Here is a 56,744-nt window from a genome sequence, read left to right as displayed (position 1 = left end):
GCACGAAGCTGCGCTTCTCCATCGAACTCGACATGAAGATGAGGCTCTGGCAGCTGGCCGAGGACGAGGCCGTGAAGGTGTTCGCCGGCAACCTGCGCGACCTGCTTCTCGCGGCTCCCGCCGGCGCGCGCCCGACCCTCGGCCTCGATCCCGGCTACCGAACCGGCGTCAAGGTGGCCGTGGTGGATGCGACCGGAAAGGTGGTGGCGACCGATACCATCTACCCGCACGAGCCGAAGCGCCAATGGGACGAAGCCCTTGCGACGCTGGCGCGGCTCTGCCGCGTGCACCGGGTCGAGCTGGTGGCCATCGGCAACGGCACGGCCTCGCGCGAGACCGACAAGCTCGCGGCCGAGCTGGTGGCGAAGCACCCGGATCTGAAGCTTACGAAGATTATGGTGTCGGAAGCCGGCGCTTCCGTCTATTCCGCGTCCGCCTTTGCCAGCCAGGAGCTGCCGGATCTCGACGTCTCCCTGCGTGGCGCCGTCTCCATCGCGCGCCGCCTGCAGGATCCGCTGGCAGAGCTCGTGAAGATCGACCCGAAATCCATCGGCGTCGGGCAGTACCAGCACGATCTCGCGGAATTCAAGCTCTCGCGCTCCCTCGACGCGGTGGTGGAGGATTGCGTGAATGCGGTCGGGGTCGATCTCAACACCGCCTCGGCGCCGCTTCTCGCCCGCGTCTCGGGCCTCGGCGAATGGGTGGCGCAGAACATCGTCTCCCACCGCGATGCCAACGGGCCGTTCAAGACCCGCAAGGCGCTCACCAAGGTCTCGGGTCTTGGGCCGAAAACCTTCGAGCAGGCGGCGGGCTTCCTGCGCATCCCGAACGGCGACGATCCGCTCGATGCCTCAGGCGTCCATCCGGAGGCTTATCCGGTCGTGCGCCGCATCCTCGAGGCCACGAAGAGCGATATCAAGGTGGTGATCGGCAACGGCGCCGTGTTGAAGAAGCTCAACCCGCAGAGCTTCACGGACGAGAAATTCGGCGTTCCCACCGTGAAGGACATCCTGAGCGAGCTGGAAAAGCCCGGTCGCGACCCGCGCCCCGAATTCAAGACCGCCACCTTCATGGAAGGCGTGGAGAAGATCAGCGACCTGAAGCCCGGGATGGTTCTGGAAGGCGTGGTCACCAATGTGGCGGCCTTCGGAGCCTTCGTCGACGTGGGCGTCCACCAGGACGGGCTCGTGCACATCTCGGCCCTGGCCGACACCTTCGTGAAGGACCCGCGCACCGTGGTGAAGCCGGGCGATATCGTGAAGGTGAAGGTGCTCGAGGTCGACGTTCCGCGGAAGCGCATCTCGCTGTCCATGCGCATGAGCGACCCGGCCGAGAAGCGGTCCGCCGGTCGGCAGGACGACAACCGGGCGGCGTTCCAGAAGCACCGCGCGCAGACCGAGCGGAAACCCGCTCCGCAGGCTCCCGCCGCCGGCGGCGCCCTGGCCGATGCCCTGCGCCGGGCCGCGATGGCGGGCGGCAAGGACAAGGGCAGCCGGAAGTGATCCTGACGGGGCGGCTTGTGGCCGCCCCTGAACTGCTCTAGAAGCAAAGCGTCTCACGGGGAGCCTCGAGACGAGGCTGAGAGGTGGCGAGGCCACCGACCCGTCGAACCTGATCCGGGTCATGCCGGCGGAGGGAATGAGCATGCGACATCGCCACACAAGCCATGCCTCGTGCAACCTGCGCCGCCAGTCCGGCCTGCCTCATGCATGGGAGCGCCCCTGATGTTACGCCGACTGCTTCTCACCCTCGTGTCGCTTGGGCTGGCGACAGGCCTCGCCCAGGCCCAGACCAAGCCGACGCTCACCGTCTACACCTACGGCTCGTTTGCCGGAAAATACGGGCCCGGCAAGACCGTCAAGGAGCGCTTCGAGGCGACCTGCGGGTGCGACCTGAACTGGGTCACCGCCGAGGATGCTGGCAGCCTGCTCGGGCGGCTGCGGCTCGAGGGCGAGGACACCAAGGCCGACGCGGTGGTCGGCCTCGACATGAATCTCGTCGCCGAGGCCCGCTCGCTCAACCTCTTCGCACCGCACGGGGTGGATGAGAAGGATCTGACACTTCCTATCACATGGACTGACAGCACCTTCATCCCGTTCGACTGGGGCTACTACGCCTTCGTCTACGACGCCAGCAAGCTCGCCCACCCGCCCAAGAGCCTGCGGGAGCTCGTCGACGATCCCAATGGTCCGAAAGTGGTCCTGCAGGATCCCCGCACCAGCGCGCCGGGCCTCGGCCTGCTGCTCTGGATGCAGAAGGTCTATGGCGACAAGGCCGGCGAGGCCTGGGGCAGGCTCCAGCCCCGCATCGTGACCTTCACCAAGGGCTGGTCCGAGGCTTATGGCCTGTTCCTGAAGGGCGAGGCCGACATGGTGATGTCCTACACCACCTCGCCGGCCTATCACGTCGTCGCGGAGAAGAAGGACAATTACCGGGCCGCCGCCTTCTCCGAGGGCCACTACCTTCACGTGGAGCTCGCCGGCATGACCCGCACCTCGAAGCAGCCGGACCTTGCCAAGAAATTCATGGCCTTCATCCTCAGCGAGCCGTTCCAGTCGGCCATGCCCGAGGGCAACTGGATGATGCCGGCCAAGACCCCGGCCGCCGGCCTGCCCGCCGCCTTCAAGGATCTCGTGCAACCGAGCCGGGCGCTCCTCTTCACGCCCGAGGAGGTGCAGCAGAATCGCCGCGCCTTCACGGATGCCTGGCTCAACGCCACGGCCCGCTGATCGCCGACCATGACCCTGAAGCCGCCCCATCCCGGAAGCCTCGTGGCCATCGCCATCCTGGCTCTCGTGGCGGGCGGCTTCATCGCTCTCGCGACCGTCGGCGGGGGGACGCCGTCGCTCCTCTCCATCGGTCCCTATCTCTGGCGCGTGCTCGCCTTCTCGCTCATCCAGGCGACGCTGTCGGCCGCGCTGTCGCTGGCGCTGGGCATCGGCCTGGCGCTCGCCCTCGCCCGCCGCCGGTTTCCGGGACGCGACGTCGTCCTGGCCATCCTCGGCTCCACGATGGTGATGCCGACCATCGTGGCGGTGTTCGCGGTCTTCGCGGTCTACGGCCGCAGCGGATGGCTCGCCGACGTGCTGGCCGTCCTCGGCTGGACCGGAGGCTTCAGCATCTTCGGCTATCCCGGCATCCTCATCGCCCATGTGTTCCTGAACGGGCCCTTCGTAGCCCGGATCACCCTCGACGGATTGAATCAGGTGCCGGCCGAGCACTGGCGTCTTGCCGCCGCTCTCGGCTTCACGCCCGTCCAGATCTTCCGCCATCTCGACTGGCCGGTGCTGCGCGGGGAGCTGCCCGGCGTCGCCGGGCTCATCTTCCTGATGTGTTTCAAGAGCTTCGCGATCGTGCTGGCGCTCGGCGGGGGGCCTAGCCGGTCCACCCTGGAGGTGGCGATCTTCGAGGCGCTCAAGATCGATCTCGACTTCGGCCGCGTCGCCTGGCTGGCCCTGATCCAGCTCGCCCTCTGCCTGTCCATGACGGCCTTGCTCCATTGGGCCTTCACGCGCCCGCCCGTGGGCCACACGATCCGCAGCCTCGTCCATCGCCCCGATGCGAAGAACAGGGGCCTGAAGATCCTCGATGCGATGGTGCTCGTCGTCAGCGCCCTGTTCATCGCGCCGCTCGCCTTCAGCGTGCTGACGGGCTTCCGCAGCCTGCCCGCCGTGATCGACGCGGATCTGCTGCGGGCCTTCGTCACGAGCCTCGCCATCGCCGGTGCGGCGGCCATCCTGGCGTGCGGCCTGGCGCTGGCCCTGGCGTCCGCGGCGCGGCGGCGGCGCATCGTGCTCCGCTCCCCGCGCCTCGCGGCACTCTACGATCTCCTGCCCGACGCGCTGCTCGCGGTGCCGCCCTTCGCCCTGACCGCAGGCCTGTTCCTGCTGATCCGGCGCTTCGGCGATCCGTCGACGGCCGGCTTCGTCCTTCTGCCGCTGATCAACGGGCTGGCCGCTGTGCCCTTCGCCTATCGCTATGTGGCACCCCGTCTCCTCACCACGGAGGAGCGCTACGGCCGCGTCGCGGCATCGCTCGGGATCACCGGCTGGTCGAAGCTCGCGATCATGGACTGGCCGGAGCTCAAGCGGCCGCTCGCGGCGGGCTTCGCCCTCGCCATGGCGTTGTCCTTCGGTGATTTCGGCATCGTCGCGCTCTTCGGCGGCACGGAACTGGTCACGCTGCCCTATCTGCTCTACGAGCGCCTGGGGGCCTACCGGATGGACGAGGCATCAAGCGTCGGCCTCGTCATCGTGTTCGTCGCGGTCATCCTCGCTCACGCTTCAGGTCGCCTGTCCGATGCTCGTGATTGACAACTGCCGCCTGACCTGGCCCGATTTCACGGCGGATTACTCCCTGTCCGTGCCGACCGGAAACCTGTGCGCGGTCATCGGCCCGTCGGGCGGCGGCAAGACGACCCTGCTCCACATGATCGCCGGCTTTGAGCGGCCCGAAAGCGGCACATTGACCTTCGACGGACAAAATCTCCTGCCCCTCGACCCGGCCCGGCGGCCGACCGCCATCGTGTTCCAGGACCACAACCTGTTTCCGCACCTGAGCGTCGCGCAGAACGTCGGCCTGGGTCTGCGCCCGTCCCTTCGCCTGAGCGCGGACGAGAAGGCTCTCGTGGGCGAGATGCTGGATGCCGTCGGCCTCGAAGGCTTCGACGACCGCAGGCCGGGCGAGATGTCGGGCGGGCAGCGCCAGCGGGTCGCCCTGGCGCGGGCGCTCGTGTCCGGCCGTCCGCTCATCCTGCTCGACGAGCCGTTCAGCAGCCTCGATCCGGCCTTGCGCCGGGACATGATCCTGCTCGTCGACGCCTTGCGGCGCAGGCGTTCCGTCACGATCCTGATGACCATCCATACGCCCGAGGACGTGGCCGATCTCGCCGACCAGATGGCCTTCGTGGCCGACGGCCGGGTCGTGGCGTCGGGACCGCCCGCGGAGATCCTCGGCAGCGCGCTCGCGCCCAGGATCGCGGCGGCCGTTTCGAATTCGTGAGAAGCTTATCGCTCTATCCGTCATCACCGGGCTTGTCCCGGTGATCCCGATTGTCTGAAGCGCCGAGCCTCACCGGATCGGGATGGCCGGCACGAGTCCGGCCATGACGGGGAGTGGGTTACCCCCGGGCCGCCAGAACCGACACGCCGGACGCATCGAAGACGTGGAGCGCCCGGGTCGGTACATGGGCCGTGTAGGCGCCGCCCGGGGTCGCGTCGGTCTCGCCCGGCGCGCGGACGATCACGTCGTCGCCGCTGGCGAGCCTCATGTAGACGTAGCTCGACTCGCCCAGCTGCTCGACGGCATCGATGGTGCCGCGCAGGGGCGCGGCGTCGGCTCCCCCCTCCTCCATGTGCTCGGGCCGGATGCCGACGGTCACGGAGTCGCCGGGAGCCAGAGCGCCTGTCCTGACCGTCACGACGGCTTCCGTGCCGGCGAACCCGATGGTGGCGCTGTCGCCCTCGCGGCGGAGCACTTGCCCCTTGATGAAATTCATCCGCGGCGAGCCGATGAAGCCCGCCACGAACAGGTTGCGGGGATGGCGATACAGTTCCAGCGGCGCGCCGACCTGCTCGATGCGTCCATGGTTCATCACCACGATCTTGGACGCGAGCGTCATGGCCTCCACCTGATCGTGGGTGACGTAGATCATGGTCGCGCCGAGATCCCGGTGGAGCTTGGCGATCTCCAGCCGCGTGTTGACGCGCAAGGCCGCGTCGAGGTTCGAGAGCGGCTCGTCGAAGAGGAAGACGCTCGGGTTGCGCACGATGGCGCGGCCGATGGCGACGCGCTGGCGCTGGCCGCCCGACAGTTCCCGCGGCTTCCGGTCGAGGAGCGGCGTGAGCTTCAGGATCTCCGCCGCCTGCCGCACCCGGCGGTCCACCTCGGCCTTGTTCGTCTTGGCGAATTTCAGCCCGAAGGCCATGTTCTTGTAGACGTTCATGTGCGGATAGAGCGCGTAGGATTGGAACACCATGGCGATCTTGCGGTCCGCGGGCGGCAGCTCGTTCACCCGCCGGCTGTCGATCCGGATCTCGCCGCCGCTCACGGTCTCCAGCCCGGCGATGATGCGCAAAAGGGTGGACTTGCCGCAGCCGGACGGGCCGACGAAGACGACGAACTCCCCGTCCGCAACCGAGAGATCGATGTCGCGCAGGATCTCCGTCGCTCCGAAGGACTTGGCAACACCGTGCAGGGAAACGTCGGCCATCGCGGTCAATTCCTGAGGTAGGGCGTCACTTCACGGCGCCGGCCGTGAGGCCGCGCACGAGGTAGCGCGAGAAGAGAAGGTAGAGGACGAGAACGGGCGCAATCGCCAGGGTGAGAGACGCGAGAACCGCGTTCCAGTCCGTCACGTACTGGCCGATGAACTGCTGCACGCCGAGCGTGATCGTCTGCTTGCCGTCGCCGGGAGCGAGGATCAGCGGGAACCAGAGATCGTTCCAGACCGGCACCATGGTGAACACAGCGACCGTCGCGATGGCCGGGCTGATCAGCGGCAGGATGATGCTGAAGAAGATCCGGTACTCGCTCACCCCGTCGCAGCGGGCGGCATCGCGCAGGTCCTTGGGGATCTGCTGGATGAACTCGCCGAGGATCAGGATGGCGAGCGGCAGCCCCTGCGCCACATAGACCAGGATGAGCGCGGTCAGCGTATTGACCAGGTTCAGCTCCACCATCATGCGCAGGATGCTGACGCTGCCCAGGCGGATCGGCACCATGATGCCGACGGCGAGGTAGAGTGAGATCAGCGTGTTGCCGGGGAACCTGTACTCGGTCAGCGCCCAGGCGGCCATGGCGCCGATGAGGACGATCAGCACCAGCGAGACCAGGGTCACGGTCAGGCTGTTGACAAAGTAGAGGCCGAAATCCGCATTGGCGAAGACCCGGTCGAACCCGATCGTCGTGAAGGTCTGGCCGTTGGGAAGGCCGAGGGGGTCGGCGAAGATCGCCCGCCTGGTCTTGAAGGCGTTGACGAGGATGAGGAGGATCGGCCCGAGCGCCAGGATCGTGTAGAGGATCAGCGCGACATGGACGGCGATGCGGCCAGGTCGGATGGTTGGTCGGATGGCTGGTCCCATGGCGTCCTCAGAAGGTATGCCGCTGCAGCCGCCGCTGCACGCCGAAGAGATAGATCAGCACGCCCACCAGGATGATGATCAGCATGGCGGTCGCCACCGCGGCTCCCATGGTCGGGCTGCCGACCTGAAGCTGGAAGCCGAAGAAGGTGCGGTAGAAGAACGTGCCGAGGATGTCGGTCGAGAAGTTCGGACCCGCGAGCGCGCCCTTGATCGCATAGATCAGGTCGAAGGCGTTGAAATTGGCCACGAAGGTCAGGATCGACACGACGCCGAGGGTCGGCAGGATCAGGGGCAGGCGCACGAACCAGAACACGCTGAACGGCCCGGCCCCGTCGACGGTGGCGGCATCGAGCAGATCGTCGGGGATGTTCAGGAGAGCCGCATAGATCAGCATCATGGGGATGCCGACGAACTGCCAGACCGAGATCAGCGAGACCGTCAGCAGGGCGGTCGATTCCTGGCCGAGCCAGGGGCCGAAAAGGCTCCCGAGGCCGACCGCCTTCAGAAGGCTCGGCGCGATGCCCCAGAGCGGATTGAGGATGAGCTGCCAGATGAACCCGATGATGACCACGGACAGCATGGTCGGCAGGAAGATCAGCGTGCGGTAGACGCTGCCGCCGGTGAGCCGCGGCAGGCTGAGCAGCATGGCGAGCCCGAGCCCGATGCCGTTCTGCACCACCATGTGGATCAGGAAGAAGATCAGGTTGTTGCGAAACGCGTTCCAGAACTGGCCCGACCAGTTGGGATCGCTCAGGAGCGTCCGGAAATTCTCGAGGCCGACGAAGCTGCGCGCTCCGGTCTCGTCGCCCGCGTAGAGGCTGAGGCGGATCGTGTCGATCAGCGGGTAGATCGAGAACAGGGTGTAGATCGCAAGCGCCGGCGCCAGGAACACCGCGATATGGACAGGAAAGCGCGAGCGGGCGGGCACCGCTTCGGCCGATTGAACCTGTGATGCCGTAAGATCCGTCATGCTGCTCCAGGCCGAAGGAGAATGGAGGGCGGGCCGCTTTCGATGAGCGGCCCGCCTTGATGCTTTCAGCCCTTACTTCTTGTGCGGCTCGTACCAGCTGGCGAGCCCGTCCTCGGCCTTCTTGGCCGCCTCTTCGGGCTTCATGCTGCCGTTCATCACCTGGGCGCTCACGTTCCAGAGCTCGTTCTCGAGATTGGGCGTGCCGCGGGACAGGATCTGGTAGGAGTTGCGGATCGAGCTGTCGCAGGTGCCGCGCCAGCCGACGAACTTGGCTGCCACCGGATCCTTCACGTCGACCTTCGCTTTCGAGAGCGGGAAGAAGCCCGGCAGCTCGTTGGCGTAGATGTCGGCGAATTCAGGCGAGGCCACCCAGGACAGGAAGGTCTTGGCGGCTTCCATGTTCTTCGACTTGGCGTTGATGCCGATCGCGATGTCCGTATGGTCGCTGATGTAGCACTTGTCGCCGGCCTTCACCACCGGAGGCGCGAAGGCGTCGAACTCGAAATCGGCCTGCTTGCGGAAGATCGGCACGTCCCAGGAGCCGGCCGGATAGATCGCCGCGCGGCCGAGCGTGAACAGGTTCTGCGTGTCCGGATATTTCTGGGACTTGTAGCCGTCGCCCATGTAGGGAGCCCAGCTCGCCAGTTCCTTGAACACGTCCACATAGGCCGGATCGGTGAACTTCTGCTTGCCCTCGATGAGCGCCTTGCGGCCTTCCTCGCCCTTCCAGTAGTTCACGCCGATGTTCTGGAAGCCCATGGTGGCGGCTTCCCACTGGTCGGCCGTGCCCATGGCGATGGGTGTGTACTTGCCGTCGGCCTTGATCTTGTCGAGCACCGCGTGGAACTCGGCCACCGTCTTCGGCGGCGTGAGCTTCAGCTCGTCGAAGATCTCCTTGTTGTAGACGAAGCCGTGGATCACCGAGGCCATCGGCATGCAGAAGGTGGTCTTGCCGTCGTCCGTCGACCAGGCGCTCTTGGCCACGTCGGAGAAGTTCTCGATGCCCTTCACGTCGTTGACGGAAACCAGGCTGCCTTTCTTGAACAGGTCGAGGGAGGCGTCGAACGGGCGGCAGGTGATGAGGTCGCCGGCCGTGCCGCCGGCGAGGCGCGCGTTGAGAGCGGCGTTGTACTCGGTCGGCGGATCGGCCTTGAACTGGACCTTGATATCGGGATGCTTCTTGTTGAAGGCCGGAATGATCTTGGTGTTCCAGACATCCGCATCGTCGTTGCGCCAGCTCTCGATGGTGAGCGTCTGGGCCGACGCGGCATTGGCGAAAGCAAGAGCCGCCGCGGCCACCGAGGCGGTCGCGAGCAACTGTCCTGCACGGCGCAGGAACGCTTTCGATTGAGGTGTCGTCATCGTGTTCATCCTCCGTGACCGCAAGGAGCCTTCAGGAACGCCCCTGCTCTTATGTCCCACTGATTGTCCCGTGCCGTTCTTGTTTGCATTCTGCGCATTCCGGCAGGCCAGCGACACTGTTCCACCGGAAGGCTCATGGGACAAGTGACCTCATATTGGTATCGGCAAAATTCAAAGACAACTCCTCTTTGGCGCCGCCGGCCACAATTTGCCGGCTCCTCTTTTTGAAATCTTTGCGCTCTGTCGCGAAGAGGCCGTCGCAGGCTGTGGACAAAGGGCGTGAGTATTGCGGACCGCGCCTCTTCCCGAACTGGACATTAAGTGGCATGGTGCCTGTCCGTAAGATCGCTCCCTGAGACCCGTTTCGCATGTCAGACCTCCTGTTCCTTGGCATTGACGGCGGCGGCACCAAGTGCCGGGCTCGGCTGCGCGATGCGCGGGGAACGCTGCTGGGCGAAGGAACAGGAGGACCGTCCAACATCCGTCTCGATCCCGACGTGGTCTGGACGTCGATTCTCACCGCCTGCCGCGAGGCCCTCGCACAGGCGGGGCTCTCCGACGGGGATCTCGCGCGGATCCACGCCGGGATGGGCGCCGCCGGCGCCGGGCAGACCAGCGCGGTCGAACGCCTCCTGGCGCGCCCTCACCCCTTCGCGTCCTTCGAAATCGAGACCGATGCCCACACCGCCTGGCTCGGAGCCTTCAACGGAGGCGACGGCGCCATCCTGATCGTCGGCACAGGCTCCTGCGGCTATGGCGGCACCAGCGGTCTATGCCACTACGTGGGCGGCTGGGGCTACGAGATCTCGGACGAAGGCAGCGGCGCCGCCATCGGGCGCGAACTCCTGCGCCGCTGCATCTGGGCCTATGACGGCCGGACCGCCTCGACGCCGCTCTCGGACGCGGTTCTCGCCGAGTTCGACAACGATCTCGAAATCCTGGTCGACTGGGTCGGCAAGGCCCGTCCGGCCGATTACGGCCGCTATGCGCCCCTCGTCCTGCGGCATGCCGAGAAGCGGGATCCGCTCGGCATCGCGATCATCGAGGGGGCGGCCGCCGGCCTGAGCGCGATCGGCACGCGCCTGCTCGACCTCGGCGCCCCGGCCATCTGCCTGTTCGGGGGCCTGGCGGAACCGCTTCGTCCCTGGCTGTCGCCGCCGGTCCAGCGCACCATCGCGGCGCCCATGGCCGACGCGCTCGACGGCGCCATTCTCCTGGCCCGCATGGCTCGCCGGAGAGACGGCCATGAGTGAACCGACCGGCGATCCGCTCGCCTTCGTCCCACTGGACGATGGCAATCCCACGCCGCTCTATCTCCAGCTCCAGCAATCCATCGAGGACGCCGTGCGCAAGGGCGCGCTCAAGGCCGATGCGGCCCTGCCCGGGGAGCGCGATCTCGCCAAGCAGCTCGGCATCTCGCGCGTCACGGTGCGCAAGGCCATCACCGGACTGGTGCAGAAGGGCGTGCTCGTCCAGCGCTGGGGCTCGGGCACCTTCATCGCGCCGCAGATGCGCCTCGAACAGCCCCTCTCCCGCCTGTCGAGCTTCACCGACGACATGTCGGCTCGCGGCCTGACATCCTCGGCCGTGATGCTGAGCCGTTCGACCGGGCCCGCCTCCACCGACGAGTTGATGGCGCTCGGTCTCTCGCCGGGCGACCTGGTGAGCCGCGTCAACCGCCTGCGCCTCGCCAACGGCATCCCCATGGCGATCGAGAATGCGGTCCTGCCGTCGAGGGTCCTGCCCGATCCGTCCCTCGTCAAGCAATCGCTCTATGCGGTGCTGCACGAGCAGGGCTTCATGCCGGCCCGCGCCCTGCAAAGGCTGCACGCGGTGCTCCTGAACGAGGAACAGGCCTCCCTGCTCAGCGTTCCGCCTCAGAGCCCGGCGCTCTACATCGAACGACGCTCCTTCACCGCCTCGGGCGAGGTGGTCGAGTTCACCTCGTCCTATTACCGGGGCGACGCCTATGATTTCGTGGCCGAGCTGACCATCAGCCAGCCCGAACGGATGCACCATGATGATGCCTGACACGAATGCCAACGTCCTGACGGCCATGCTGCGCGAGGCGCAGGAAGCCCCGCAGGTGGTCGCACGCCTGCTCGAGAGCAACGCCCCCCTGTGCCGCGACCTCGGCGAGCGCCTGCGCGCCGCGCCGCCGCCTTTCGCCGTCACCTGCGCGCGCGGCAGCTCGGACAACGCGGCGACCTTCGTCAAATACCTGCTCGAGATCCATTCGGGCCTCGTGACCGCGTCGGTCGGCCCGTCGGTGACCTCCGTGTACGAGGCGCGCCCGCGCATGCGCGACGCCCTGTTCCTCGCCGTGTCGCAATCGGGCCGCAGCCCCGACATCCTCAACCTCGCCCGGGCCGGTCGGGACGACGGGGCGCTGACGGTGGCGCTCGTGAACGACACGACTTCGCCGCTCGCCTCAACCTGCGAGATCGTGCTGCCGCTCCATGCGGGGCCCGAGAAGAGCGTGGCCGCCACGAAATCCTTCATCGCGGCGCTCGCGGCGGGCCTGCAGCTCGTGGCGCACTGGTCGCAGGACCGGGCGCTTCTGGAGGCTCTCGACACCTTGCCGGACGTGCTCGCCCGGGCGTCCGCGACCGACTGGTCGGCGGCCTTGCCTGAACTGTCCGACGCCAACAACCTGTTCGTCGTCGGGCGCGGCGTCGGCTTTGCGGTCGCCCAGGAGGCGGCCCTCAAGCTCAAGGAGACGTCCGGCGTCCACGCGGAGGCGATGAGCGCCGCCGAGCTGATGCACGGTCCCTGGACGCTCGCGGGCGATCACTTCCCGATCCTGGTGCTGAGCCAGCAGGACGAGACCTTGAGCGGCGTGAACGACCTGGTGACGAAGCTGAACGAGCAGGGCGTCCCGGTGATCGTCGCCGGCGCCGCCGAAGGCCCCGCCACCGTGGCGCTGCCGGGGGTCGAGGACGCGCATCCCTATCTCGCCCCCATCGCGCTCATCCAGAGCTTCTATCCGCTTGTGAACGCCATTGCCCTTGCGCGCGGCCGCAATCCCGACAACCCGCCGCGCCTGCGCAAGGTGACGGAGACCGTCTGATGTCCATCGCTCTCGTGGGAGCGCGCGTCTTCGACGGCGCGCACATGCTCGACGGCCGCGCCGTCGTGGTCGGGAACGGCCGGATCCTCGGCGTTCCGCTCGAGCGGGATCTCGGCACCGGCATCGAGCGCCGCCGGATCGAAGGCCTGCTCGCCCCCGGCTTCATCGACGTTCAGGTCAACGGCGGCGGCGGCGTGCTCTACAACGACGTGCGCAGCGTGGACGGCATCCGGACGATCGCCGAGGCGCACCGGGCCTACGGCACCACCGGCCTCCTGCCGACCTTCATCACGGATACGCGCGAGACGATGGCCGAGGCCGTGGAGGCGATGCGCGCCGCTCTGGCCGCCCGCGTCCCGGGCGTCCTCGGCATCCACCTCGAGGGCCCGTTCATCAGCCCCGAGCGCAAGGGCGTGCACGATCCCGCCTTCATGCGCCCGATGGAGGAGGAGGACATCGCCATCATGACCTCCCTCACCGAGGGCCGCACCCTCGTGACGCTGGCGCCCGAGCGCAACAGCCTGGAGGCGATCGCGCGGCTGGCGGATGCGGGCGTGCTCGTCTGCGCGGGTCATACGGCGAGCGACTATGCCACGGTCATGGAGGCCGTCCGCCACGGCCTGCGCGGCTTCACCCATCTCTACAACGCGATGCCGCCGCTGGCCGGACGCGATCCGGGCCCGGTGGGCGCCGCCCTCGACAGCCCGGACACCTGGTGCGGGCTCATCGTCGACGGACACCACGTGAGCGACGCGGCCCTGCGGGTCGCCATCGCGGCCAAGGGCAAGGAGCACATGATGCTCGTGACCGACGCCATGGCGGTGACCGGCACGGACCTGACCGGCTTCGAGCTGCACGGCCGCACGATCTACCGCCGGGACGGCCGGCTCACAACAGTGGACGGGACGCTCGCCGGGTCCGATCTCGACATGGCGGGCGCCGTGCGCAACAGCGTGGAGCGCCTAGGCCTCGCCCTGCCGGACGCGCTGCGGATGGCCTCGCTGATCCCGGCCCGGTTCCTGCGTCTCGATCATGAAATGGGCCGCATCGCCCCGGGCTATCGCGCCGACCTGGTTCTCCTCGACGAGAGCCTGCAGGTGCGCGAGACCTGGATCGGCGGCAACGGTAACTGAACGGAGTCTTCCGATGAGCGCACAAAGGGTTCTCGTGGTCGGGCTCGGCAACATGGGGCTGTCCCACGCCCTCGCCTACAGCCGGATCGACGGATACGAGATCGCCGGGCTCTGCACGCGCAACATCGACGGCATGAGCCTTCCCGCCGCCCTGCAGGACGCCCCGCGCTTTTCCGATTTCGACGAAGCCCTCGAGGCCGTGCGTCCGGACGTGGTGTCGATCAACACCTGGTCGGACACGCACGCCGCCTATGCCATCCGGGCCATGGAGGCGGGCGCGCACGTCTTCGTGGAGAAGCCGCTCGCCGATACCGTGAAGGATGCCGAGCGCGTGGTCGAGACGGCGATCCGCACGAAGCGCAAGCTCGTCATCGGCTACATCCTCCGCCACCATCCCTCCTGGATCAAGTTCATCGAGATCGCCCGGACGCTCGGCACGCCCCACGTCTTCCGCATGAACCTCAATCAGCAATCGAGCGGAGCCGCCTGGGAGGCGCACAAGCGCCTGCTGCAATCCCTCTCGCCGATCGTCGATTGCGGCGTGCACTACGTGGACGTCATGTGCCAGATCACGAAGGCGAACCCCGTGCAGGTCCACGGCGTCGGCACGCGGCTCACCGACGACATGCCGGCCGGCATGTACAATTACGGGCATCTCCACGTGACCTTCGACGACGGCTCCGTCGGCTGGTACGAGGCCGGATGGGGCCCGATGATGAGCGAGACGGCCTATTTCGTGAAGGACGTGATCGGCCCGAAGGGCAGCGTCAGCATCGTCATGGCCGAGACCGCCGGCGACATCCGCTCCGACGACATCAACGCCCACACCAAGACCAACCAGATCCTGCTCCACCACGCCGCGCTCAGGGACGACGGGAGCTTCGCGAAGGCGGACGAGCGCATCAGCACCACCGACGAGCCGGACCACGACGCCCTCTGCGAACGGGAGCAGCGCTTTCTCCTGCGGGCAATCCGGGAGGACGCGGATCTGACGGACCACATGAACGATGCGGTCCGGTCGCTTCGCATCGTGCTGGCGGCCGACGAGGCGGTGCGCACGGGACGGGTCGTGTCGCTGTAGGCTCGCGGGCCTTCATCCTCCTCACCCGTCATGGCCGGGCTTGTCCCGGCCATGACGGGTGAGGCGCCGCCCCAAGCGATCGGGATCACAGGCACAAGGCCGGTGATGACGTGGAGAGTGTGATAGCTGTCGCCGGGAGCGATCAGCCCTTCTCGTAAAAGGCGAAGCTGCGGCTGCGCCCCGCGAACTCGCGGTCGTAGGCCCGCGTCACCTGCCAGCCGTGACGCTCGTAGAAGCGCTGGGCGCTGTGATTGTCGCGAAAGCATTCGAGGCTTTTCGCGCCCTGCACCTCCGCCTCCCGCAGGAGAAGTGCGCCGCCGCCCCGGCCGCCTGCACCGGGATCCATGAACAGCATGTCGATGTGCCCGTCGGTCATGAGCAGGAAGCCGACGGGCATCTCGCCGGACAACGCAACCAGCATGCGCTCCCACGAGGCGGAAAACCGCTCTGCGAAGAAGGCAACGTCGCGGCCTGCGAGCACCTCCTCTTCCAGGATATCCGCAAAGGCTGCCCGATAGGAGCGCTCGGCCAAGGCCGCCAGGGCCGGGATGTCCGCGGGTCCGGCCGGCCGCACGATCACGGCTGTCCCCTCAGGCGCGGATCGAGGGTGTCGCGCAGGGCATCGCCCAGGAGGTTGAAGCCGAAGGACAGGAACAGGATGGCGAAGCCCGCGAAGACGGCGCTCCACGGAGAAAGCATGAGGAAGTTGCGGCCCTCCGACAGCATCAGGCCGAGGGACGGCGTCGGCGGCTGCGTGCCGAGTCCGAGGAACGACAGCGAGGCTTCGACCAGGATGGCGGCCGAGAGCAGAAGGCTCGTCTGGACCAGGATCACGGAGGCGAGGTTCGGCAGGATGTGCAGGAAGATGATGCGCGCGTCCGACGCCCCGATGGCCTTCGCGCCCGCCACATACTCGCTCTCGCACAGGACGAGCGCCGGGCCGCGCAGGAGGCGGGCGAAGATCGGCGTGTAGACGACCGCGATGGCTGCGGCCGCGCTGTAGGTATGCGGCCCCAGCACCGCGATGATGCCGATGGCGAGCAGCATCACCGGGAAGGCGAAGAGCACGTCCATGACGCGCATGATGATGCGGTCGAGCCAGCCGCGGTAATAGGCGGCCACGAGGCCGAGCGCGCCGCCGGCGAGGAGCGCGATGCCGACGGCAAGCAGGCAGGCGATGAGCGAGGTGCGATAGCCGTAGAGGATGCGTGTCAGCACGTCCCGGCCCAGCTGGTCGGTGCCGAACCAGTTCAGCCAGGACGGCGCCCGCAGGCGCCTGGCGACGCTCTGCGCCATGGGATCATAGGGTGCGAAGAGCGGCGCCCCGAGAGCAAGGATGAGCTGGATCGCCACCAGGGCGACCGCGAAGGCGAGAAGCTTGTTCTTGGCGAGACGCGACACGGATCAGGCCCTCACCCGGGGATCGACGACGATGTAGAGGAAATCGACCAGGAAGTTCACCAGGACGAAGCCCGCCGTTACCACGAGGATCGTGGCCTGGATCAGCGGATAGTTGCGCTCGGCGATGGCCCCGAGGATCAGGCGGCCGAGGCCGGGAATGGCGAAGACCTGTTCGACCACGATGGCGCCGCCGAGCAGATAGCCGGTCATGATGCCGACGCTGGTGAGGAACGGGATCAGGGCGTTGCGCAAGGCATGCTTGTAGACGACGCGCCGCTCCGGCAGGCCCTTGGCCCGGGCGGTGCGGACGTAATCCTGCCCGAGCGCGTCGAGCATGGCCGAGCGCACGAGGCGCGACAGGTTGGCGAGGATCGGCAGGGCGAGCGCAAAGGCGGGCAGCGCCATGCGCTGGAGATTGCCGACGGGATCCTCGGAGAACGGCACATAGCCCAGCGACGCGAAGCCCGGCGCCCAGGTGGACAGAAGCAGGATCAGCACGATCCCGAGCCAGAAGGACGGGATCGTCAGGCCGGCGATGGCCGTGATGCGCATGGCGACATCAGCCGCGCCGCCGCGGGTCTGCGCCATCAGGCAGCCGACCGGCACGGCCAGCACCGCACCGATGACGAGCGACAGGAACGTGAGCTCGAGAGTCGGCCACAGATGCAGCAGGATCTCGGTCGAGACCGGCCGGCCTGTCCACAGGGAGGTCCCGAAATCGCCGCGAAGGGCCGATCCGGCCCAGACCAGATACTGCTCGACGATGGGGCGGTCGAGACCGACGCGGCGGTTGAGCTCCGCCATGCGCTCGGGCGTGATCTCGGTGTTCGCCCCGAGCATGATCGCGACCGCGTCGCCGGGGATCATCCGGATCATCAGGAACACGATGATCGACACCCCGAAGAGGACGATGACGAGGTCGACGAGGCGTGCGAGCAGGACGCGGTTCATGCGGGCGGGCTCTTCGAAAAACGATCCCGGCGCCGCACGAAGACGCCGCCGGGATGATCGATGGTGTTCAGTAGGACGCGTTGCGCAGCATGAGGAGCGAGCGGTTCGGCATCGTGTCGAAGCCCTGCAGCTTGCCGTTCATGGCCGAGAACAGGGTGCCGTAGGTCAGGTGCGCCACCGGGCCCGAGCAGGCGAGCTTCTGCTGCACCTTGTCGTAGGCCGCCTTGCGGGCCGCCTGATCCTGCTGGGTGCGGGCCTGATCGAGCAGCCCGTCGATCTCCGCATCCGAATACTTGAACACGTTGGTCGAGCCGCCCGTGCGGAAGGTGCGGTAGAAGTAGTCGTCCGGATCGGGCTGTCCGGCATTGATCGACGCAAACAGGTCGAAGTTGCTGTTGCGCCAATCCTGGATGAACTGGCCCTGCTCCTGGTTGACCAGCTCGACCTTGAAGCCGGCCTTGTTCAGCTGCTCCTGCACCACCTGGGCGATGTCCTTGACGTCCTGGCGCGGCAGGACCTTCATGGTGACGGCGACCGGCACAGCGACGCCCGCCTCCTTGAGGAGCGCCTGCGCCTTGGCCGGGTCGGGCTTGTAGCAGGCGAACTGGTTCACATCGACCGCCCAGGACTTGAGCGCCGGCGACAGCGGGCCGCCGGGAACGCCGGCGCCGAACAAGGCCGCGTCCACGATCTCCTGGCGGTTGATGGCGTAGTTGACCGCCTCGCGCACCTTCGGGTTATCGAAGGGCGGCTTCGACACGTTCATGCCGACGAGCGTGTAGGCGAGATCCATCGTCTCGGAGAGCTTCACGTTCGGCTTGCCCTTGAGCTGCAGCGCGGTCGCCGCGTCGATGTTGGGCAGAAGCGCGTATTGCCCGTTGCTCAGGCCAACCTGGCGGGTGGCCGATTCCGGCACGATGTTGAACTTGAGGCCAGCGAGCTTCGGCAGGCCCTTGTCCCAATAGGCCTCGTTCTTGGTCAGCAGAATGAAGCCGTTGGGCTGCCATTCCTGGAACTTGTACGGGCCGGTGCCGACCGGCGCCTTCTGCAGGGCGTCCTTGTTCGCCTCCATGGCGCTCGGCACGACCGCGATGGTGGCGAGCGAGCTCAGGAGCGCGGCGGACGGCTCCTTGAGCTTCAGCTCCACGGTCGCGGCGTCGACCGCGCTGGCGCTCTCGACGGCGGACAGGCGGCTCGCCAGGGGCGACGCGATGTCCTTGCTCAGCACGCGCTTGATCGTGGACGCCACGTCCTCGGCCTCCATGGCCGAGCCGTCATGGAATTTGACGCCCGGGCGCAGCTTGAAGGTGTAGGTCTTGCCGTCCGGCGCGACGGTCCAGGATTCCGCGAGACCGGGGACGATCTTCAGGTCCTTGTCGATGGCGGTCAGGCCCTCGTAGATGGTGCCGTTCACCACCATGAAGCTCGGGAAGGCGGTGATGAGATGCGGATCGAGCCCCGTGGGGCCGTTATCCACCCCGATCTCGAGGACCTGAGCCGAGGCGGAGGCCATCGCCGCCACCATGAAACCTGCACCCAGAGCGGTGCGCAGTGCTGACCTGACCATTGTCGTTCTGTCTCCCTTGGAAGCCGCAGGGATTTATAGGCCATCGACGGGACCCTGTCATGGTCCAATCTCATACCACTCTGGACCAGTTCAGCGCCTGTGCTATGGTTCGCGCACAACCAGACCAGCCTCGGAGCCGTCCATGTCGCAGCGCCCCATCGTCAAAGCCATCGGCGTGATCAGCGGCACGTCCATGGACGGGATCGACGTTTCCGTCGTGGAGACGGACGGCGATGCGATCGTGAGGCCCGGCCCCGGCCGGACCTTCTCGTACCCGGACGATTTGAGGCGAACCCTCCAGGCGCTGATCGCCGAGCCGGCGCGGGCGCAGAGCGAGCCGCTCGAGGATCTCGAGCAGGCGGTGACGGACGCCCATATCGCGGCGATCCGGCGCTTCATGGCGGAGACCGGAATTGCCGCCGGCGAAGTGAGCCTCGTCGGCTTCCATGGCCAGACGGTCTATCACCGGCCGGAGGTGCGCTTCACGCGCCAGCTCGGCCTTGGCGACAGGGTGGCGTCGGGGCTGGGCATCGACACCGTCTACCGCTTCCGCCACGCGGACGTGGCCTCGGGCGGCGAAGGCGCGCCCTTCGTGCCGCTCTATCACCGGGCCCTGGCGAGCCGGCTCCCCCAGCCGGTCATGATCCTCAATCTCGGCGGCGTCGGGAACGTCACCTATATCGACGGCGACACGGTGATCGCCTTCGACACGGGCCCGGCGAGCGCGCTCCTCGACGATTTCGTCCTGCGCCGGCGCGGCCTGGGCTTCGACGAGAACGGGCAGCTGGCGGCCTCCGGCCGGGCGGATGCGGCGCTCGTCGCGGCGTTCATGGGCAACCCGTTCTTCGACCGCCCGGCCCCGAAATCCCTCGATCGCCAGGATTTCCATGCCCGCGCCAAGGGCGTAGAAGCCCTGTCCGACGCGGACGGCGCCGCGACGCTCGCGGAGTTCACGATCCAGTCGGTCGTCGCGTCCCTGCGCCACGTTCCGCGCGCGCCGCAGCGCTGGCTCGTCACCGGCGGCGGGCGCCGCAACGCGCATTTCATGAAGCGCCTGCACGAGGAGCTGCGCGTCGCGGTCGATCCGGTCGAGAGCGTCGGCTGGGACGGGGACTTCCTCGAAGCGCAGGCCTTCGGCTATCTCGCGGTGCGCTCTACGCTCGGTCTTCCGCTGAGCCTTCCGACCACGACGGGGGTGCCACATCCCATGCCGGGCGGCGAACTGCACCGCGCCGCGTGATCCCGCCATGGCGCTCGACACATTGATCAACCGGGCCTTCGCGCCTGCCGCCGCGTCCGTCGAGAGCGGCGCCATTCCCGGAGCCGTGCTCGGCATCGTGACGGCCGATGGCGAACGCGCCGTGCGATGGGCCGGCCATGCGCAGATCGAGCCGGAGCGCGAGAGCGTTTCACGGGACACCTGGTTCGACCTCGCCTCGCTCACCAAGGTGATCTTCACGACGACGCGCATTCTGCAGCTGGTCGAGGCCGGCAGGATCGCGCTCGACGATCCGCTCGTGACGGTCATTCCGGATCTGCGCCAGTACGACATGAACGCCGCCGAGCGGCGCCTGACGTTACGGCAATGCCTGGCGCACCAGACGCATCTGCCGGCCGTCGAGCCGCTCTACACCTACGGCCAGGATCCGAACACCCTGCGGGCTTTCATCCTGCAGCGCGTCTGGCAGCCCGGACCACCGGTCTATTCCGACATCAACTTCATGCTGCTCGGCATCGCCATCGAGCGCATCACCGGCCGGGCGCTCATCGATCAGCCGCTTCCCGAACGATTCTCGTTCCGGCCCGATCCGGCGCTCTGCGCGGCGACGGAGCGGGACACGTGGCGCGGGTGCGTCATCCGCGGCGAGGTGCATGACGAGAACGCCTTCGCGCTCGGCGGCGCCTCGGGCCATGCGGGATTGTTCGGCACCATCGACGGAGTGCTCGATTTCGCCCATGGGCTCCTCGACGGCTCCGGCCTTTCGCCTGCCTCCATGGCGGCGATCCGCACCCGCGAATCGGAGAAGCGCACAACGGGCTGGGAGGGCTTCTATCCCGGCTGGCACGGGGGCGATGCCTGCTCGTCCGACACGATTGGCCATACGGGCTTCACCGGCACCGGCCTGTGGCTCGATTTCAGGCGCGGTCTCGCCTGGTCGCTTCTCACCAACCGGGTCCATCCGAGCCGGCACAAGGACAGCGGCATCCTCGGCCTGCGCCGTGCAACGGGCGAGCAGGTGATCGCGTTGTTCGACCAACGGGAGCCGCTTTAAGGATGCCAACAGAAACCTGACCGCCTCCCTTGCCTGAACCCTCTGCGGACCATTGTTGCGGCCATCAACTGGTCCTATACTGGTCTGGAAGAAAGTTGGCAGAATGGCGACAGAACATTTCAGTACCCGCTACCAGGATCTCGACACCTGGCCCAGCCTCGACATCCTTGCGGCCTTCTATGAGGGCCAGCTCTCGGCGGTGTCCGCCGTCCGGCCGTCCCTGCCGGCGATCGCGGCAGCCGCGGAAGAAGCGGTCAGGCGCCTGCGCCGCGGCGGGCGGCTCGTCTATGCGGGGGCCGGCACCTCGGGCCGCATCGGCGTCCAGGACGGGACGGAACTGCCGCCGACCTTCAACTGGCCCGACGACCGCGTGGTCTACCTGATCGCCGGCGGCACGGGCGCCATCATGCAGGCGGTCGAGAACGCCGAGGATTCGGTCGAGGAAGGCATCGCCGGGATCCGCGGCAACGATGTCGGTCCCGACGACGTGGTGATCGGCGTCGCGGCGAGCGGCCGGACGCCCTTCACCATCGCGGCCCTGAAGGAGGCCGCCTCCCGCGGGGCGCAGACCATCGGCATCTCGAACAATCCGGACACGCCGATCCTCGAGGCCTGCTCCCACCCGATCCTCGCCGATACGGGCGAGGAGGTGATCGCCGGCTCCACCCGCATGAAGGCCGGCACGGCACAGAAGATCATCCTCAACCTGCTCTCCACCCTGATCATGGTGCGGCTCGACCGGGTCTATCGCGGCCTCATGGTCAACATGCGCGCGACGAACGCCAAGCTGCGCCGCCGCAGCGAGATCATGGTCTCGCAGATCACCGATTGCGACGACGCCACCGCCGTCGAGGCGATCCGGCAGGCGGACGGCGACCTGAAGACGGCCGTCCTGATCGCCCTGGGGGCGGGCGTCGCGGAAGCGCGCGATGCGCTCGAGCGACATGGTGGCAATCTGCGCAAAGCCCTGGCAGACTTCTCCACGTCCTCCTGATAAGGCATCGTCCTGACCGACGAGGACGGCAGAGCGGCCAACCGGATGGGTGGCCGAAACAAGAGGCGAAGGGTCATGGGGCTGGGGCTTGGCATCGACGCGGGCGGCACCGCCACGCGCTGGCGGCTGGCGGATGCAGGCGGCCGCTGCATGGCCCAGGGTTCGGTCGCTCCCCTGACCGGCCACCTCTTCTCCGCCGCCGCCGAGGAGCGTGCCCGGCAGATCGTCCTCGACATGGCCCAGGCCGTGATGAAGCAGGGCCGGCCGCTCGGCATCATCGCGGGCATCACGGGGCTGACCCGCGACACGCCCGCGGAAGCGACCATGCGGGCCCTGTTCGCGGAAACCTTCGAGTTGCCCTCCGACAAGGTCTTCGTCGCGGAGGACATGTGGATCGCCTACCTGTCCTATTTCGCGCTCGGCGAAGGCATCCTGGTCTATAGCGGCACCGGCTCCATCGGCTATTACCTGTCGGAGGACAAGGAGGTCATCCGGGTCGGCGGGCGCGGCAACCTGATCGACGACGGCGGCTCCGGCTTCTGGATCGCCCGCGAGGCTCTCAAGGCGATCCTGCGCACCGAGGAGGAAAACCCCGGCGCCGGCTGGACGACCCTGCTCGGCACGTGCCTCTTGAAGGCGCTGGGCGGCACGGACTGGAACCTCGTGCGCTCCTTCGTCTATGGCGGCGACCGCGGCAAGATCGGCTCGCTGGCCCGGGCCGTGGGCGAGGCCGCCCAGGCCGGCGACGGCACCGCGCTCCACATCCTGCAGGACGCCGGCGAGGAACTGGCCCGCCTGGCCAATGCCCTCATCCGGCGCCTGGGTCCCCGGCCGGTGGCCCTGGTGGGGGGCTCCGCCCGGCTCCACCCCGTCCTGGCCGCGGCCTTCAGGAAGCAGCTCGTGGCGCCCGTCGAGTTCATCGCGACCGACCTCGACGCGGCGCTCACGGCAGCCCGGCTCGCGGCCACGCTCAACCGGATGTGACGGGTTCCCAGGGGCTGGCTCACGTCCCGACCCTTCACCTTGTCACCCCGGGAATGACCGCCACCCGTCATGGCCGGGCTCGTCCCGGCCATCCCGATGATGAAAAGCGGCGCGCTTCACCAAAGCGGGATCACCGGCACAAGGCCGGTGATGACGTGGAAGGCGAGCGTCATCCCTTTGCGGTCCAGCTCCACCAGCCTGCCCTGCTCTGCGCAACCCGGAAGAGCTTGCCTAATCAGCCCCGCTCGTCCAAGACTTCAGCGGCGAAATCAGATCCAAGACGTATCTCCGATGCATGCTCTCTTCGTGGGCCAGACCTATATCGACGTGACCTTCCTGGCGGACGAGCTTCCGACCGGCGACGAGAAGACCGTGGCGCGGGATTATGCGATCTCGTTCGGCGGCAACGCGGTCACGGCCGCCTTCGCGTGCGCCAAGCTCGGGCTGCCGCCCGATCTCCTGACCTCGATTGCCGACGACTGGCTCGGCCGCATGTTCATCGACATGGCGGCGAAATACGGCATCTCGGTCCATCACCGGAAGGTCCACGAATCGTCCCTGTCCTTCATCATGCCGCGGGGCGGCAAGCGCGCCATCGTGCGCTGCCGCGACGACCATTACCTGCACCCGGTGCCGCCCCTGAACCTCCAGGGCTGCAAGGCCCTGCATCTCGACGGTCACCAGGCCGACGCGGCCATGCACTATGCCAAGATCTGCCGCGAAGCCGGCATCCTCACCTCCCTCGACGGCGGCGGCCTGCGCTCCAACACCCACGAGCTCCTGGAATTCATCGACGTGGCCATCGTGGCCGAGCGCCTCTGCGAGCAAATGGACCTGAGCCCGTCCGGAATGCTGGACTACCTCAAGGGCCGCGGCTGCCGGATCGGCGGCGTGACCCTCGGCGAGCGCGGCCTCGTCTGGTACGACGAGACCGGCCAGGAGAGCGTCCTGCCGGCGCTCAACGTGCCAGGCGACAAGGTGGTGGACACCAACGGGGCCGGCGACATCTTCCACGGCGCCTACGTGTATTCCGCCATGGCCCGCCCCGACCTGCCCTGGCGCGAGCATTTCATCTTCGCCCGCGCGGCCTCGGCCCATGCCATCCAGCACCTGGGCAACGAGGCGAGCCTGCCGTCCATCGAGAACATCGTGCAGGTGCAGGAGCTTTACGCCGAGCGCAAGCTGGCGGCGTAGGCACGCGCGTTTCCCGTTCGCCTCCCCTCAGTCATCACCGGGCTTGTCCCGGTGATCTCGATGATGAGAAGCGCCGCGCTTCAAGCAACCGGGATGGCCGGCACGAGTCCGGCCATGACACGGGGGATGTCGCCCCGCATGGGCGGGAACGACCGCGGCGAGGTTTCGTCCCTCAGGCCGCCTTCTTCTGATAGTCCTTCACGTCCGAGAACTGGATCGCCTTGTAGCGGTCGACCTCGTACTGGAGGTTGAACATGTTCGGCGCCATGAAGACCGGCGCATCGTCGAGGTCCCGCGCCATCGACGAGAGATGGCTGTCGATGAACTTGTCGAGCTCTTTCGGATCGTCCGCCGTGATCCAGCGGCAGATGGAGAAGCGGGTCGGCTCGTAGTCGATCGGCAGGCCGTATTCGGCGCCCAGACGCTCTTTCAGCACGTCGAGCTGGAGCGCGCCGACCACGCCCACGATGGCCCCGGAGCCGTCCTGCGGCACGAAGAGCTGCACCACGCCTTCTTCCGCCATCTGCTGCAGCGCCTCGCGCAGCTTCTTCGCCTTCATGGCGTCCTGCAGCTTGATGCGGCGCAGGATCTCCGGCGCGAAGCTCGGCACGCCGCGGAAGACGATGTCCTCGCCCTCGGTCAGCGTGTCGCCGATGCGCAGGGTTCCGTGGTTGGGAATGCCGACCACGTCGCCGGCCCAGGCCTCGTCCGCGATGGCGCGGTCCTGGGCGAAGAAGAATTGCGGCGAGTTCAGGCTCATGGGCTTGCCCGTGCGCACGAGCTTCGCCTTCATGCCGCGCTGGAGCTTGCCCGAGCAGATGCGCATGAAGGCGATGCGGTCGCGGTGGTTCGGATCCATGTTGGCCTGGATCTTGAACACGAAGCCGGTCATGCGGCCCTCGCCCGCCTCGACGAGGCGCTTGTCGGCCTCCTGGCCGCGAGGCGGGGGCGCGTAAGCAGCCAGCGCGTCGATCAGGTCGCGGACGCCGAAATTGCGCAAGGCGCTGCCGAAGAACACGGGCGTCAGATGTCCCTCGCGGAAGGCCTGCAGGTCGAAGGGCTTGCAGGCCTCCTGGGCCAGCATCACCTCCTCCTGCCATGCATCGACTTCTTCCGGCGGCAGCAGAGTCACGAGCTTCGGATCGTCCGGACCGGACACGGCGGTCGGCTCCTCGTCCGTATCGATGCGCCGGACCATGTTGCGGTGCAGGTCGAAGGTGCCGGCGAAGCTCCGGCCCTGGCTGATCGGCCAGGTGACGGGCGACGTGTCGAGGGCCAGCGTCTTCTCGATCTCGTCGAGCAGATCGAAAGGATTGCGCGCCTCGCGGTCCATCTTGTTGATGAAGGTCACGATCGGGATGTCGCGCATCCGGCAGACCTCGAAGAGCTTGCGGGTTCGCGCCTCGATGCCCTTGGCGGCGTCGATCACCATGATGGCCGAATCGACCGCCGTCAGGGTCCGGTAGGTGTCCTCCGAGAAGTCTTCGTGGCCCGGCGTGTCGAGCAGGTTGAAGACGCAGCCGCCGTATTCGAAGGTCATGACCGAGGTCACCACCGAGATGCCGCGTTCCTTCTCGATCCCCATCCAGTCGGACCGGGTCGAGACGCGGTTCTTCTTGGCCTTCACCTCGCCGGCGAGCTGGATCGCGCCGCCGAAGAGCAGCAGCTTTTCGGTCAAGGTGGTCTTGCCCGCGTCCGGGTGGGAGATGATCGCAAAGGTGCGGCGGCGGCCCACGGGGGCCGGAAGATCGGTCATGGCGTTCAAAGAATTCTCTGGGAATGACGGTTAAGGGACAGAACGCCGCAGCGCCCCGCCCTTTCGCTGGGCTCTTCTGACCCCATATGGGGGTTTCCCGTCAACAGCGAAAGGAGGTGATCCAGTGTCTCATTGTCATACCCTACGGTCCCCGGTTGCCGTGACCTGGATCTTGGCCTCTGCCGAGATCGGTGCGTAACGCACACGCATCGTAGCGGAAAAGTGGAATCCGGTTTTCCGCACCCAACGATGCGCCCTTGAAGAAGGGGCATCGAATGGATCCCAAAAGTGGGGTCCACTTTTGGGTCCGATGCCTATGGCCGGCTCTAACGGGCCGTGGAACCGACAATGGAAAGGCCGCCTCTCGGGGCGGCCTTTCTTTTTGTCTCGGGTCTGGCTCAGCGGGGGTCCGATCAGCAATTCCCCTTCACGTCACGGCCGGGCCTGTCCCGGCCATCCCGATCCGATGAGGCGCAGCGCTCTTCCGATCGGGATCACCGGCACGACGCCGGTGATGACGACAATGCGTTTTCGTCAGCCCTTGAGATACTAAGCCCCGAGCAGCTTGCCCGTGCGCTTCGCCTCCGTGCCGGCCACCTTGGCGAGCCGCATGCCCTGCGTGACGAAGCGCACGGCGATGCGGGCGAACATCACCCCGGCGGTCGGAGCCTTGGCCGGGGTCACGGCCCCGGTCAGCGGATCGATGACCTCGGCGATCACCTCGCCCTCCGCCACGGTCGTGCCGACCTCGGTCCGGAACACCAGGATGCCGTTGGCCGGAGCCTGGACGGGCTCGGAAGCGGCGAGCGGCGTCGGCCGGCAGAGCGCCTCGGGCACGGCGGGAGCCTCGCCGGCAATGGCGCCGCGCAGGGTCAGGTAGTCGATCAGCGCGGCCGCATCGGCCCGTCCCGTCTCATGCGTGACGTCCCGCTCGCCCCGGAACTCGAGGGTCGTCGAGTGGCAGGCGAACGGAATCGGATGATCGGGGAAGCGCTCGGCCAGTTCCGCCCAGGGCCGGCTGCAGGCCTCGTCGAACGGCTCGTCGCCCGAGACGTCGGCAAGGAGATAGGCGTGGGCGCCAAGCAGCGCCGAGAGTGGGGCGAACTCCTCCTCCGAGCGGCCGTGGGTATAGAGATGCACCACGGCTTCCGAATCGCAGTGCAGGTCGAGCACGATGTCGGCTTCCTGCGCGAGCCCCAGCAGGGTCTTCTTCATGACCTCGGCGGCGTTCGACGGCCGCCAGGCTTCGAGCTCGGCCCGCAGGGCCTCCCGGATCACGCGGACATTCGCCTCCCCGTCCTGCGTGAGCCTGCCCTCGACCCGCTCGGCCACCTTGGGCACGAGGTGAGGATAGCCGCGGTTGAAGTTGACCCCGTCGGCCAGGTGGAAGCGGCCGATATGGTCGCCCATGACCCTTTGAGCGAGGCCGATGGGATTGGCGGACGGCACCAGGATGATCTCGCCCCTGATCCGGCCCTCGGCCTCGAGCGCGCCGAGGCGCTCGCGCAGGTGATGGGCGGCAATCATGCCGGGGATCTCGTCCGCATGGAGCGAAGCCTGGACATAGATGCGGGGCCGGGCACCCGCGGGGCCGAAGCGCTGGACCGTCAGCGACAGGTCCGCTCCGGGCGCCAGGGGGGACAGGGCAATCTGTTCTGTTTTCATGACTCGACAATCGGTGGCGGCCATAGGGCGAAGCGGCCCCATGGGTCGGGTTGACCCCGTCAGGTAGCCTGCCACCCCTGCGATTGGAAGACGAAACGCTGCGGATTCGACACGATGGCGGCCAACCCCTCCAGGGCCGGCTCCGGATTGACGATGGCGTAGACCGGCACCTTCCGGGCCCAGTCGTCGTGCGGAGCCTTGCGGTCGAAGGCCTCGCGGAAATCGCCCGCCTGGAGGATGTCGACCATGCGGGGCGCGATGCCGCCCGCGATGAAGACGCCGCCGGAGGATTCGAAGGTCAGCGCCAGATCGCCCGCAAAGCGCCCGAGGAAGCGCGCGAAATGCGCCAGCGCGTCTTTGGCGAGCGCATCGCCCTCGCGGGCTGCCGCCAGGACGTCGTTGGGAATCGTGAAGGGGCAATCGACGCCGCGATGGGCGGCGAGCGCCTTGGCGATGCGAAACAGGCCGGGACCGGACAGCACGACCTCTCCCGAGACCCGCCCGCCGACCTGCTCCAGATGCGGCCAGATCGCGGTCTCCTCGGCGTTCGTCGGCCCGAACTCCATGTGGCCCGCCTCGGTGGCGAGGATCGCCAGGCGGTCCTCCACGGGAACGAGCGCCCCCGCCCCGAGGCCCGTTCCGGGTCCGAGCACGACCTGCGCGCCGGGCTTGGGCGCAGGGAAGCTGCCGATCGGCGCAAGATCGCCCCTGGCCTCGTCGAGCACCGTCACCGAGGCGGCGACGGGCGTGTAGTCGTTGACGAGGGTCACCCGCTCGAGCTCGAGGGCCCGGCCGATGGCCTGCGCGTCGATCACCCAATGGGCGTTGGTGAGACGGATCGCGGGCGCATCCACCCGGGTCGCCACCGCGATGATGGCGGAGCGGGGCGCCGGCCCGTCATAGGCCTCGAGCGCGATCCTGATCGCCCCCACGGGGTCCGGGGTCTGCGCCGTCAGGGTCCTGGGCAGCAGCCGGACGGCGGCACCCGGCGCCGGCAGCATGGCGAAGCGGGCATTGGTTCCGCCGATATCCCCGAGCAGAACAGGAAATGCGAACATCGAAACCTATCGTCCTTTCCGCGTCACGCGCCCGATCCCGATGATCAGAACGCCTCTTCCCAGCTCCGGCTCAGGCGAACCGCGGAGTTGATGAGACCCACCATGGAATAGGTCTGAGGGAAGTTCCCCCACAGCTCTCCGGTCGTGAAATCCGCATCCTCGGAGAAGAGTCCGAACGAATTGCGCAAACTCAGAATGTGCTCGAACAGTTCCTTCGCCTCGTCCTTGCGCCCGATGACGTTCAGGGCATCCACGTACCAGAAGCCGCAGATCATGAAAGCCGTATGCATGAGGCCGAAATCGTCTTCCACATCATAACGCAGCAGAAGATCGCCGCGCCGCAGCTTCGAGCCCACGGCCTCCACGGTGGCGATGAAGCGCGGATCGTCCGGCTTCACGAAATCGAGCTCGGCGAGCAGCAGGAGCGTGGCGTCGAGATCCTCGCCGTCGAAGGACGACACGAAGGTGCCCTTCTCGGGATTGTAGGCGCGCTCGTTGATCACCCGGTGCATATGGTCGGCGTTCTCGCGCCAGAACGCGGCCCGGTCCTCGCGGCCCATGGCCTCGGCGATCTTGATGAGGCGATCGCAGGCGGCCCAGCACATCACGCTCGGAAACGTGTGCACGGCCGCCTTGGTGCGCAGCTCCCACGGGCCGGCATCGGGCTGGTCGAAGACCTCGAGGGCGCGCTGCCCCAGCTTCTCCAGATGGGAGAACAGGGCCCGGTTGCCGGTGCGGATCAGGCGCTTGTCCAGGAACGCGTGAACGGACGCCAGGACGATGCTGCCATAGGCGTCGTTCTGGATCTGCGTATAGGCCGCGTTGCCGACGCGCACCGGCCCCATGCCGCGGTAGCCGGCGAGCGCCGTCGCCTCGCGCTCCTCCAGGTCCGGCGAGCGCGTGATGCTGAAGAGCGGCGGCATGTCCTTCTGGTCGGGAATGGCCTCCATGTCGTCGACGATGTTGGTGATGTAGGTGAGGTATTCCTCCATCGTCTTGGTGGTGCCGAGCCGGTTCAGGGCCTGGATGACGAAATACGCGTCCCGTAGCCAGCAATAGCGGTAATCCCAGTTGCGCTTGGTGTGCGGCGCTTCCGGCACCGAGGTGGTGAGTGCCGCCACGATGGCGCCCGTCTCCTCGTAATTGCACAGCTTGAGCGTGATCGCCGCGCGGATCACTGCCTCCTGCCAGTCGAAGGGGATGGAGAGCGAGCGCACCCAGTCGCGCCAGAAATCCACCGTGCTGTCGAGGAACGCGCGGGCTGTGGAATCCGTCTCGGACCGCAGCGGCTCGTCCTCGCCGAAAAAGAACGACAGGGGCCGGTCCACCACGAAGGGGCGCTCGTCCTGCACGTAGGACACGGAGGCGTCGGTGGTGAGCCGCAGCGAATAGGCCGGGCCGACGAAGCGCAGATGGTTGCTGCCGCGGGTCAGGCTCGGCGGGCAGCCGCCCCAGTCGTAATGGGGGCGCAGCCGCACGCGGATGCGCGGGCGGCCCTTCACCGGGTAGACCCGGCGGATGAGCATCGGCGGCCGGAATGTGCGGTCGTAATGCTTGAAACGCGGGGCGAAGTCCGTCACCTCGAGGATGTTGCCGAAGGAATCGGTCATCCTGGACACGAGAACCGCCGTGTTCTCGAGATAGGTCTGCTCGCACGACACCATGCCCACCATGTCGATGGCGAAGACGCCTTTCTGCTCCGCATCGGTCTGGCCCTCGGGGCTGTCGAGCAGGGCGGAGAAGACCGGATCGCCATCGAAGCGCGGAAAGCAGCTCCAGACGATCTGGGCACGGCGGTCCACCAGGGCCGAGATCGTGCAGTTGCCGATAACGGCAAGATCAAGCGAACTCATGTCAGCAATCATCCCCTTTGAAAGGCAGGGTTCCCTCGAAAGCCCACGTGGACAGGCAATGTCGCAGATCCGCAGGCGTTCCAAGGCGAACCTTGGCAATGGTATCTCCAGCACCGATGCGCACTGACAGGCCGCCCTGCGCATTCACGGTCTTGAATCCGTTCTCGTCGGTCAGGTCATCGCCGACGAAGATCGGGCGCCGCCCCCTGTAGGGAGCTTCCTGAAGGAATCGTTCGATCACCTTGCCCTTCCCCGCCGCCGAGGGAAGGATTTCTGCCACAGCTTTCCCGTGTTGAACACGGTAATCCGCGCCAAGCGCCTCCACGGCCGCGTGGGCGGTGGCGATAGCGAAGTCCTTCTCGTGGGGAGCGAGGCGCCAGTGAACCGCGACCGAGCAGCCCTTGTCCTCGATGAGGACGCCCTCCTTGCCTGACACGATCGCGCTCAGGCGCTCGACCGTCGCGCGCAGGGCCGGATGCTCGCCGGGATCGCACATGGACATTTTCCCGGCGATCCGGTGCTCGAGCCCATGAAGTCCGGCCATGTCGAAAGCGTGGGGCACGAAGCGTCCGTCGAGGAACTCGACGGGACGGCCGCTGATGATGGCGAGCGCCCCGCCGAGCCGCTCCTGAAGCGTGGTCAGGACGGCGGGAAGAGACGGGTCCACCCGGACCGCATCCGGGCGCTCGACGATGTCTACCAGCGTTCCGTCGAAATCGAGAAAGAGGGCGTAACGCTCGTTCATGTCGGGCATCGGGCCTTGTCCTGCAGGAGCCTCACGCATTGGCTGGCGCAAGCCTCCGTCCCTTCGCGATCAGTCGCCGGATCCGCTGCTGCTTGCGCAGGCGGGAGGCGGCCAGCAGCATCTGGCCTGCCCAGCGATAGACATTGCGCTCCTTGACCTGATCGCGCATCAGCCGCATCCGCTCGCGCTGTTCGGGCTGAGGCATGGTGAGCGCGCGGTTGATGGCCTCTCCCATGGCGTGGGCATTGTAGGGATTGACGATCAGCGCCTCGGACAATTCGCGGGACGCGCCGGCGAAAGCCGACAGGATCAGCACGCCCTGCTCGTCGTCCCGCGCGGCCACGAATTCCTTGGCCACGAGATTCATGCCGTCGTGCAGGCTCGACACGATGCACAGATCCGCCGCCCTGAAGAGTTCGAAGACCTGGTCGGGTTCGTGATGGCGAATGAGGAGCTTGATCGGTTCGTAGTCGTCGCTGCCGTGCTTCTCGTTGATCTCGCGCGCCAAGGCTTCGGCCTCTTCCTGGAGCTGGCGGTAGTTGGACAGCTTGCTCCTGGTAGGCGCCGCCACCTGAACGAAAGCAAAATTTCCGTGCCATTCCGGATGTTCGGTCAGGAGCGCGTCGATGGCCTGCATGCGGTCGATGATGCCCTTCGTGTAGTCGAAGCGCTCGATGCCGACGCCGATGCGCATGTCCTGGGACAATCCCAGACGCTCGCGCACGATCCTGCGGCATTCCTCCACGGGCTTTTGCCCTTCCATGGCGGTGGGAGGCCATTCGATGGAGATCGGATAGGGCCGGATCAGGGTTTCCTCGCCGCCGAAGAACACCGAGTCCTTCTCCCGGTCGATGCGGCTCTCCACGTAGGAATCGACCGCGTCCAGGAAATTGTTGCAGTGGGCCTGGGTGTGGAAGCCGAGGATCGACGAGCCCAGGAGCCCGTCGATGATCTCCTCCCGCCAGGGACAGATGCCGAAGGTTTCCGCGTTCGGCCAGGGGATGTGCCAGAAGGTCACGATGGTCGCCCGGGGCAGCCGGTCGCGGATCATCCTGGGCAGCAGCGCGAAATGGTAATCCTGCACGAGGATGATCGGGTCCTCGCGCTTGGCCTCGGCCACGATCGCGTCTGCGAACTTCTCGTTGACGGACCGGTAGAACTGCCAGTCCGCCTCCCGGAAGATCGGCCGCACGAAGGCGATGTGGCACAGGGGCCAGAGGCCCTCGTTGGCCGCGCCGTAATAATAGCCGTCCTGCTCCTCTTCCGAGAGCCAGACGCGGCGCAGGGTATAGGACGGGTGGTTCGGGGGAACGGGGACCCGGTCATTGGCGTCGACGGTTTCCCGGTCGGCCGTTCCGCTGCCGTGGGCGACCCAGGTGCCGCCGCAGGCGCGCACCACCGGCTCCAGGGCCGACACGAGGCCGCTCGCCGGGATCTGCAGGGAGATCTCGCCGCCCTCGGTGCGGTTATGGATGTAGGGCTCGCGATTGGACACCACGATGACCTCGGAGCCGGACAGCTCGTTGGACAGGGCCGCCCGCAAGGTCTCCGGGCTCCAGTCCGTATGGGCCGCGTCGATCGTCCGCCGCGAGGCTTCGAGCTCCTGGAGGACGTCGCGGATCTCCTGTCCCAGCGGGATGATGTTCTCCTCGACGGGCGGATTGGCATTGCCGGTTCGGGCGCTCTCCAGGGCCTGCCGGATGGAGGCGAGCCACCGGCGCATGATGATGGCCGCGATCATGGCGGCGAGCGCCGCGGCCCCGAAGGCGACGCCGGCCAGGGCGAGGAAGAGATAGTTCCTCGCCTCGCCGCCGCGCTGGTCGGCATAGCTCAGGTCGTGCAGGACCACGAGATGGCCCGGACGGTTCGGGGCATTGAGGGGAAAGGAGCTGACCAGGACGTTGTGATCCTGGTTCCGGACCACGGAAAAGCTTTCCGCATCGGATCGGGACGCCTCGGCGCAGGAGAAGGACGGCGGCATGTTGCTGGTGGGGAAGCGCAGCTCCTGCCCGTCGCAATAGCCGATGGCGAGAACGCGCTCGTCCGAGGCGATGCGCTCGAACAGGATGCCGGCCTGCTGCGTGTCATTCCGGGCGAGCAGCCCGCTGATCTGGTCCCGGACGGAATTGAACACGAGACGGGATCGCAGCTCGACATCGCGGCGCGACCATTGTTCCACGAAGGATGTAGCAAAGGGCAGCACGGCCAGGATGACGATGGCCGCGACAAGCATTGCGATACCGCCAAAGCGGAAGATGATCCTCAAAACTCTAGCTTCCTCAAGATGTTCGACAGTGCCATCGGGTCCCTCGGGACGGGCTGCCAGGCCGGCCGCCGGACGTCGGGTTCGATGGAAGACCGCAGGCGTGCGCGGCCTTCGCCCCTGTTATGGGCTTGAAGGCGGAACTTTCCAGGCTTGAGCGGAACAGGAACGGTCGTCGAGCCATGCTTCAAACGCAAACCGCGGCCGGTGCTGTCGCCACCGGCCGCGGTCTATCGGCGTTTCAGGACAGGCGGGATCAGTGCTCGCGGAACGCGCGGGCGATCTGCTCCTGCATCGGCTTGAAGAAATATTCGAACGGGGTGCGCTGGTTCACCTCGACGAAGACCTCCGCCTGCATGCCGGCGATGAGATGGATGTTCTCGAGCTTCTTGACCTCGTCCTGCGGCAGCTCGATCCGGATCGTGTAGAAGGTCGCGCCGGTCTGCTGATCGCGGGACACGTCGGCCGAGATCCGCTGGACCGCCCCGTGCAGGTCCGGGACCATGCGGGCGTTGGAGGCATGAACCTTCACGGTCGCCTTCTGGCCGATCTTCACTTGGTCGATCTCATTGGGCAGCACCTTGGCCTCGAGCTCGAGCTTGTCGTTCACCGGCACGATGTTCATCACCGGCTCGGCCGGCGAGATCACGCCGCCGATCGTGTGGATGTTGAGCTGGTGGACAAAGCCGTCACTGGGCGCGCGGATGTCGATGCGCTTCAGCTGATCCTCGGCGGCCACGCGCCGCTCGGTGTACTCGGCGATCTTGCCCTGGATCTCGCGGAGCTCCTGCATGGCCTCGGCGCGCATCTGCTCGTCGATCTGGATGATCTGGAACTGGGTCTCGGCGATGCGGCTCTCGGCCTGGGCGACCGCCGCGATGAGCTGGCCGCGCTGGCCCTCGATGCTGGCGGCGTCGCGCTCGAGCGCATTCAGGCGCGTGATCGGGACCAGGTTCCGGTCGTAGAGATCACGAACGCCCTTCAGCTCGGCCACGATCAGATCCGCCTCGCGGGCCTTCGCGGTCTGCTGCGCCTTCAATCCCACGATCTCGTCCTGGGACTGGGCGATGCGCTTCCTGAGCTGGTCCTTCTGCGCGTCGCGGGAGGCGCCGCGCGCCGTGAACAGCGTGCGCTCGGAGGACATGATCTTCTGGACGGCCGGATCGTTGAACCGGTTGGCGAATTCCTCGGGCGTCTTGACCTCGGTCGCGCCGTCGCGTTCCGCCTCGAGGCGGGCCTGACGGCCGAGATACTCGTCGAGCTGCTTGGCCACCACCTGCAGGTTGGCCCGGGTCATCGTCTCGTCCAGGCGGATCAGGAGATCCCCCTGGGCGACCCGGTCGCCCTCCTTGACCTTCAGCTCGCCGACGATGCCGCCGGTCGAGTGCTGGACCTTCTTGACGCTGGTGTCGACCACGAACTGGCCGCCGGCCACCACGGCGCCGGACAGGGTCGAGGTGGCGGCCCAGAGGCCGATCGTCCCGCCGAAGAGGGCGATCATCGCCACGCCGCCGATGGTGGACTGACGCAGGATCCGCTGGTGGACGGAGGGTTTTTTGGGAGCTTGAACGACCAACATTTAACCAACCTCTCGCAGGTTCGCCGCCTGGGCGGCCGGGGCCTGCTGCGGCCGCACCGGAGCGGGTGCCGGCGTCGCATTGCGTTTCATGACGGACTGCAGAACCTCGTCGCGCGGCCCCGCGGCCTTGATGCGGCCCTCTTCCATGATGGCGACCTGATCGACCTGGCCGAGAGCGGCCGGGCGGTGGGTGATGACCACGACGACGCCGCCGCGCTTGCGCACCGACAGGATGGCCTGGTTCAGGGCCTCGTCGCCGGCGCCGTCGAGGCTGGCGTTCGGCTCGTCGAGCACGACCAGGAACGGGTTGCCGTAGAGGGCCCGGGCGAGGGCCACGCGCTGGCGCTGGCCGCCCGACAGGGAGGCTCCGCCCTCGCCGATCCGGGTGTCGTAGCCGTCGGGCAGGTTGAGGACGAGCTCATGCGCACCAGCCGTCTGGGCGGCCGCGATCACGTCCTGCGGCTTCGCATCGGGCTGGAAGCGGGAGATGTTCTCGGCAATGGTGCCTTCGAACAGTTCCACGTCCTGCGGCAGGTAGCCGATGTGGCGGCCGAGCGCATCCGGCTCCCACTGGTCGAGAGCCGCGCCGTCGAGGCGGATTTCGCCGCGCAGGGTCGGCCACACGCCCACGAGGGCACGGGCGAGGGTCGATTTGCCGGAGGCGCTCGGCCCGATGAGGCCGAGGCCCTGGCCGGCCTGGAGCTGGAGCGTGGCGGCCTGGACGATCGGCAGCGAGGCGCCGGGAGCCCCGATATAGACCTCCTCCACCGACAGGGCGGCCTTCGGGGCCGGCAGCGGCATGCGCTGGCCCTGGGCGGGCACCAGGGTCATGATGTGCTGCAGGCGGCGGTAGGCCTGGCGGGAGGCGGTGAAGCCCTTCCAGTGGGCGACCGCGATCTCGATGGGAGCCAGGGCGCGGGACATCAGGATCGAGCCGGCGATCATCAGACCGCCCGACATCTGGCCCTGGATCACGTAATAGGCGCCGAGGCCGAGGATGGCCGACTGGAGCACCATGCGGAATACCTTGGCGAAGGCGCTGATGCCGGCCGAGGATTCGCTGGCGAGCAGGCCGTCATTGACGTGGCGGACATGCACCTCGTCGTAGCGCTTGGCCAGGAAGCCCAGCATGCCGTTGGCCCGGATGGCCTCCGCGTTGCGGCGGCTGGTCTCGGCCATGGCGTGACGCTCGGCGCCGCTCTTGGTCACCTCGTAGGAGGGAGCCTTGCTCTTGGCGTCCGTGTACAGGGTCAGGATGATGATGACGACGCCGCCGACCACCGACATGACGCCGATGCCGGGATGGATCATGAAGCAGCCGATGAGGAAGATCGGCATGAAGGGCATGTCGAACAGGGCCGTGGGGCCGAGGCTCGACAGGAAGCCGCGGATCGTGTCGAGATCCCGGATCGGCTGCATGCTCTCGGCCTGCTTGGCTCCCTTCAGCGGCATCGTGGCCACGAGGTCGAAGACGCGGTGCGACAGCAGCTCGTCGAAACGAGCCCCGATGCGGGCGAGCATCCGGCCGCGCAGCATGTCGAGGCCGCCCGAGAGGGCGAAGGCCGCCAGCGTGATCAGCGAGAGACCGATCAAGGTGGGAATGCTTCGGCTCGACAGCACCCGGTCATAGACCTGGAGCATGTAGATGGAGCCCGTGAGAGCCAGAAGGTTGACCACTGCCGAGAAGGCGGCAACCCCGGTGAAGGAGGGAAGGCAGGACTTCAGAGCGTCTTGGACCTCTGTGCTTTCTTCCCGATTTCTCGATGCCTGCTTCATGTTGTCTTTCCAGTAGGCGGACCAGTGACCCGGCGCCATCATGATTGTAGAGCCGCCGCGTAAGGTTATACCTTACCACAACGTTTGCCATCTGACGATGGCTGCGATGTCGGGCTGTGGCCCCACAAGAGTATCTCGTTATAGTTAGGCCTGGAAGGCCAGGTTTCTCAGCACTCTTATGGGTATCGAGATGCCCCTAAGGTGGTCGCGTTCCGTAACGACACCTTTTGTAACCCTATTATATGTAACACTGTCAACAAAAACTTCGAGGCCGGCCTGCGAATTTTACGCCCCTCTTCGTTCGGAGAGGTTATGCAATGCAATGACTTAACGCCAAGGATAACGCTTTGGTAAACTTTTAGGGTTAACGGTCTCTGACCTGGAAATGAGGTCGGAATATGGACATCAACATACGTTCTCAGGACGGCAGCGAAGCCGCGAAACGGACCGGCGCATCGTCCGCCGGCGACGCCCGGATCGACCCCACGGCCAGCGCGGCCCTGGAAGAAGCCATCAGAAGCGCGAAGCTTCGCCCGAAACCTTCCTCTCCCGAGGTACCGGTCCGGGAGAACGTCCCGCCCGGCACCAAATCCTCCCCGGTCCGCTTCCTGACCCAGGCCGCCGTGGCCCTCGTGCTCGTCGGAGCCGGGTGGTCGGCCTCCTACGTGGGAACCCTGGCCAACCGGGATGCCGTTGCTAGGCTCGAGGCCGAGACGGCCCGCAGCCAGGAAATCCTCGCCCGGCTGAGCACGGATCTCGACGCCCTGCGGGAGACGGTGGTCGCGTTCAAGGACGTCGAGCACACCGCGTCGACCTCCTCCGCGTCCGAGCAGACGAAGCTCACGGATAGGATCGAGCGCCTCACCGCCAGCCTGCAGGAGCCCGCCACGAAGATGTCCGGTCTCGAGGATCGGCTCGACCGGATGGAGAGCCAGATCCTGACCACCCTGGCTGGTTTGAGCGCGAAGCCGCCAGCGCCGACGACGCCTCCGGTCACGGAAGCGGCCCTCAAGGAGGAAGCCCCTGCCCCGAAGCCGGAAGCGGTCGCGCTGAAGCCGGAATCCCCGGCTCCCAAGCCGGCGAGGAGCGAACCGGTCGACGGATGGGTCCTGCGCGAGGTTTATGACGGCGCGGCCCTGGTCGAGAACCGCAATCGACGCCTCTACGAGGTCATGCCGGGCGGCATCCTCCCGGGTGTCGGCCGCATCGAGGGCATCGAGCGTCGGGGCGCCCGTTGGGTCGTGGTGACCGACAAGGGGTTCATCGGCACCTATCGCTAATGAGGGATGATTGCTCTCAGCCCGTAGACGAGCCCCGCGAACACCGCGAGGCTTGCCCCATATAGGGCCACGAACCAGAGCAGGCGCTTCGAACGCCGCTCCGGCGGACGGTGCGTCTCGGGCCGCATCAGTGATAGCCGTAGCCGCCGCCGGAGATCTCGTCCGCCACCTTGCCGCGGAAGACGTAATAGGCATAGGCCGTGTACGCGAAGGTCATCGGCAGCACGATCGCGAAGCCCACCAGGGCGAAGAGCTGGGAGTTCACCGTGTTGGCAGTGTCCCAGATCGTGAGGCTCGGCGGCACGATGTACGGGAAGAGGCTGACACCGAGGCCGAGATAGCCGAGCAGGAACAGACCGACCGTCAGGAAGAACGGGCGCACATGGCGTCCCTCCTCCAGATCGCGCAGGAGCCTGTAGGCCACATAGGCCGTCACCAGGGGGATCGGCGCGAGAAACGCGATGTTGGGCCATGAGAACCAGCGCGTCTCGATCTGCCGTCCGAGGAAGGGCACCCACACGGACACGGCCGCCATGGCGACGACCGTGGCGACGAGGAAGCGCACCGCCATGCGCCGGGCCCAGATCTCCAGTTCGCCCGTGGTCTTCATCACGCACCAGGTCGCGCCGAGAAGCCCGTAGCCGAAGATCAGGCTGAGGCCGGTGAGCACGCTGAACGGCGTGAGGAAATCGAAGGTGCCGCCGGTGAACTGGCGCCCGTCGGTGGAAAATCCCTGAACGAAGGCGCCCAGCACCATGCCCTGGAAGAAGGTCGCCAGCAGGGAACCGAAGAAAAAGGCGTTGTCCCAGAGGAATTTCGAACGATCCGCCTTGAAGCGGAATTCGAAGGCGACGCCGCGGAAGATCAGCGCGATCAGCATGAGGATGATCGGCACGTAGAGGGCCGGCATGAGGACCGCATAGGCGATATGGAACACGGCGAACAGACCGCCGCCGCCGAGAATGAGCCAGGTCTCGTTGCCGTCCCAGATCGGCGCGACCGAAAACATCATGCGGTCGCGCCAGTTCTCGCTGCGCGCCGCCTTGAACAGGATCCCGACGCCGAGATCGAACCCGTCGACGATCACGTACATGGCCACCGCCACGGCGATGAGCCCCGACCAGATCAGCGGCAGCCAGAAGGCCAGTCCTTCATGGTCCATCCCGAAGCCGAACATGCCTCGTCCTCCTATTCCGCTGGCTGTGCACGGTGTCCAGAGCGCCCTTCGAGTCCTTCGTCCGGCACCGAGAACGGACGCTTCGGCTTCTTGTCGAGATCGTCCCCGCGGATGTCTTCGACGGGATCGGGCCCGCGCCGCAGGAGCTTGGCGAGATAATAGGAGCCGAAGCCGAACACGAAGGCGTAGACGACGACGAAGGTGAGGAGCGATGCGGTCACCGCGCCGGCCGCGATGGGCGACACCGCGTCCGCCGTCCGCAGATGCCCGTAGACCACCCAGGGCTGGCGCCCGATCTCGGCGGTGAACCAGCCGAAGAGCACGGCGCCGAAGCCCGAGGGCGTCATGATCATGGCGGCGGTCAGGAACAGCCTGTTGCTGAACAGCGTGCCCTTCCAGCGCAGATACAGGCTCCACAGGCCGATCCCGAGCATCGCGAACCCGATGCCGACCATGATGCGGAAGGAGAAAAAGACCGGCCAGACGGGCGGGCGCTCGTCCCGGGGAACCTCCTTCAGGCCGGGCACGACGCCGTCGAAGGCATGCGTGAGAACCCAGCTGCCGATTTTCGGAATGCCGATCTCGTAATGGTTGGTCTCCGCGACCTCGTCGGGAATGGCGAAGAGGCGAAGCGGCATGTTCGCCATGCGGTCCCAGTTGCCCTCGACGGCGGCCAGTTTCGTCGGCTGGTACTTGAGCACGCCGAGGCCGTGAAGATCGCCGATGACGATCTGGATCGGCACGAAGATGGTCGCGAACCACAACGCCATGGACAGGGAGCGTCGCGACCCCGCGAGCTTCGCCGCCGGGGCGTCGTGCGGATGGCGCAGCAGCATCCAGGCGGACATGCCGGCGACCGCGAACGCCGTCGTCAGGTAGCAGCCCATGACCATATGCGCATAGCGCAGGGGGAAGGACGGATTGAACACCACCCTGAACCAGTCGACCGGCACCGCCTTGCCGTTCTCGATGGCGAACCCGTCGGGCGTCTGCATCCAGGAATTGGCCGACAGGATCCAGAAAGCGGAGATCAGTGTTCCCAGGGCCACCATGCAGGTGGCGAAGAAATGGAGCCGGTCACCGACCCTCTCCCAGCCGAAGAGCATGATCCCGAGGAAGGCCGCCTCCAGGAAGAAGGCCGTGATGACCTCGTAGGCGATGACCGGACCGAGCACGTTGCCGGTGAATTCGGAGAAGCGCGACCAGTTCGTGCCGAACTGATAGCTCATGACGATGCCGGATACGACGCCGAGGCCGAAGGAAACCGCGAACACCTTCACCCAGAAACGGAAGAGCGTGCGGTAGAGCGGGTTTCCCGTGCGAAGCCAGTTGAATTCGAGCGCCGCCAGCCAGCTGGCGAGACCAATGGTGAAAGCCGGAAAGATGATGTGGAAGGCGATCGTGAACGCGAACTGGATGCGCGAAAGCATCAGAGCGTCGAATTCCATGTCCGCTTCCCCTCGTGGACCTACCTGCCTGCTTTTAGGGCGGAGGCAGGCAGGGACCAGGGGAGTACGGCTCAATGAGCCCGCAAGGGTGGAGCATATTCCGCCTGGAGCGGGCGCCATCCGGTGCTCAGGCGCTGCAGGGCCTCGAACTCGATCGGATCATGGCTGCAGAAGATCTTGACGTCGCTGCGCCCGTCATTGGCGAGATCCCGCAGCCGCTCCTGGTTCTGAAGGCGCAGCGGCCGGTTCTCTTCCATCAGCCGCTGATAAGCCGCGAGACCCGGCGTGCAGGACGGGTCCGCGTCCATCTCGTGCCGGTAGAAATAGGCGTCGCCCGCATTGAGCAGCCATCCCTCCGGCGTGTCGATGGCGATCCCGGCATGGCCCATCGTGTGGCCCGGCAGAGGAATCATCAGGATCTCCGGCGGCAGCCCGTCGAGGTCGCGCACGGAGCCGAAGCCGAACCAGCGCTCCCCGGTGGGATCGTAGAACCGCCAGTCCCGCACCTCGTCCCATTGCCCGGGACTGTAGCGGCGCCGGTGGATGAAGCCGTGCCTCACCTCGGCCTCCTCCACCTCCGCGCGCAGGACATGAACGACGGCGTCCGGAAAGTCCTCGAGGCCGCCGGCATGGTCGAAATCGAGATGGGTCAGCACGATGTGGCGCACGTCACGGGGCGAGAAGCCGAGGCTCTTCACCTGTTCCAGCGCCGTATAGCGATGCTCCAGCTGGATACGGTTCGTGTGGATGAAGAGCGGGCTGATCCGCCCGTAGGGATCCTCCACGTCCCGGGAGCCGAAGCCCGTATCGACGAGGACGAGCCCGCTGTTGTCGGTCTCGACCAGGAGGCAATGGCAGATCAGCCGTCCCGTCAGGCCCCGACTGACGCCATCCCACAGCCGTCCGCCGACAGGACACATGCAGCCGCAATTGAGATGATGGATGCGCATCGGAGGCCTCGCTGGAATGAAAGTGGCGAAGCCCTAACGGGACAGGCAGGAAAATGTTCGACCACCGGACGGGCCGGCGGAGGGCCGCCTGCCCCTCACTTGCGGCAGGCGAAGGGCGGGAACGTGCTCGCCGTTCCGGCATTCATGGCGGCCACGACCATCATGTTGGCGAGGTCGAGTTCCTCCGCCGAGCGCGGGCAGACATCGCCCTTCGTCGTGCAGCCCGAGGCCAGGAAGGCCTCATGGCGCTCGAGGAAGTCCCGGCCCAGACCCTTCGTGCCCCGGTGGGCAAGGGCGTCCGACCACGCCTTCCTGTAGCGGGCGCACTTGATCTCGGGCCAGCTTTGGGGCTCGGTTGCCTGCGCGCGGGCCGGCGCCGTTTCGCCCGCCACGAAGCATGCCAGGCAAGCCGCAAGGGCAACCCCCATGGTCCAACGTGCCATCACAGTCTCGTCCGTTCGATGCGGGTGCGATGGACCACGGGAGGCGAGATGCGTCAAGGCTTCGGCCGAGGATGCGCCACCCTTCATCCCTGTCATCACCGGCCCTGTGCCGGTGATCTCGATTGGAAGGGCTTAGCGCCTCACAGGATCGGGATGGCCGGGACGAGCCCGGCCATGACGTTGGAGGCTAAACCAGGTCCCATCGACCTGCTCACGATCTCGACCTGAAGAAGGCCAGGACGCGTCGGATCCTGCATCCGATCCCAGGCTGCTGCTTCGCCCGTTCCGGGAAGACGATGAACCAATCAGCGTCTCAAACCCGCATCTCGGGCTGAGCCTTGTCCGATTTCCTGGGCGACGGGCTGCGGCGCTTCTTGGCGGGCTTCCTCTCCGGCTGCTTCTCGACCTCCCGGGAGATGCGCTGCTCCAGCAGCGCCAGGACGGCCGCCTCCTCGGGCTTGAGGCTGGCGAGATCCTCGCGCAGCTCGGTTTCGATTTCTTCCTTGATATCCAGAAGGAGGCCTCCGTCGAGATAGGAGGAGAAGACTTCCGGATGCACGTAGCATTTGCGGCAGATGCTTGGCGTGTTGCCGAGGCGGGCGGAGACCTTCTCGATGGCCGCCCGGATGTTCTTCTTGGCCTTCGCGTCGCTGTCGAACGCCTCGAATTCGGCCAGAGCGAGGGCCGCCAGAACAGTACCGGCCCAAGTCCGAAAATCCTTGGCCGTGATCTCGCTTCCCGTGATCTCCTTCAGATAGGCGTTCACGTCGGCCGAGGTGACCGATTGCTGCTCGCCGTTCTCGTCGAGGTACTGAAACAGATCCTGCCCAGGCAGATCCTGGCAGGCCTTGACGATCTTGGCGATGCGCCGGTCCTTGACCTGCAGGCGCCACGTCTTGCCGCTCTTGCCCTTGAACTGAAAGCGCAATTCGCCGCCGTCCACCTTCACATGCGGGTCGCGCAGGGTGGTGAGGCCATAGCTCTTGTTCTGCTTGACGTAATCGGAATTGCCCACGCGGATGAGCGTGTTCTCGAGCAGATGCACCACCGTGGCCAGCACCTTCTCGCGCGGCAGGCCGCGCAGGCTCATATGCTCGTCGATGGTCGTTCGGATGGCCGGCAACCCGCGGGCGAACTCCAGCATGTGCTCGTATTTCGTGCTCTCGCGGACCTCCCGGAAGGCCGGATGGTAGCGGTACTGCTTGCGGCCCTTGGCGTCGCGGCCCGTCGCCTGGATGTGGCCGTTCGCCTTCGCGCAGATCCACACGTCCGTGTAGGCGGGCGGGATCGCCAGCGACTTGATGCGCTCCAGGATCGACTTGTCGCCGATCGTCTTGCCGTCGGGTCCGGTATAGGCGAAGCCCTTGCCGGATTTCTTGCGCCGGATGCCGGGCTCCTCGTCGGACACGTATCGCAGCCCCGCGGCCTCGGCGGCGTCACGCGGGTCGACGACGTTTTCGGCGGTGGCGTTCTGTTCCGTCATGGGAGGCCTTTTGAAAAAGCAGAACGTCAACCGGTCCGCGCCATCCCGGGTTCCCTGGGCGACCTCGCCCCGGGCGATTTGCCCCGGTCGTTCCGGATCTTGAAGGCCAGAATGATGGCGCTGAGGATCAGGCTCAGCAGGTTGAAGACCATCATGGGCCAACTGCCGATCATGAACCCGTAGGCCGACCACAGGACGAAGGCCGTCACCGTGACCATGTACATGTGCTTCGAGATGGCCCGTGTGTCCCGCTCCCGCCACGCCTTCACCACCTGGGGAACGAAGCTCGAGGTCGAGAGGATGCCCGCGATCGTGGCCAGGACGGTCGGCAGCCATTCCGGCATGTCGGTTGTCTCCCATGGTTCAAGATGACGGCAACGGGCCCCGGACGGGGGAGTTCCCTTTTGCCCCTGGTGGAGGTTAGAAGGGCGCAGCCCCTTCATCCGGATTGTCCCTTGTCTTCCTTGTCCCTGCCTGACGTCCAAGGCCGCAAGATCGTCTTCGTGATCACCGAGGACTGGTTCTTCGCCTCCCATTTCCTGCCCATGGCCAGGGCGGCCCGCGAGCTCGGGCTCGACGTCACGGTCGTGACGCGCGTGCGCTCGCACCGGGAGGCGATCGAGGCCGCGGGGGCGAAAGTGATCCCGCTCGAGGCCGAGCGACGCAGCCTGAACCCGATGGCGGCCGGCTATGCGGCCGGACAGCTCGCCGCGATCCTCAAGGCCGAGAAGGCGGACCTCGTTCATTGCATCGCCCTCAAGGGAATCCTGGTCGGAGGCTTCGCGGCCACCCTGGCGGGCATTGGGCGCCGGGTCTATGCGCTGACCGGCTCGGGCTTCCTCGGTGCTCGGACGGACAGGGTCGCGCGCCTCTCGCAGCGCGCCGTGCGCCTGCTCGTGCGCGGGCTCGAGACCGGCCGGACCCGTTATGTCTTCGAGAATACGGACGATCCCAAGCTCCTCGGCCTCGATCCCACGAGCGAGCGCGTCACCATACTTGGCGGGGCTGGCATCGATCCTGACCAATTTCGTCCCACTCCCCTGCCCGCGCAGCCGCCGCTCAAGGTCGCCGTGGTGGCCCGCATGCTCTGGTCCAAGGGCATCGACGTGGCCGTGGAGGCGGTCCGCCAGGCACGGGCAGAGGGTGTGGCCGTCGAACTCTCCCTCTACGGCGCTCCGGATCCCTCGAACCCGAAGGCGATTCCGGAAGAGACCCTTAAGGCCTGGAGCGGCGAGCCCGGCATCTCATGGCACGGGGCCACCAGGGACGTGGCAGCCGTCTGGCGCGCGCATCACGTAGCGTGCCTGCCCTCGCGCGGCGGCGAGGGGCTGCCCCGGACGCTTCTGGAGGCGGCCGCCTGCGGCCGCGCCATCGTGACGACCGATGTTCCCGGCTGCCGGACCCTGGTGCGCGACGGGGTCGAGGGCCGCATCGTTCCCACCGACGACGCGCCCGGCCTGGCGGAGACGCTCGCCGCCTTGTCCCGCAGGCCCGACCTCGTCGCCCGCATGGGCGAGGCGGCGCGCGCCCGCGTCCTCGACGGCTTCACGGAACGGGATGTCATCGAGAGCGTCAAACGGCTCTACCGCTCGATGCTGGCCTCATGATCTCCGACCCCGCCGCCTTCATCCGGTCCGAGACCCGGCTCCGCCCCGTGCCGCACGCGCACGAGATCGTCCTGCACGTGGCCGACGAAGCGACGGACCTCTGGCAGAAGACCGAGGAGGAACTGGGCGAGATCGGCCTGCCGCCGCCCTTCTGGGCCTTCGCCTGGGCGGGCGGACAGGCCCTTGCCCGCTACATCCTCGATCATCCGCAAACCGTCCGCGGTCGGCGCATCCTGGATTTCGCCTCAGGCTCGGGCCTCGTCGCCATCGCGGCCATGAAGGCCGGCGCCGCCGAGGTGACGGCCTGCGACATCGATGCCTTCGCGGTGGCGGCCATCGGCATCAACGCTGCGGCCAACGGCGTTCCGTCGATCATGCCGCTCCAGGAGGACGTCGTCGGCCAGGATCGGGGCTGGGACACGGTGCTCGCCGGGGACATCTGCTACGAGCGCGACCTCGCCGAGCGGGTGACCGACTGGCTGTTCTCTCTGACCCGGAGAGGCGCCGCGGTCCTGATCGGCGACCCGGGACGCAGCTATCTTCCCAAGGATCGCCTGGAGAACCTGGCGGTCTACCAAGTGCCGGTCACCCGAACCCTCGAGGATGCCGACGTCAAGCGGTCCAGCGTCTGGCGCTTCCGGCAGCCCTAGCTTGCCCCTTTGCAATTCTGCATCGACACCTTGCAGAAACGGGAGCTATTTTCCACTTCGTTCATGTAGTGTTATAACCTATATGAATCAGGTGGCTTCGCGCCCTCAGACCGGACGCGGAGATGGCGGGGGCGCCAAACTTTAGTCATTTAGCCAAGGGTGATCCAATGGCCCATGCATTATCACTTCACCACAGACTTTCCCACGCGGATGCTCCGATCGGCTCGGAAAGAACGGCGCGCGCCATCGCCCAGTCGGAAGCGGTCTGCCGATCGAAGGGCGCGCGGCTCACTCCGATCCGCCGCCGGGTGCTCGAAGCTCTCCATGGGGTCGACGGGCCGCTCGGCGCCTACGATCTGGTGGACCTGCTCGGCTCCCAGGGTCGGCGCATGGCCCCCATCACCATCTATCGCGCGCTGGACTTCCTCATCGAGCAGGATCTGGTGCATCGGCTCGCAAGCCGCAACGCCTACATCGCCAGCTCGGGGACCGTCGCCGGCACACGCACGACGGCGTTTCTGATCTGCGAAGGATGCGGGGACGTGAACGAAATCGCGTCTCCGGACGTGGCCGAGACCGTGCTCAAGGTCCTGCGGGAACAGGGCTACCAGCCCCGCACGAAGGTTCTGGAGATCACCGGTCGCTGCATCAGATGTCAGGACGTCCACTGAGTCGGCTTTCTCCGCTCCATTAAGCCGCGCTTGACGAAGCGGGTGTTTGGCATCAGCTAAACGGCGGCAGCCTGGAGCTGCCGTCGTGGAATGCAGCATGTCCCTCATCTCGCCCTCTCAGCCCGCCTTCGAAAGCCTTGCCGGCCCCGCCCTGCGCCACCGCACGGTGGGCGTGCGCGTCGGATCCGTCATGGTCGGCGGCGGCGCGCCGGTCGTGGTCCAGTCGATGACCAACACGGATACGGCGGACGTGGACGCGACCGTCGCCCAGGTGGCGGCGCTGGCCCGCGCGGGCTCGGAGATCGTGCGCATCACCGTCGATCGGGACGAGGCGGCCGCGGCCGTGCCGAAGATCCGCGAGCGGCTCGACCGGCTCGGCGTCAACGTGCCGCTCGTGGGCGACTTCCACTATATCGGCCACCAGCTCCTCGCGGATCATCCGGCCTGTGCCGAGGCGCTGGCCAAGTACCGCATCAATCCGGGCAATGTTGGCTTCCGGGAAAAGAAGGACCGGCAATTCGGCGCCATCGTCGAGCAGGCGATTCGGCACGGCAAGGCGGTGCGGATCGGGGCCAACTGGGGGTCCCTCGACCAGGAGCTGCTGACGCACCTGATGAACGAGAACGCGGCCTCGGCGCACCCGCGCGACATGCGCTGGGTTACCCGCGAGGCCATGATCCAGTCGGCCCTGCTCTCCGCCGCCCGTGCGGAGGAAATCGGCCTCGGGCGCGACCGGATCATCCTGTCGGCCAAGGTCTCGGCCGTGCAGGACCTGATCGCCGTGTATCAGGATCTCGCCCGCCGGTCCGACTACGCGATCCATCTCGGGCTCACCGAGGCCGGCATGGGCACGAAGGGAATCGTGGCGTCCTCGGCCGCCATGGGGATCCTGCTCCAGCAGGGGATCGGCGACACGATCCGCTACTCCCTGACCCCGGAGCCCGGCGGTGACAGGACCGTGGAGGTGAAGACCGCCCAGGAACTGCTCCAGACCATGGGGTTTCGCACCTTCGTGCCGCTGGTCGCCGCCTGCCCGGGCTGCGGACGGACCACCTCCTCGGTGTTCCAGGAGCTGGCGCGGGACATCCAGACCTGGATCTCCACCTCCATGCCCGAGTGGCGCCGGACCTATCCGGGCGTCGAGAACCTCAACGTGGCCGTGATGGGCTGCATCGTGAACGGGCCCGGCGAATCGAAGCATGCGAATATCGGCATCTCCCTGCCCGGCACCGGCGAGCAGCCGGCGGCGCCTGTCTTCATCGACGGGAAGAAGGCCATGACCCTGCGCGGCCCGACGCTCGCCCAGGACTTCCAGAAGATCGTGCTCGACTACATCGAGAAGAGCTATGGCCAGCCGGGACGCGATGCCGCCGAATGAGGCGGCAAGCGTGGCCATGGAACCTCCTGCGAAATTCCGTTTTTAAGCTAAGGCGCGATATGCTAGAGAGCCGCCGCGCCGGCAATGACGGCCGCTGCGCTCTTTAGAGAAGGGGGCCGCCCTTCGTCGTTTACAGGGTACTTCAACAAGGGCCGTCCGCGGGCACGTCCGCAAAGAAAAGCACACATGGCAGAACAGCACGCCGTTGCCCCGGGACATGCAGATTCCGCAGCCCCTGAGGCCACCTTACCGGACAGCCATTTCAAGGCGAGCTTCTGGACCCTGACCCTCGGCGCCATCGGGGTCGTCTATGGGGATATCGGCACCAGCCCGCTCTACGCCATGCGGGAGACGGTAATGGCCGCCACCGGCGGTCACCACGGAACGCCCGTTCCCCTGACCCGCGAACTCGTGATCAGCATCCTGTCGCTCCTGCTCTGGGCGCTGATCCTCACGGTGTCGGTCAAGTACGTGGTCCTGCTGCTGCGGGCCGACAACAAGGGCGAGGGCGGCTCGCTCACCCTGGTCGCCCTGGCGCAACGCGCGCTCGGACGACGGAGCCTGCCGATCCTCATGATGGGTATGGCGGGCGCAGCCCTCTTCTACGGGGACGCGGCGATCACGCCGGCCATGTCCGTGCTGTCGGCCCTGGAAGGGCTGAAGCTCGTGGGTCCGTCGTTCGAGGCCTACATCCTGCCGGGTGCAGTGGCGATCCTTGTCGCCCTCTTCGCCGTGCAGAGCCGCGGCACCGGCAAGGTGGCGGCTTTCTTCGGCCCGCTCACGCTCCTGTGGTTCATCAGCATGGCCGGCCTCGGCCTCCTCCACATCGCCGACGACTGGGAGGTCCTGCTCGCGTTCAACCCCTATCACGGCGTCTCCTTCCTGGTCACGCATCCGGGCACCGCCTTCGCCATCCTCGGCAGCGTCTGCCTTGCCGTGACCGGCGCCGAGGCGCTCTACGCGGATCTCGGGCATTTCGGCCGCAAGCCGATCCGCATGGCCTGGAGCACGGTGGTCTTTCCGGCGCTCGCCCTGAACTATCTCGGGCAGGGCGCGCTCGTGCTGTCGAACCCCGACGCCATCGCCAATCCCTTCTTCCTGCTGGCCCCACCCTGGCTGCTTCTGCCCCTCGTGATCCTTGCCACCCTGGCAACCATCGTGGCGAGCCAGGCCGTGATCACGGGCGCCTATTCCCTGACCCGGCAGGCCGTCCAGCTCGGCATCCTGCCGCGCCTGGAGGTCCGCTTCACCTCGGAGACCCATCAGGGCCAGATCTATCTGCCGCGGGTGAACTGGCTCCTGCTCGCGGCCGTGGTCAGCCTGGTGCTGCTCTTCGGCTCTTCCAGCAATCTCGCCAGCGCCTACGGCATCGCGGTCTTCGGCACCATGGTGGTCACCACCCTGCTCGCCTGCGTGGTCATGAGCCGGAGCTGGGGCTGGGGTCCGGTGAAGACCGGGCTCATCATGATCCCGCTTCTCCTGATCGACCTCACCTTCCTGTCCTCGAACCTGGTGAAGCTCCTCGACGGCGGCTATGTCCCGCTCGTCATCGCGGGCGTGTTCTTCGTGCTCATGTGGACCTGGGTGAAGGGAACCCGGATCCTGTTCGAGAAGACCCGCAAGATCGACGTGCCCTTCCTCGAACTCGTGCAGATGCTGGAGAAGAGCCCGCCGCACCGGGTGAAGGGCACCGCCGTCTTCCTGACCAGCGATCCGGATACCGCCCCGGCGGCCCTGCTGCACAACCTCAAGCACAACAAAGTGCTGCATGAGAAGAACGTGATCCTGACCGTCAACAGCGCGGACGTTCCGCGCGTGGAGGACGAGGACCGCGTGGCCATCGAGCACGTGGGCGATTCGTTCTGGCGCATCCGCCTGAGCTACGGCTACATGGAAACCCCCAACATTCCCCGCGGCCTCGCGATCCTGCGCAAGCAGGGGTTCAAGTTCGACATCATGGCGACCTCGTTCTTCCTGTCCCGCCGCTCGATCCGCCCCGCGAGCCAGTCCGGCATGCCGCTCTGGCAGGACAAGCTGTTCATCGGCTTGGCGAAATCGGCAAGCGACGCCACGGACTTCTTCCAGATCCCCACGGGACGCGTCGTCGAGGTCGGCACCCAGGTCACGGTGTAAGCCTGTTGCTCTCGAGAGAACCTGATGTCAGTTTCGATCATCCATGACTGACATCAGCCTCATCCCCCCGAGCCTGAACTGGCTCCGCTTCTATGCCGATGCCCTCGAGCGGGGCTGGTCGCCCAACACGGACCAGGATGTCAGCCGCGAGCAACTCCTGCAGCTCCGGCGCGACCCCGAGCGGTTCCTCCACGACCTCTACAACAGCCCGATGGTCCGGCTGGCGGACGGGCAGGAGGTGCCGCGCCTGCCGTCGCACGATTTCTGGATCAGCGATGGCACGTTCTGCGGCCGCATCGGCTTTCGCTTCCAGCCCGGGACGGAAGAGCTGCCGCTCGCCGTGTACGGCCATATCGGGTACACCATCGTGCCCTGGAAGCAGCGCCGCGGCTACGCCACGCAGGCCCTGCGCATGATCCTGCCGATCTGCCGCTTGGAGGGTTTCTCGCGGGTGCTGATCACCTGTGACGATGACAACGATGCTTCGCGAAAGGTCATTCTGGCCAACGGCGGCGCCCCTGCGGGTTCCCTGCCGCACAACCGCCGCCCCGGCCACGTCAAGCTGGCGTTCTGGGTTCCCACGGCTTGATGCCCGTTCCACGCGTGAGCCCGCGCGGGCGCTCACCCCGTGCCGGCCCATTCCCGAAGGAAGCATGCAATGGCAGATCCGGTCCTTGAGCCCCTGAACACATACCGTTCCTACCCACCCGAGGAGATGATCGCGCGGGCGCGGGCCTTCTACGAGGACATCCGGCGGCGGCGGACCGTGCGCGACTTCGCCGACAAGCCCGTGCCGCGCGAGGTCATCGAGTATGCCCTGCTTGCCGCCGGCACGGCGCCGTCGGGCGCCAATCTCCAGCCCTGGCACTTTGCTGTGATCGGCAGCGCCGATACCAAGCGACGCATCCGGGACGCGGCGGAAGCCGAGGAGCGCGACTTCTACAGCGGCCGCGCCCCGCAGGAATGGCTCGATGCGCTGGCGCCTCTCGGGACGGATGAGCACAAAGCCTTTCTGGAGACCGCGCCCGTCCTGATCGCCATTTTCGGACAGCGCTCGGGCCTGAGACCCGACGGAGGCAGGATCAAGAACTACTACGTGCCGGAATCGGTGGGGATCGCCACGGGCTTCCTGATCGCCGCCCTGCATGAAGCAGGCCTGGCGACCCTCACGCACACCCCCAGCCCAATGGGCTTTCTCAACGGGATCTGCAACCGTCCCGAATCCGAGAAGCCCTACATCCTTATGGTTGCCGGCTATCCTGCGGAAGGCTGCACGGTGCCAGTTTTCGGCGGGATCAAGAAACCTCTGGACGAGATCGCTTCCTGGCTTTGATGCTCCGGAACGCGGAGGCCGGAAACTAGACCTGCCGCTCGACGACGAAGCGCACGGCTTCGCGCAGAACCTGCGCCTGCGGCCCGAATCCGTCGAGGGCGCTGTCCGCCTGCTCGACGAGCTGCCGGCATTCGCGGCGCGCGCCGTCCATGCCGAGCAGGTCGACGAGGGTCGCCTTGCCTTTCTCCTGGTCCTTCCCCGTGCGCTTGCCGAGCGCCTCGGCGGATGCCTCGCGGTCGAGGATGTCGTCGGCGACCTGGAAGGCCGCGCCGAGCGCGTGTCCGTATGCGACAAGCTTCCGGCGCGAAGCCGGATCGGCCTGCCCCATAATGGCTCCCGCCTCAACCGAGAAGGCGAGGATCGCCCCCGTCTTCATCATCTGGAGCAAGCGCACATCGGTCTCGCCCATGGTGACAGGCCCGTAGCGCCCCTCCGCCGACAGGTCGAGCAGCTGGCCGCCCACCATGCCGCCGAGACCCGAGGCGCGGGCGAGGCCGAGCACGAGATCGCTCCGGATGGCAGGATCCGATGCCGTCGCCGGATCGGCCAGAACCTCGAACGCGAGGGTCTGGAGGGCATCCCCCACGAGAATGGCCGTGGCCTCGTCATAGGCCTTGTGCACGGTGGGGCGCCCCCGGCGCAGGTCGTCGTCGTCCATGGAGGGCAGATCGTCATGGACCAGGGAGTAGCAGTGGAGAAGCTCGACCGCGCAGCCTGCCCGCAGCGGCCCCTTCCCTTCCGCTCCCAGGAGGCGGGCCGCCTCGACCGTCAGGAACGGCCTCAGGCGCTTGCCGCCGCCGAGGACCGCATGACGCATCGCGGCCATGAGGCGGGGCGGACGGGCAAGCTCGCCGGGAGCGGCATTGTCTGATAGCAAGGCTTCGAGACTTGCTTCGACAACCCTTGCGGCATCGGAGAGCCGCGTCGTGAAAGTGCTGGTGGATGGCGTCATGACAAGCCTGAATCCGGAGGGGGCTGCCGCTCCGTCCGAGGGAAATGCGGGTGAACGGGTGAGGCCGAAATGGACGCTGCGGTCGGGACGGCCGCGCGAGCCGATGACGGTCGCCCGCTTCGTCCGCCGCCTCGTCCGGATCGGCCTTGGTGTCATTCTCTTATGGGTCGGGGCGGTCTTTTGGCTAGGCCTTTTGTACTGGGCCGTGCCGCCGGTCTCGACCCTGATGCTCGGCCGCTGGCTGACCCTGCAGCCGGTCGAGCGGGACTTCGTCGGGCTCGACGAGATCGCGCCGTCCCTCCCCCTCGCGGTCATGACCGCCGAGGACAGCCGTTTCTGCGAGCACGGCGGCGTCGACTGGGATGCCCTCTGGGACGTGGTGGAGGCGGCCGACGAGGACGGTCCCTCCCGGGGCGCCTCGACCATCCCCATGCAGGTGGCCAAGAACCTCTTCCTGTGGCCGAGCCGCTCCTATGTCCGCAAGGGGCTGGAGATCCCGGTCGCGCTCTATCTCGACCTGATCTGGTCGAAGCGGAAGATGATGGAGGTCTATCTCAACGTGGCCGAATGGGGCGACGGCGTCTTCGGCGCCGAGGCGGCCGCCCGGAGGTATTTTCGCAAGCCGGCCAGGAACCTGACCCGCCAGGAAGCCGCCCTGCTGGCGCGAGCCCTGCCCAACCCCCTGGTCCGCAACCCGGCCCGCCCGCGGCCTGGCCATCGGGCCCTGGCGGGACAGCTGCAGGCCCGCATGGAAAGGGCCGCCCCTTTCAGCGACTGCCTCAAGCCGTAACGAGCGGCCCTGCGGCAAGGAAAAACCCTCGGATTGCTTTCTAGGGCTAGATATTTGCCCGAAGACCTTGTATGAGGCGCAACCTCATCAAGTTTGAGATGTGAGCGTTCCCCGGTTGAGCGGGCGCTCCGCTATGTTAACCGGAGACGAGATATGGCCGTTCCAAAAAGAAAAACGTCGCCGTCGCGGCGCGGAATGCGTCGCTCCGCGGATGCCTTGAAGGCCCCGACCTACATCGAGGACAAGGATTCCGGCGAGCTGCGCCGTCCTCACCATGTTGACCTGAAGACCGGCATGTACCGTGGCCGTCAGGTCCTCAAGGTGAAGACCGACGCGTAATCCAACGCGGCATGCGACAATCCGAACCGGCGCCTCGAGCGCCGGTTTTTTTATGCCCGTTATCCCCAAACACCCTGATTTTACACCGGATTTTACCCTTCATTAAGCCTGAGGTCCGATCCTGCATCCCTTGGTTTTCCGGGGTTTCGGCGAGGCTTTCGACAGGCGCCCTCAGCCATCCCCGATCTATGCGTATTGTCGAGGGTGAGCGTGATGGCGACGAAGGGGCAGGGCCGGACGGGACTTTTCAAGGGTGTATCCCGGTCGCCGCGCCAAGCCTCGCCGTCCGTCCGCCCGCCGGTGAGCGGCATCGTGTATGCTTGGGACATGCTGTCCGACATCCTGACCTGGGGGCCCGGCGCCGCCGAGGCGCTTGGCCTGCCGCCCCGGGATCTGCCGAAGACCGGCCAAGCGTTTTCCCAGCTCGTCGAGCCCGGCTGCGGCCTCTCCCGTCAGGACGCCATCGGCCTGACCGAGAGCTCGAGCCGTGCTTACGAGACGCGGTACGCCCTGCGCTTCGAGCCGGACCGGGTGGTGATGGTCGAGGATGCCGGCCGCTGGCAGCAGGACGTCCAGGGACGCCCGGCTTATGCCCGTGGCCAATTGCGGGTCGACCGGGCCCCGGGCGACCAGGATCTGCTGCCCGCCATGCTGCAGCAGCGCTCGAAGCTCTTGTGCGGCATCCAGAACGGCATCAACGAGGCGGTGCGGGTCTCCCAGACCTGCACCCTGATCGTCGGTGCGCTCGAGGGCGGTGGAAGCGATTCCGTTGCGGAGCTCGCCCGGATGGTGCGCCCGATGATGCGCCGTCACGATCTCCTCGCCGTTCTCGGACCCGACCGCTTCGCCCTGGCCCTGACCTCCTGCCCGGCCGCCGATGCTCCGAGCGCCATGCGGCGGCTCGCCGGGCTGATGAAGGATCACCCGGCCGCGGCCTCTCTGAGTCTCGGAGCGGCCTGCGCGCCGGATCACACCTTCAAGGCCCCGAAACTTCTCCGTTTTGCCGAACAGGCGCTGGCGTCAGGTCTCGAGAGTGGCGACGCCTGCACCCTCTACGACGCCCGTCCGAAGGCGCCCTCCCGGGCGGCCGAGCAGGCGCCGTTCGATTGGATCGCTACCCTGAACGGCCGCAGCCTGAGCCTTGCCTGCCATCCGGTAGTGGAGGCGCAAAGCCGCGCCCCGGCCCTGATGCAGGCCGGCGCATGCCTGCCGCGCCCCGAAGGCGGCCCGGTCCTGCTCGGCCCGGTGCCAAGGCTGAAGGAGGCGAACCTCGCCCTTCTGGTCGACGCCCGCATGCTGGAACTCGCCGCCGATCATCTGAGCGGTCATCCGGGCCTGCGGCTGGCGCTGCCGGTCTCGGCCAGAACTCTTCAGGATGCCGAATGGCTGCCCCTACTGGCCGCCCACTTGGGCACCCGCCCTGGCATCGAGTCACGGCTCGTGATCGAGGTTCCCGAGGCGGCCCTGACCGAGTGCCGCAAGACCCTGGGCCGGCTCCACGCCATGAAGGCGCTCGGGGTCGGGCTGTCCCTCACCGGCTTCGGATCCGGCTATGTGACGCCGGGCCAATTGCGGATGCTGCCCGTCGACCTCCTCAAGATCGATGGCGTGTTTATCCAGCCGCTGAAGCGTTCGACCGCCGACCGCCTCATCGTCAGAACTCTGATCGACCGGGCTCAGCACCTCGGCATCGCCACGGCGGCGGAATGGGTGGAGGACGAAGCGACAGCCCGCCTGCTGACAACCTGGGGCGTAGATTATCTGCAGGGCGGATTGTTCGGCGAGCCGGAGACGTTGCAGCAGCCTTCGGCTCTCCACCAGATGCTGACGAAGGCGCGAGGCTGACGATCCGGCCTTCGCGAAAGGCTACTTGCTTGCCAGCTTGTCGAGCTTGGCCTGCATGTCGGCCATCTGCTGCTTCAGGCGGTCGAGGTCGTCAGTACCCTCGCCCCTCGCGGACGGCTTCGCCTCGGATCCGCCCGAGGGCGGCTGGGACTGCGGAAAGGGCGAGAACATGCGCATGGCCTCGGTGAAGAAGCCCATGTTCTTGCGCACCTGCTCCTCCATGGCCTGGAAGGCCGACGGGCCGAAGGCCTGCGCCATCTGCTCGCGGAGCTTCTGCTGCTCCTGGGACAGATTGTTCATGGAGAATTCGAGATAGCTCGGCACCAAGGCCTGCATGCTGTCGCCGTAGAAGCGGATCAGCTGGCGGAGTACCGTGACAGGCAGGAGGTTCGGCCCCTCCTTGTTCTCCTGCTCGAAGATGATCTGGGCGAGAACCGACCGGGTGATCTCTTCGCCGGACTTCGCGTCGTAGACTACGAAATCCTCGCCCTTGCGCACCATGCCCGCCAGGTCTTCCAGCGTCACGTAGGTCGAAGTACCCGTGTGATAGAGGCGGCGGTTGGCATATTTCTTGATGACAGTCGGTTGTTTGTCCGTCGCCATTGTGCCCGATACGCTCCCGGGAGATCCACCGTGCCCGGCATCCTTCATCCCGATCCGGGGATGCCAGGCTTCCATGATTATAAGTCTTATCCCGAACGATCAAAGCGCCAAAAGTCTAAGGCGTTCAGGGCTGGGTTGCGTGATCCGATCCTTGACATCCCGCCCCCTGGGGATTTGATCGGACCGGCACTACATTCATTCTGCGATCAGACAAACAGCATGAGGAGAGAGGAATGGCCCGAGACAGCATCGTCATCGTCGGCGCGACGCGCACCCCGGTCGGCTCGTTCAACGGGGCCTTCGCCAACACCCCGGCCCATGAGCTCGGCGCCATCGCCATCAAGGCGGCCCTGGAGCGGGCCAAGGTCGACGGCGCGGAAGTGGACGAGGTGATCCTCGGCCAGATCCTCACCGCGGGCCAGGGTCAGAACCCGGCCCGCCAGGCCGCCATGGCCGGCGGCGTGCCGCAGGAAAAGACCGCCTGGGCTCTCAACCAGCTCTGCGGCTCGGGCCTGCGCACCGTCGCGATCGGCATGCAGCAGATCGCCAATGGTGATGCCAGCATCATCGTGGCAGGCGGCCAGGAGTCCATGTCGCTCGCGCCCCATGCGGCCCACATGCGCGCCGGCACCAAGATGGGCGATTTCAAGCTCGTCGACACCATGCTCAAGGACGGCCTGATGGACGCCTTCCACGGCTACCACATGGGCAACACCGCCGAGAACGTGGCCCAGCGCTGGCAGCTCACCCGCGAGGAGCAGGACCAGTTCGCAACGGCGTCCCAGAACAAGGCCGAGGCCGCCCAAAAGGAAGGCCGCTTCAAGGACGAGATCACCCCCGTGACGATTTCGAGCCGCAAGGGCGACATCGTGGTGGATCAGGACGAGTACATCCGCGCCGGCACC

At 66.8% G+C, this 56,744-nt stretch carries 50 protein-coding genes and 1 riboswitch (2 of these 51 cut by a window edge); of the genes, 26 read left to right on the top strand and 24 right to left on the bottom strand.

Going from position 1 to position 56,744, the window contains the following annotated elements; all coding sequences use genetic code 11:
• From HPT29_RS03420 to HPT29_RS03405, 4 genes are all read left to right on the top strand, one after another.
• Positions 1–1,502, top strand: partial view of a Tex family protein gene (locus tag HPT29_RS03420; RefSeq protein ID WP_173949996.1) — the 3' portion only. The gene continues 844 nt to the left of window position 1, outside the view; only the last 1,502 of its 2,346 coding nucleotides appear in the window; the start codon falls outside the window, past its left edge; its stop codon occupies positions 1,500–1,502.
• 46 nt (positions 1,503–1,548) lie between these two features.
• A riboswitch (TPP riboswitch) is annotated at positions 1,549–1,656 on the top strand.
• Between the two features lie 68 nt (positions 1,657–1,724).
• Positions 1,725–2,729: a thiamine ABC transporter substrate binding subunit gene (gene thiB / locus HPT29_RS03415; protein ID WP_173949995.1), complete on the top strand. Its 1,005-nt coding sequence runs from the start codon at positions 1,725–1,727 to the stop codon at positions 2,727–2,729.
• 9 nt (positions 2,730–2,738) lie between these two features.
• Positions 2,739–4,313, top strand: a complete 1,575-nt coding sequence (locus tag HPT29_RS03410; protein WP_173949994.1) for an ABC transporter permease subunit — start codon at positions 2,739–2,741, stop codon at positions 4,311–4,313.
• Positions 4,300–5,001, top strand: a complete 702-nt coding sequence (locus HPT29_RS03405; protein WP_173949993.1) for a thiamine ABC transporter ATP-binding protein — start codon at positions 4,300–4,302, stop codon at positions 4,999–5,001. The genes HPT29_RS03410 and HPT29_RS03405 overlap by 14 nt, the downstream gene beginning before the upstream one ends.
• A gap of 118 nt (positions 5,002–5,119) precedes the next feature.
• Here the strand turns inward: HPT29_RS03405 and HPT29_RS03400 are convergent, their stop codons facing one another.
• The 4 genes from HPT29_RS03400 to HPT29_RS03385 form a co-directional block, all read right to left on the bottom strand.
• Positions 5,120–6,211 (bottom strand): ABC transporter ATP-binding protein, encoded by a 1,092-nt coding sequence (locus HPT29_RS03400; protein WP_173949992.1) that lies wholly within the window; start codon positions 6,209–6,211, stop codon positions 5,120–5,122.
• Between the two features lie 25 nt (positions 6,212–6,236).
• Positions 6,237–7,082, bottom strand: coding sequence for a carbohydrate ABC transporter permease (locus HPT29_RS03395; RefSeq protein ID WP_173949991.1), 846 nt, complete (start codon positions 7,080–7,082; stop codon positions 6,237–6,239).
• 7 nt (positions 7,083–7,089) lie between these two features.
• Positions 7,090–8,052: a carbohydrate ABC transporter permease gene (locus HPT29_RS03390; protein WP_173949990.1), complete on the bottom strand. Its 963-nt coding sequence runs from the start codon at positions 8,050–8,052 to the stop codon at positions 7,090–7,092.
• Positions 8,053–8,124: 72 nt separating this feature from the next.
• Positions 8,125–9,414, bottom strand: coding sequence for an ABC transporter substrate-binding protein (locus HPT29_RS03385; RefSeq protein WP_173949989.1), 1,290 nt, complete (start codon positions 9,412–9,414; stop codon positions 8,125–8,127).
• Positions 9,415–9,782: 368 nt separating this feature from the next.
• Between HPT29_RS03385 and HPT29_RS03380 the strand changes: the two genes are divergently transcribed.
• From HPT29_RS03380 to HPT29_RS03360, 5 genes are read left to right on the top strand one after another with little or no spacing between them, the layout of a single operon-like run.
• On the top strand, positions 9,783–10,667 hold the full coding sequence (locus HPT29_RS03380; protein ID WP_173949988.1) for a glucosamine kinase nucleotide-binding domain-containing protein: 885 nt from the start codon (positions 9,783–9,785) through the stop codon (positions 10,665–10,667).
• The gene (locus HPT29_RS03375; protein ID WP_173949987.1) at positions 10,660–11,445 is read left to right on the top strand and encodes a GntR family transcriptional regulator; all 786 of its coding nucleotides are present in this window, start codon (positions 10,660–10,662) and stop codon (positions 11,443–11,445) included. Before HPT29_RS03380 ends, HPT29_RS03375 begins: the two co-directional genes overlap by 8 nt.
• Positions 11,432–12,484 (top strand): SIS domain-containing protein, encoded by a 1,053-nt coding sequence (locus tag HPT29_RS03370; RefSeq protein WP_173949986.1) that lies wholly within the window; start codon positions 11,432–11,434, stop codon positions 12,482–12,484. Before HPT29_RS03375 ends, HPT29_RS03370 begins: the two co-directional genes overlap by 14 nt.
• Positions 12,484–13,617 carry an N-acetylglucosamine-6-phosphate deacetylase gene (gene nagA, locus HPT29_RS03365; RefSeq protein WP_173949985.1) on the top strand — a complete coding sequence of 378 codons (1,134 nt, stop codon included), beginning with the start codon at positions 12,484–12,486 and terminating at the stop codon, positions 13,615–13,617. The genes HPT29_RS03370 and nagA overlap by 1 nt, the downstream gene beginning before the upstream one ends.
• A gap of 13 nt (positions 13,618–13,630) precedes the next feature.
• The gene (locus HPT29_RS03360) at positions 13,631–14,698 is read left to right on the top strand and encodes a Gfo/Idh/MocA family protein (RefSeq protein ID WP_173949984.1); all 1,068 of its coding nucleotides are present in this window, start codon (positions 13,631–13,633) and stop codon (positions 14,696–14,698) included.
• Positions 14,699–14,840: 142 nt separating this feature from the next.
• Here the strand turns inward: HPT29_RS03360 and HPT29_RS03355 are convergent, their stop codons facing one another.
• The 4 genes from HPT29_RS03355 to HPT29_RS03340 all read right to left on the bottom strand — a co-directional run bounded on the left by HPT29_RS03355 (position 14,841) and on the right by HPT29_RS03340 (position 18,617).
• Positions 14,841–15,278, bottom strand: coding sequence for a GNAT family N-acetyltransferase (locus HPT29_RS03355; RefSeq protein WP_173949983.1), 438 nt, complete (start codon positions 15,276–15,278; stop codon positions 14,841–14,843).
• Positions 15,275–16,099, bottom strand: a complete 825-nt coding sequence (locus HPT29_RS03350) for an ABC transporter permease (protein WP_173949982.1) — start codon at positions 16,097–16,099, stop codon at positions 15,275–15,277. The genes HPT29_RS03355 and HPT29_RS03350 overlap by 4 nt, the downstream gene beginning before the upstream one ends.
• Before the next feature lie 3 nt (positions 16,100–16,102).
• Positions 16,103–17,050: an ABC transporter permease gene (locus tag HPT29_RS03345; protein ID WP_173949981.1), complete on the bottom strand. Its 948-nt coding sequence runs from the start codon at positions 17,048–17,050 to the stop codon at positions 16,103–16,105.
• 67 nt (positions 17,051–17,117) lie between these two features.
• Positions 17,118–18,617, bottom strand: coding sequence for an ABC transporter substrate-binding protein (locus tag HPT29_RS03340; protein ID WP_173949980.1), 1,500 nt, complete (start codon positions 18,615–18,617; stop codon positions 17,118–17,120).
• Positions 18,618–18,759: 142 nt separating this feature from the next.
• Here HPT29_RS03340 and HPT29_RS03335 point away from each other — a divergent pair, with 142 nt between their 5' ends.
• The 5 genes from HPT29_RS03335 (at position 18,760) to HPT29_RS03315 (ending at position 24,062) form a co-directional block, all read left to right on the top strand.
• On the top strand, positions 18,760–19,857 hold the full coding sequence (locus tag HPT29_RS03335) for an anhydro-N-acetylmuramic acid kinase (protein ID WP_173949979.1): 1,098 nt from the start codon (positions 18,760–18,762) through the stop codon (positions 19,855–19,857).
• 7 nt (positions 19,858–19,864) lie between these two features.
• On the top strand, positions 19,865–20,890 hold the full coding sequence (locus HPT29_RS03330) for a serine hydrolase domain-containing protein (RefSeq protein WP_173949978.1): 1,026 nt from the start codon (positions 19,865–19,867) through the stop codon (positions 20,888–20,890).
• Between the two features lie 103 nt (positions 20,891–20,993).
• Positions 20,994–21,884 (top strand): N-acetylmuramic acid 6-phosphate etherase, encoded by an 891-nt coding sequence (locus HPT29_RS03325; RefSeq protein ID WP_173949977.1) that lies wholly within the window; start codon positions 20,994–20,996, stop codon positions 21,882–21,884.
• Between the two features lie 75 nt (positions 21,885–21,959).
• Positions 21,960–22,868 (top strand): N-acetylglucosamine kinase, encoded by a 909-nt coding sequence (locus HPT29_RS03320; RefSeq protein WP_173949976.1) that lies wholly within the window; start codon positions 21,960–21,962, stop codon positions 22,866–22,868.
• Positions 22,869–23,159: 291 nt separating this feature from the next.
• Positions 23,160–24,062: a sugar kinase gene (locus HPT29_RS03315; protein ID WP_173949975.1), complete on the top strand. Its 903-nt coding sequence runs from the start codon at positions 23,160–23,162 to the stop codon at positions 24,060–24,062.
• A 172-nt stretch (positions 24,063–24,234) separates the two neighbouring features.
• Here HPT29_RS03315 and HPT29_RS03310 read toward each other — a convergent pair whose 3' ends face one another.
• The 8 genes from HPT29_RS03310 to HPT29_RS03275 all read right to left on the bottom strand — a co-directional run bounded on the left by HPT29_RS03310 (position 24,235) and on the right by HPT29_RS03275 (position 36,757).
• The gene (locus HPT29_RS03310) at positions 24,235–25,818 is read right to left on the bottom strand and encodes a peptide chain release factor 3 (protein ID WP_173949974.1); all 1,584 of its coding nucleotides are present in this window, start codon (positions 25,816–25,818) and stop codon (positions 24,235–24,237) included.
• Positions 25,819–26,367: 549 nt separating this feature from the next.
• A complete protein-coding gene (locus HPT29_RS03305; RefSeq protein ID WP_173949973.1) occupies positions 26,368–27,483 on the bottom strand; it encodes a succinylglutamate desuccinylase/aspartoacylase family protein in 1,116 nt (371 codons plus the stop codon).
• A 59-nt stretch (positions 27,484–27,542) separates the two neighbouring features.
• On the bottom strand, positions 27,543–28,484 hold the full coding sequence (locus HPT29_RS03300) for a glucokinase (RefSeq protein ID WP_371823237.1): 942 nt from the start codon (positions 28,482–28,484) through the stop codon (positions 27,543–27,545).
• 101 nt (positions 28,485–28,585) lie between these two features.
• Entirely contained in the window at positions 28,586–30,394 is a 1,809-nt protein-coding gene (locus HPT29_RS03295; protein WP_173949971.1) for a glycoside hydrolase family 15 protein, read from the bottom strand.
• Between the two features lies 1 nt (position 30,395).
• Complete coding sequence (gene otsB / locus HPT29_RS03290; protein WP_259060455.1) at positions 30,396–31,148, bottom strand: trehalose-phosphatase; 753 nt, start codon at positions 31,146–31,148, stop codon at positions 30,396–30,398.
• Between the two features lie 22 nt (positions 31,149–31,170).
• On the bottom strand, positions 31,171–33,405 hold the full coding sequence (locus HPT29_RS03285; protein WP_173949970.1) for an alpha,alpha-trehalose-phosphate synthase (UDP-forming): 2,235 nt from the start codon (positions 33,403–33,405) through the stop codon (positions 31,171–31,173).
• A gap of 253 nt (positions 33,406–33,658) precedes the next feature.
• Positions 33,659–34,981 carry an HlyD family type I secretion periplasmic adaptor subunit gene (locus tag HPT29_RS03280; RefSeq protein WP_173949969.1) on the bottom strand — a complete coding sequence of 441 codons (1,323 nt, stop codon included), beginning with the start codon at positions 34,979–34,981 and terminating at the stop codon, positions 33,659–33,661.
• Positions 34,982–36,757 (bottom strand): type I secretion system permease/ATPase, encoded by a 1,776-nt coding sequence (locus HPT29_RS03275; protein ID WP_173949968.1) that lies wholly within the window; start codon positions 36,755–36,757, stop codon positions 34,982–34,984.
• Positions 36,758–37,155: 398 nt separating this feature from the next.
• Here HPT29_RS03275 and HPT29_RS03270 point away from each other — a divergent pair, with 398 nt between their 5' ends.
• A complete protein-coding gene (locus HPT29_RS03270; protein ID WP_173949967.1) occupies positions 37,156–38,037 on the top strand; it encodes a hypothetical protein in 882 nt (293 codons plus the stop codon).
• A 127-nt stretch (positions 38,038–38,164) separates the two neighbouring features.
• On the opposite strand, the gene cydB is transcribed toward HPT29_RS03270, so the two are convergent.
• The 6 genes from cydB to HPT29_RS03240 all read right to left on the bottom strand — a co-directional run bounded on the left by cydB (position 38,165) and on the right by HPT29_RS03240 (position 43,882).
• Complete coding sequence (gene cydB / locus HPT29_RS03265) at positions 38,165–39,214, bottom strand: cytochrome d ubiquinol oxidase subunit II (RefSeq protein WP_173949966.1); 1,050 nt, start codon at positions 39,212–39,214, stop codon at positions 38,165–38,167.
• 11 nt (positions 39,215–39,225) lie between these two features.
• On the bottom strand, positions 39,226–40,662 hold the full coding sequence (locus HPT29_RS03260) for a cytochrome ubiquinol oxidase subunit I (RefSeq protein ID WP_173949965.1): 1,437 nt from the start codon (positions 40,660–40,662) through the stop codon (positions 39,226–39,228).
• Positions 40,663–40,733: 71 nt separating this feature from the next.
• A complete protein-coding gene (locus tag HPT29_RS03255; RefSeq protein ID WP_173949964.1) occupies positions 40,734–41,612 on the bottom strand; it encodes an MBL fold metallo-hydrolase in 879 nt (292 codons plus the stop codon).
• A gap of 95 nt (positions 41,613–41,707) precedes the next feature.
• The gene (locus tag HPT29_RS03250) at positions 41,708–42,055 is read right to left on the bottom strand and encodes a hypothetical protein (RefSeq protein WP_173949963.1); all 348 of its coding nucleotides are present in this window, start codon (positions 42,053–42,055) and stop codon (positions 41,708–41,710) included.
• Positions 42,056–42,368: 313 nt separating this feature from the next.
• Positions 42,369–43,538: a DNA topoisomerase IB gene (locus HPT29_RS03245; RefSeq protein WP_173949962.1), complete on the bottom strand. Its 1,170-nt coding sequence runs from the start codon at positions 43,536–43,538 to the stop codon at positions 42,369–42,371.
• A gap of 26 nt (positions 43,539–43,564) precedes the next feature.
• Positions 43,565–43,882, bottom strand: a complete 318-nt coding sequence (locus HPT29_RS03240) for a SemiSWEET family sugar transporter (RefSeq protein WP_173949961.1) — start codon at positions 43,880–43,882, stop codon at positions 43,565–43,567.
• A 111-nt stretch (positions 43,883–43,993) separates the two neighbouring features.
• Here HPT29_RS03240 and HPT29_RS03235 point away from each other — a divergent pair, with 111 nt between their 5' ends.
• The 7 genes from HPT29_RS03235 (at position 43,994) to HPT29_RS03205 (ending at position 51,310) form a co-directional block, all read left to right on the top strand.
• The gene (locus HPT29_RS03235; RefSeq protein WP_259060452.1) at positions 43,994–45,145 is read left to right on the top strand and encodes a glycosyltransferase family 4 protein; all 1,152 of its coding nucleotides are present in this window, start codon (positions 43,994–43,996) and stop codon (positions 45,143–45,145) included.
• A complete protein-coding gene (locus HPT29_RS03230; protein WP_173949959.1) occupies positions 45,142–45,795 on the top strand; it encodes a class I SAM-dependent methyltransferase in 654 nt (217 codons plus the stop codon). The genes HPT29_RS03235 and HPT29_RS03230 overlap by 4 nt, the downstream gene beginning before the upstream one ends.
• A gap of 167 nt (positions 45,796–45,962) precedes the next feature.
• Positions 45,963–46,466, top strand: a complete 504-nt coding sequence (locus HPT29_RS03225; protein ID WP_173949958.1) for a Fur family transcriptional regulator — start codon at positions 45,963–45,965, stop codon at positions 46,464–46,466.
• Positions 46,467–46,563: 97 nt separating this feature from the next.
• Entirely contained in the window at positions 46,564–47,844 is a 1,281-nt protein-coding gene (gene ispG, locus HPT29_RS03220; RefSeq protein ID WP_173949957.1) for a flavodoxin-dependent (E)-4-hydroxy-3-methylbut-2-enyl-diphosphate synthase, read from the top strand.
• A gap of 186 nt (positions 47,845–48,030) precedes the next feature.
• Complete coding sequence (locus HPT29_RS03215; protein ID WP_173949956.1) at positions 48,031–49,977, top strand: potassium transporter Kup; 1,947 nt, start codon at positions 48,031–48,033, stop codon at positions 49,975–49,977.
• A gap of 43 nt (positions 49,978–50,020) precedes the next feature.
• Positions 50,021–50,566, top strand: coding sequence for a GNAT family N-acetyltransferase (locus HPT29_RS03210; protein ID WP_173949955.1), 546 nt, complete (start codon positions 50,021–50,023; stop codon positions 50,564–50,566).
• A 69-nt stretch (positions 50,567–50,635) separates the two neighbouring features.
• The gene (locus tag HPT29_RS03205) at positions 50,636–51,310 is read left to right on the top strand and encodes a nitroreductase family protein (protein WP_173949954.1); all 675 of its coding nucleotides are present in this window, start codon (positions 50,636–50,638) and stop codon (positions 51,308–51,310) included.
• A 25-nt stretch (positions 51,311–51,335) separates the two neighbouring features.
• Here the strand turns inward: HPT29_RS03205 and HPT29_RS03200 are convergent, their stop codons facing one another.
• Complete coding sequence (locus HPT29_RS03200; RefSeq protein WP_173949953.1) at positions 51,336–52,262, bottom strand: polyprenyl synthetase family protein; 927 nt, start codon at positions 52,260–52,262, stop codon at positions 51,336–51,338.
• Between HPT29_RS03200 and mtgA the strand changes: the two genes are divergently transcribed.
• From mtgA to HPT29_RS03185, 3 genes are all read left to right on the top strand, one after another.
• Complete coding sequence (mtgA, locus tag HPT29_RS03195; RefSeq protein WP_371823238.1) at positions 52,261–53,052, top strand: monofunctional biosynthetic peptidoglycan transglycosylase; 792 nt, start codon at positions 52,261–52,263, stop codon at positions 53,050–53,052. The two genes, HPT29_RS03200 and mtgA, sit on opposite strands and share 2 nt — an antisense overlap.
• A 153-nt stretch (positions 53,053–53,205) precedes the next feature.
• The gene (rpmF, locus tag HPT29_RS03190; RefSeq protein WP_152712060.1) at positions 53,206–53,391 is read left to right on the top strand and encodes a 50S ribosomal protein L32; all 186 of its coding nucleotides are present in this window, start codon (positions 53,206–53,208) and stop codon (positions 53,389–53,391) included.
• Positions 53,392–53,604: 213 nt separating this feature from the next.
• Complete coding sequence (locus tag HPT29_RS03185; protein ID WP_173949952.1) at positions 53,605–55,236, top strand: EAL domain-containing protein; 1,632 nt, start codon at positions 53,605–53,607, stop codon at positions 55,234–55,236.
• Positions 55,237–55,257: 21 nt separating this feature from the next.
• Here the strand turns inward: HPT29_RS03185 and phaR are convergent, their stop codons facing one another.
• Positions 55,258–55,839: a polyhydroxyalkanoate synthesis repressor PhaR gene (phaR, locus tag HPT29_RS03180; RefSeq protein WP_173949951.1), complete on the bottom strand. Its 582-nt coding sequence runs from the start codon at positions 55,837–55,839 to the stop codon at positions 55,258–55,260.
• Positions 55,840–56,072: 233 nt separating this feature from the next.
• Here phaR and HPT29_RS03175 point away from each other — a divergent pair, with 233 nt between their 5' ends.
• Positions 56,073–56,744, top strand: partial view of an acetyl-CoA C-acetyltransferase gene (locus HPT29_RS03175; protein WP_173949950.1) — the 5' portion only. The gene runs 507 nt beyond the window's last position; the window shows 672 of its 1,179 coding nt (coding positions 1–672); the start codon lies at positions 56,073–56,075; its stop codon lies beyond the right edge, outside the window.

The organism is Microvirga terrae, from assembly GCF_013307435.2.
Taxonomy (GTDB): Bacteria; Pseudomonadota; Alphaproteobacteria; order Rhizobiales; family Beijerinckiaceae; genus Microvirga; species Microvirga terrae.
Note: the sequence above shows the minus strand (reverse complement) of the source record. Positions and strands in the feature narration are given on the sequence as shown.

Bases quoted from the DNA above. Each gene is read 5' to 3' on its own strand.
- HPT29_RS03340 (WP_173949980.1), bottom strand. From the start codon at position 18,617: ATGGTCAGGTCAGCACTGCGCACCGCTCTGGGTGCAGGTTTCATGGTG.
- HPT29_RS03380 (WP_173949988.1), top strand. From the start codon at position 9,783: ATGTCAGACCTCCTGTTCCTTGGCATTGACGGCGGCGGCACCAAGTGC.
- HPT29_RS03225 (WP_173949958.1), top strand. From the start codon at position 45,963: ATGGCCCATGCATTATCACTTCACCACAGACTTTCCCACGCGGATGCT.
- HPT29_RS03310 (WP_173949974.1), bottom strand. From the start codon at position 25,818: ATGACCGATCTTCCGGCCCCCGTGGGCCGCCGCCGCACCTTTGCGATC.
- HPT29_RS03410 (WP_173949994.1), top strand. From the start codon at position 2,739: ATGACCCTGAAGCCGCCCCATCCCGGAAGCCTCGTGGCCATCGCCATC.
- thiB (WP_173949995.1), top strand. From the start codon at position 1,725: ATGTTACGCCGACTGCTTCTCACCCTCGTGTCGCTTGGGCTGGCGACA.
- HPT29_RS03345 (WP_173949981.1), bottom strand. From the start codon at position 17,050: ATGAACCGCGTCCTGCTCGCACGCCTCGTCGACCTCGTCATCGTCCTC.
- HPT29_RS03405 (WP_173949993.1), top strand. From the start codon at position 4,300: ATGCTCGTGATTGACAACTGCCGCCTGACCTGGCCCGATTTCACGGCG.
- HPT29_RS03395 (WP_173949991.1), bottom strand. From the start codon at position 7,082: ATGGGACCAGCCATCCGACCAACCATCCGACCTGGCCGCATCGCCGTC.
- HPT29_RS03375 (WP_173949987.1), top strand. From the start codon at position 10,660: ATGAGTGAACCGACCGGCGATCCGCTCGCCTTCGTCCCACTGGACGAT.
- HPT29_RS03385 (WP_173949989.1), bottom strand. From the start codon at position 9,414: ATGACGACACCTCAATCGAAAGCGTTCCTGCGCCGTGCAGGACAGTTG.
- HPT29_RS03300 (WP_371823237.1), bottom strand. From the start codon at position 28,484: ATGCTGCCGGCGCCGGGTGCCGCCGTCCGGCTGCTGCCCAGGACCCTG.
- HPT29_RS03280 (WP_173949969.1), bottom strand. From the start codon at position 34,981: ATGTTGGTCGTTCAAGCTCCCAAAAAACCCTCCGTCCACCAGCGGATC.
- HPT29_RS03255 (WP_173949964.1), bottom strand. From the start codon at position 41,612: ATGCGCATCCATCATCTCAATTGCGGCTGCATGTGTCCTGTCGGCGGA.
- HPT29_RS03210 (WP_173949955.1), top strand. From the start codon at position 50,021: ATGACTGACATCAGCCTCATCCCCCCGAGCCTGAACTGGCTCCGCTTC.
- HPT29_RS03295 (WP_173949971.1), bottom strand. From the start codon at position 30,394: ATGAGTTCGCTTGATCTTGCCGTTATCGGCAACTGCACGATCTCGGCC.
- HPT29_RS03400 (WP_173949992.1), bottom strand. From the start codon at position 6,211: ATGGCCGACGTTTCCCTGCACGGTGTTGCCAAGTCCTTCGGAGCGACG.
- HPT29_RS03185 (WP_173949952.1), top strand. From the start codon at position 53,605: ATGGCGACGAAGGGGCAGGGCCGGACGGGACTTTTCAAGGGTGTATCC.
- HPT29_RS03335 (WP_173949979.1), top strand. From the start codon at position 18,760: ATGTCGCAGCGCCCCATCGTCAAAGCCATCGGCGTGATCAGCGGCACG.
- HPT29_RS03305 (WP_173949973.1), bottom strand. From the start codon at position 27,483: ATGAAAACAGAACAGATTGCCCTGTCCCCCCTGGCGCCCGGAGCGGAC.
- HPT29_RS03270 (WP_173949967.1), top strand. From the start codon at position 37,156: ATGGACATCAACATACGTTCTCAGGACGGCAGCGAAGCCGCGAAACGG.
- cydB (WP_173949966.1), bottom strand. From the start codon at position 39,214: ATGTTCGGCTTCGGGATGGACCATGAAGGACTGGCCTTCTGGCTGCCG.
- mtgA (WP_371823238.1), top strand. From the start codon at position 52,261: ATGACAAGCCTGAATCCGGAGGGGGCTGCCGCTCCGTCCGAGGGAAAT.
- rpmF (WP_152712060.1), top strand. From the start codon at position 53,206: ATGGCCGTTCCAAAAAGAAAAACGTCGCCGTCGCGGCGCGGAATGCGT.
- HPT29_RS03250 (WP_173949963.1), bottom strand. From the start codon at position 42,055: ATGGCACGTTGGACCATGGGGGTTGCCCTTGCGGCTTGCCTGGCATGC.
- nagA (WP_173949985.1), top strand. From the start codon at position 12,484: ATGTCCATCGCTCTCGTGGGAGCGCGCGTCTTCGACGGCGCGCACATG.
- HPT29_RS03315 (WP_173949975.1), top strand. From the start codon at position 23,160: ATGCATGCTCTCTTCGTGGGCCAGACCTATATCGACGTGACCTTCCTG.
- HPT29_RS03390 (WP_173949990.1), bottom strand. From the start codon at position 8,052: ATGACGGATCTTACGGCATCACAGGTTCAATCGGCCGAAGCGGTGCCC.
- HPT29_RS03275 (WP_173949968.1), bottom strand. From the start codon at position 36,757: ATGAAGCAGGCATCGAGAAATCGGGAAGAAAGCACAGAGGTCCAAGAC.
- HPT29_RS03260 (WP_173949965.1), bottom strand. From the start codon at position 40,662: ATGGAATTCGACGCTCTGATGCTTTCGCGCATCCAGTTCGCGTTCACG.
- ispG (WP_173949957.1), top strand. From the start codon at position 46,564: ATGTCCCTCATCTCGCCCTCTCAGCCCGCCTTCGAAAGCCTTGCCGGC.
- HPT29_RS03205 (WP_173949954.1), top strand. From the start codon at position 50,636: ATGGCAGATCCGGTCCTTGAGCCCCTGAACACATACCGTTCCTACCCA.
- HPT29_RS03200 (WP_173949953.1), bottom strand. From the start codon at position 52,262: ATGACGCCATCCACCAGCACTTTCACGACGCGGCTCTCCGATGCCGCA.
- otsB (WP_259060455.1), bottom strand. From the start codon at position 31,148: ATGCCCGACATGAACGAGCGTTACGCCCTCTTTCTCGATTTCGACGGA.
- HPT29_RS03245 (WP_173949962.1), bottom strand. From the start codon at position 43,538: ATGACGGAACAGAACGCCACCGCCGAAAACGTCGTCGACCCGCGTGAC.
- HPT29_RS03240 (WP_173949961.1), bottom strand. From the start codon at position 43,882: ATGCCGGAATGGCTGCCGACCGTCCTGGCCACGATCGCGGGCATCCTC.
- HPT29_RS03360 (WP_173949984.1), top strand. From the start codon at position 13,631: ATGAGCGCACAAAGGGTTCTCGTGGTCGGGCTCGGCAACATGGGGCTG.
- HPT29_RS03230 (WP_173949959.1), top strand. From the start codon at position 45,142: ATGATCTCCGACCCCGCCGCCTTCATCCGGTCCGAGACCCGGCTCCGC.
- phaR (WP_173949951.1), bottom strand. From the start codon at position 55,839: ATGGCGACGGACAAACAACCGACTGTCATCAAGAAATATGCCAACCGC.
- HPT29_RS03320 (WP_173949976.1), top strand. From the start codon at position 21,960: ATGGGGCTGGGGCTTGGCATCGACGCGGGCGGCACCGCCACGCGCTGG.
- HPT29_RS03370 (WP_173949986.1), top strand. From the start codon at position 11,432: ATGATGATGCCTGACACGAATGCCAACGTCCTGACGGCCATGCTGCGC.
- HPT29_RS03330 (WP_173949978.1), top strand. From the start codon at position 19,865: ATGGCGCTCGACACATTGATCAACCGGGCCTTCGCGCCTGCCGCCGCG.
- HPT29_RS03325 (WP_173949977.1), top strand. From the start codon at position 20,994: ATGGCGACAGAACATTTCAGTACCCGCTACCAGGATCTCGACACCTGG.
- HPT29_RS03215 (WP_173949956.1), top strand. From the start codon at position 48,031: ATGGCAGAACAGCACGCCGTTGCCCCGGGACATGCAGATTCCGCAGCC.